Origin of the sequence: Spirulina sp. CCNP1310 (assembly GCF_034932185.1) — a bacterium.
In the GTDB taxonomy this organism is placed as follows: domain Bacteria; phylum Cyanobacteriota; class Cyanobacteriia; order Cyanobacteriales; family Spirulinaceae; genus Spirulina.
Genome location: NZ_JAYGHW010000015.1, coordinates 1 through 40,651 on the forward strand (window position 1 = coordinate 1; position 40,651 = coordinate 40,651).

39 protein-coding genes are annotated in these 40,651 nt (G+C 50.5%); 19 read left to right on the top strand and 20 right to left on the bottom strand.

Going from position 1 to position 40,651, the window contains the following annotated elements:
* Positions 1–259 precede the first annotated feature (259 nt).
* Positions 260–679 (bottom strand): response regulator, encoded by a 420-nt coding sequence (locus VB712_RS05810; RefSeq protein ID WP_323253063.1) that lies wholly within the window; start codon positions 677–679, stop codon positions 260–262.
* A gap of 786 nt (positions 680–1,465) precedes the next feature.
* On the opposite strand from VB712_RS05810, the gene VB712_RS05815 reads away from it, so the two are divergent.
* A complete protein-coding gene (locus VB712_RS05815; protein WP_323253064.1) occupies positions 1,466–2,473 on the top strand; it encodes an NAD(P)H-dependent glycerol-3-phosphate dehydrogenase in 1,008 nt (335 codons plus the stop codon).
* A gap of 156 nt (positions 2,474–2,629) precedes the next feature.
* Here the strand turns inward: VB712_RS05815 and uraH are convergent, their stop codons facing one another.
* Both uraH and VB712_RS05825 read right to left on the bottom strand, forming a co-directional pair.
* Positions 2,630–2,989: a hydroxyisourate hydrolase gene (uraH, locus tag VB712_RS05820; protein WP_323253066.1), complete on the bottom strand. Its 360-nt coding sequence runs from the start codon at positions 2,987–2,989 to the stop codon at positions 2,630–2,632.
* 101 nt (positions 2,990–3,090) lie between these two features.
* Positions 3,091–3,369, bottom strand: a complete 279-nt coding sequence (locus VB712_RS05825; RefSeq protein ID WP_323253068.1) for a hypothetical protein — start codon at positions 3,367–3,369, stop codon at positions 3,091–3,093.
* A gap of 221 nt (positions 3,370–3,590) precedes the next feature.
* On the opposite strand from VB712_RS05825, the gene VB712_RS05830 reads away from it, so the two are divergent.
* On the top strand, positions 3,591–4,562 hold the full coding sequence (locus VB712_RS05830) for a DMT family transporter (RefSeq protein WP_323253070.1): 972 nt from the start codon (positions 3,591–3,593) through the stop codon (positions 4,560–4,562).
* Here VB712_RS05830 and VB712_RS05835 read toward each other — a convergent pair.
* The 3 genes from VB712_RS05835 to VB712_RS05845 all read right to left on the bottom strand — a co-directional run bounded on the left by VB712_RS05835 (position 4,559) and on the right by VB712_RS05845 (position 7,577).
* Entirely contained in the window at positions 4,559–5,344 is a 786-nt protein-coding gene (locus tag VB712_RS05835; protein ID WP_323253072.1) for a Uma2 family endonuclease, read from the bottom strand. The two genes, VB712_RS05830 and VB712_RS05835, sit on opposite strands and share 4 nt — an antisense overlap.
* Before the next feature lie 252 nt (positions 5,345–5,596).
* A complete protein-coding gene (locus VB712_RS05840) occupies positions 5,597–6,949 on the bottom strand; it encodes a DUF4335 domain-containing protein (RefSeq protein WP_323253074.1) in 1,353 nt (450 codons plus the stop codon).
* Positions 6,950–6,953: 4 nt separating this feature from the next.
* Positions 6,954–7,577, bottom strand: coding sequence for a DUF3038 domain-containing protein (locus VB712_RS05845; RefSeq protein ID WP_323253076.1), 624 nt, complete (start codon positions 7,575–7,577; stop codon positions 6,954–6,956).
* Positions 7,578–7,729: 152 nt separating this feature from the next.
* On the opposite strand from VB712_RS05845, the gene VB712_RS05850 reads away from it, so the two are divergent.
* The 4 genes from VB712_RS05850 (at position 7,730) to VB712_RS05865 (ending at position 10,936) form a co-directional block, all read left to right on the top strand.
* Positions 7,730–8,248, top strand: a complete 519-nt coding sequence (locus VB712_RS05850; RefSeq protein ID WP_416236268.1) for an adenine phosphoribosyltransferase — start codon at positions 7,730–7,732, stop codon at positions 8,246–8,248.
* 26 nt (positions 8,249–8,274) lie between these two features.
* Positions 8,275–9,324, top strand: a complete 1,050-nt coding sequence (locus VB712_RS05855) for an ABC transporter permease (RefSeq protein ID WP_416236269.1) — start codon at positions 8,275–8,277, stop codon at positions 9,322–9,324.
* Between the two features lie 69 nt (positions 9,325–9,393).
* Entirely contained in the window at positions 9,394–10,356 is a 963-nt protein-coding gene (locus tag VB712_RS05860) for a glycosyltransferase family 9 protein (protein WP_323253083.1), read from the top strand.
* Entirely contained in the window at positions 10,349–10,936 is a 588-nt protein-coding gene (locus VB712_RS05865) for an HAD family hydrolase (RefSeq protein WP_323253085.1), read from the top strand. Before VB712_RS05860 ends, VB712_RS05865 begins: the two co-directional genes overlap by 8 nt.
* A gap of 220 nt (positions 10,937–11,156) precedes the next feature.
* On the opposite strand, the gene VB712_RS05870 is transcribed toward VB712_RS05865, so the two are convergent.
* From VB712_RS05870 to VB712_RS05890, 5 genes are all read right to left on the bottom strand, one after another.
* Positions 11,157–11,702, bottom strand: a complete 546-nt coding sequence (locus VB712_RS05870) for a hypothetical protein (RefSeq protein ID WP_323253087.1) — start codon at positions 11,700–11,702, stop codon at positions 11,157–11,159.
* A 27-nt stretch (positions 11,703–11,729) separates the two neighbouring features.
* Entirely contained in the window at positions 11,730–12,350 is a 621-nt protein-coding gene (locus VB712_RS05875; protein WP_323253089.1) for a flavin prenyltransferase UbiX, read from the bottom strand.
* Positions 12,351–13,781, bottom strand: coding sequence for a WGR domain-containing protein (locus tag VB712_RS05880; RefSeq protein ID WP_323253091.1), 1,431 nt, complete (start codon positions 13,779–13,781; stop codon positions 12,351–12,353).
* A 108-nt stretch (positions 13,782–13,889) separates the two neighbouring features.
* Positions 13,890–14,801, bottom strand: coding sequence for a hypothetical protein (locus VB712_RS05885; RefSeq protein WP_323253093.1), 912 nt, complete (start codon positions 14,799–14,801; stop codon positions 13,890–13,892).
* A 99-nt stretch (positions 14,802–14,900) separates the two neighbouring features.
* Positions 14,901–15,575, bottom strand: a complete 675-nt coding sequence (locus VB712_RS05890; protein ID WP_323253095.1) for a YdcF family protein — start codon at positions 15,573–15,575, stop codon at positions 14,901–14,903.
* A gap of 152 nt (positions 15,576–15,727) precedes the next feature.
* Here VB712_RS05890 and VB712_RS05895 point away from each other — a divergent pair, with 152 nt between their 5' ends.
* From VB712_RS05895 to VB712_RS05905, 3 genes are all read left to right on the top strand, one after another.
* Positions 15,728–17,455, top strand: a complete 1,728-nt coding sequence (locus VB712_RS05895; protein ID WP_323253097.1) for a diflavin flavoprotein — start codon at positions 15,728–15,730, stop codon at positions 17,453–17,455.
* A 172-nt stretch (positions 17,456–17,627) separates the two neighbouring features.
* Positions 17,628–18,032 (top strand): ferredoxin, encoded by a 405-nt coding sequence (locus VB712_RS05900; protein ID WP_323253099.1) that lies wholly within the window; start codon positions 17,628–17,630, stop codon positions 18,030–18,032.
* 131 nt (positions 18,033–18,163) lie between these two features.
* Positions 18,164–18,808 carry a response regulator transcription factor gene (locus tag VB712_RS05905; RefSeq protein WP_323253101.1) on the top strand — a complete coding sequence of 215 codons (645 nt, stop codon included), beginning with the start codon at positions 18,164–18,166 and terminating at the stop codon, positions 18,806–18,808.
* Between the two features lie 65 nt (positions 18,809–18,873).
* Here VB712_RS05905 and VB712_RS05910 read toward each other — a convergent pair whose 3' ends face one another.
* Positions 18,874–19,767 carry a metallophosphoesterase family protein gene (locus VB712_RS05910; RefSeq protein ID WP_416236270.1) on the bottom strand — a complete coding sequence of 298 codons (894 nt, stop codon included), beginning with the start codon at positions 19,765–19,767 and terminating at the stop codon, positions 18,874–18,876.
* Positions 19,768–19,921: 154 nt separating this feature from the next.
* Between VB712_RS05910 and VB712_RS05915 the strand changes: the two genes are divergently transcribed.
* The 3 genes from VB712_RS05915 to VB712_RS05925 all read left to right on the top strand — a co-directional run bounded on the left by VB712_RS05915 (position 19,922) and on the right by VB712_RS05925 (position 24,611).
* Complete coding sequence (locus VB712_RS05915) at positions 19,922–21,037, top strand: glycosyltransferase family 9 protein (protein WP_323253105.1); 1,116 nt, start codon at positions 19,922–19,924, stop codon at positions 21,035–21,037.
* 220 nt (positions 21,038–21,257) lie between these two features.
* Positions 21,258–22,268: a BMP family protein gene (locus VB712_RS05920; RefSeq protein ID WP_323253107.1), complete on the top strand. Its 1,011-nt coding sequence runs from the start codon at positions 21,258–21,260 to the stop codon at positions 22,266–22,268.
* 336 nt (positions 22,269–22,604) lie between these two features.
* Complete coding sequence (locus VB712_RS05925; protein ID WP_323253109.1) at positions 22,605–24,611, top strand: sensor histidine kinase; 2,007 nt, start codon at positions 22,605–22,607, stop codon at positions 24,609–24,611.
* Between the two features lies 1 nt (position 24,612).
* Here the strand turns inward: VB712_RS05925 and thyX are convergent, their stop codons facing one another.
* The 5 genes from thyX to VB712_RS05950 all read right to left on the bottom strand — a co-directional run bounded on the left by thyX (position 24,613) and on the right by VB712_RS05950 (position 31,578).
* Entirely contained in the window at positions 24,613–26,706 is a 2,094-nt protein-coding gene (gene thyX / locus VB712_RS05930; protein WP_323253111.1) for an FAD-dependent thymidylate synthase, read from the bottom strand.
* A gap of 10 nt (positions 26,707–26,716) precedes the next feature.
* Positions 26,717–27,421, bottom strand: coding sequence for a dCTP deaminase domain-containing protein (locus VB712_RS05935; protein ID WP_323253113.1), 705 nt, complete (start codon positions 27,419–27,421; stop codon positions 26,717–26,719).
* Between the two features lie 19 nt (positions 27,422–27,440).
* On the bottom strand, positions 27,441–28,022 hold the full coding sequence (gene dcd, locus VB712_RS05940; protein ID WP_323253115.1) for a dCTP deaminase: 582 nt from the start codon (positions 28,020–28,022) through the stop codon (positions 27,441–27,443).
* A 203-nt stretch (positions 28,023–28,225) separates the two neighbouring features.
* Complete coding sequence (gene eno, locus VB712_RS05945) at positions 28,226–29,515, bottom strand: phosphopyruvate hydratase (RefSeq protein ID WP_323253117.1); 1,290 nt, start codon at positions 29,513–29,515, stop codon at positions 28,226–28,228.
* Positions 29,516–29,652: 137 nt separating this feature from the next.
* Positions 29,653–31,578, bottom strand: coding sequence for an FAD-dependent oxidoreductase (locus tag VB712_RS05950; protein WP_323253119.1), 1,926 nt, complete (start codon positions 31,576–31,578; stop codon positions 29,653–29,655).
* 287 nt (positions 31,579–31,865) lie between these two features.
* On the opposite strand from VB712_RS05950, the gene VB712_RS05955 reads away from it, so the two are divergent.
* From VB712_RS05955 to frr, 7 genes are all read left to right on the top strand, one after another.
* Positions 31,866–32,087 (top strand): hypothetical protein, encoded by a 222-nt coding sequence (locus VB712_RS05955; RefSeq protein WP_323253121.1) that lies wholly within the window; start codon positions 31,866–31,868, stop codon positions 32,085–32,087.
* A gap of 147 nt (positions 32,088–32,234) precedes the next feature.
* Positions 32,235–33,119 carry a ParA family protein gene (locus VB712_RS05960; RefSeq protein ID WP_323253122.1) on the top strand — a complete coding sequence of 295 codons (885 nt, stop codon included), beginning with the start codon at positions 32,235–32,237 and terminating at the stop codon, positions 33,117–33,119.
* 87 nt (positions 33,120–33,206) lie between these two features.
* The gene (locus tag VB712_RS05965; RefSeq protein ID WP_323253124.1) at positions 33,207–33,353 is read left to right on the top strand and encodes a hypothetical protein; all 147 of its coding nucleotides are present in this window, start codon (positions 33,207–33,209) and stop codon (positions 33,351–33,353) included.
* A gap of 157 nt (positions 33,354–33,510) precedes the next feature.
* On the top strand, positions 33,511–34,557 hold the full coding sequence (locus tag VB712_RS05970; RefSeq protein WP_323253126.1) for an adenosine deaminase: 1,047 nt from the start codon (positions 33,511–33,513) through the stop codon (positions 34,555–34,557).
* Positions 34,558–34,630: 73 nt separating this feature from the next.
* On the top strand, positions 34,631–36,532 hold the full coding sequence (locus VB712_RS05975; RefSeq protein ID WP_323253128.1) for a CHAT domain-containing protein: 1,902 nt from the start codon (positions 34,631–34,633) through the stop codon (positions 36,530–36,532).
* Between the two features lie 145 nt (positions 36,533–36,677).
* Positions 36,678–37,400, top strand: a complete 723-nt coding sequence (pyrH, locus tag VB712_RS05980; RefSeq protein WP_323253130.1) for a UMP kinase — start codon at positions 36,678–36,680, stop codon at positions 37,398–37,400.
* A complete protein-coding gene (gene frr / locus VB712_RS05985) occupies positions 37,387–37,935 on the top strand; it encodes a ribosome recycling factor (RefSeq protein ID WP_323253132.1) in 549 nt (182 codons plus the stop codon). Before pyrH ends, frr begins: the two co-directional genes overlap by 14 nt.
* Positions 37,936–38,140: 205 nt before the next feature.
* Here the strand turns inward: frr and VB712_RS05990 are convergent, their stop codons facing one another.
* The 3 genes from VB712_RS05990 to VB712_RS06000 are packed head-to-tail and all read right to left on the bottom strand — an operon-like array spanning position 38,141 to position 40,411.
* Positions 38,141–39,781, bottom strand: a complete 1,641-nt coding sequence (locus VB712_RS05990; RefSeq protein ID WP_323253134.1) for a hypothetical protein — start codon at positions 39,779–39,781, stop codon at positions 38,141–38,143.
* Positions 39,782–39,805: 24 nt separating this feature from the next.
* Positions 39,806–40,036, bottom strand: a complete 231-nt coding sequence (locus VB712_RS05995) for a hypothetical protein (RefSeq protein WP_323253135.1) — start codon at positions 40,034–40,036, stop codon at positions 39,806–39,808.
* A gap of 24 nt (positions 40,037–40,060) precedes the next feature.
* Positions 40,061–40,411, bottom strand: a complete 351-nt coding sequence (locus VB712_RS06000) for a hypothetical protein (protein ID WP_323253137.1) — start codon at positions 40,409–40,411, stop codon at positions 40,061–40,063.
* Positions 40,412–40,651 lie beyond the last annotated feature (240 nt).

Here is a 40,651-nt window from a genome sequence, read left to right on the forward strand (position 1 = left end):
ACGTTTGAAATACAATGTAATTAGCATAACATGACTGGCCCAAAACGGCGACTAAAGTCGCTCGTGTCGTCTTTCATCCCCGCAATAAATTGACGGGGCTTTCAGACTCCCGCACTATTTTCGTAAGATCCCCCCGGCTACGCCGACCCCCTTTTTAAGGGGGTTAAATTCCAAAACCCCCCTTTTTAAGGGGGGCAGGGGGGATCCCGCTTCGCCAACCCCCCTTGTTAAGGGGGGCAGGGGGGGATCCTACCGCCCGTTAACAAGCTTGGGATTGAGGATAAGACGGCATCACCTGCACCACGGGCCAACCCAACGCTTTGATGATTTGCCCCCCTAAGAGGGTAGGATCAAAGGGTTTACACAGGACAGCAGCTAAATTGAGATCTGCATAGTCATGGTAATTATGCACCTTGGCTGTCAGGAAGATGACAGGAATAGAGCAGGTGAGGGGGTGATTGAGCAACGCTCGGCGGGTGGCGGGGCCATCCATATCCGGCATCATCACATCGAGTAGGATCAGATCAGGCAGTTGAGCGATCGCCTTTTCTAGTCCCACCGCTCCCGATGCAGCCGTGGTCACGTGCCAACCCATCATCACCTGAAGGCTTAATTGAGCGATTTCTCGGATATCCGCTTCATCATCAATCACTAAAATTTTTTTAGATTGACTGTTCATAGGTTGTAGATGGTAGAGGGTTTAACCCAAGGAATACAATGATCAGGTTTACAGGGAAATCACAAGCAAGATTGCGTTCCTTTGTACTCAGCAGCAAAAATCACGAGAAACCAACAACCAGGAGCATCCCTGGGGGCTATCATGCAAATATGGCTCGAAGTATAAAAAATATTTGTGAAATTCTTGTGAATGTTTGCAACTTTACGCCATCTTTTCACCATGACTTTTCTAGTGTCGTAATGGTCGCAATTGAGATAACACAATCAACTTTCTCTCTCCTCGTTCTCTAGTGAACGCTAGAAAATGCTCGCCATCCCTAGAGATGATGCAACCTACAGCGGTTACATTAATTGCTAGGCACAGTGAGGGTTGGTATGGTGGAGTTCAGGCCGCTCCCTCAGCAGCAGACTGTGGGAGATGTTATCGGCAACCGCTATATCTTCATTTATATCTTCATTAAATCCACTAAACCCAATACATCTTTTACTTTGTAAGAAATCTTAAAACTGAAAGCCTCACGCTCTCCGTGTTTTTGCGATTTTTTGATTATTTTGACAAGTTTGCTTGAGTATTTGTACGATTTTCGTCATATAGTCCCATGCCAATTTTGCTAAAAAATTGAGGCAGGGCTTGGGCTGGCATCTATCTAAAGGTGGATTTTCGGCATTTTCCCGGAGCCAAGATTTATACCCGATGAATGAAACAATCCAGCGAGTCTCTACGTTAGAAATAGTTAAGCAATTGTCATGATTTGATTAATTGCCCATTGACGTTAACCCCAGAACAATGGTTAATACCCTACCCACCAAAGAAGCTCGCCTTGTCAAGCAAGGTCATCTCAAAAATACGCTCACCCCTTTCCCTGTCCATTATTTCACCACCACGCCACGCCTAACGGTCATGGGTGCGGGGGCCTGGGGGTCGGCTTTGGCAACGGTGGCCAGTCGTAACGCTCATCCTGTGCGGTTGTGGTCTCGCCGGGATGGCGAACCCCTCAGTAGTGCGATCGCTGATGCGGATGTGATTCTTTGTGCGGTCTCCATGAAGGGGGTTCCCAGTGTCATTGCACAGCTTAAAGCCTGCGACATTCCCCCGGAAAAAATTATCCTCACCGCCACGAAGGGCCTCGACCCCAAAACCACCCAAACCCCCTCGCAACTCTGGCAAGCCACCTTCCCCCACAATCCCATTGCGGTGTTATCAGGGCCCAATCTTTCTCAAGAAATTGAACAGGGTTTACCAGCGACAACAGTTGTGGCTAGTCAAGATGAAGCGGCGGCCCAATTGGTGCAATCCATCTTTTCCTCGGAAACTTTCCGGGTTTATCTCAATACGGATCCCCTGGGAACCGAATTGGGGGGAACGCTGAAAAATATTATGGCGATCGCCGCTGGGGTCTGTGATGGCCTCAACCTTGGCACCAATGCCAAAGCGGGCCTCCTCACCCGCGCCCTCCCAGAGATGATCCGCATTGGTACCCACCTCGGAGCCAGTGCAGAAACCTTCTTTGGTCTCTCCGGATTAGGGGATCTCCTCGCCACCTGTAACGGCACATTGTCCCGCAATTACCGGGTGGGCCTGGGTTTAGCCCAAGGGAAAGATTTAAAAACCGTCTTGATGGAATTACAAAGCACCGCCGAAGGGGTAAACACGACGCGGGTATTGGTTGATTTGGCTCACCAACAACAAATTCCCGTCCCCATCGCCCGCCAAGTCTGCCGCCTCCTGGATGGCAAGATCACACCGATGACCGCTGTTCAAGCCCTGATGGAGCGGGAACTGAAGGCAGAATAAGCCAGTTTCTCCAACCAAAGCGATCGCACCCCTTCCCGCCGGAAGGGTTTTTTCTATCCGGTGGTATCCTTGATCTGCCTAGGGGCGAAATTTAAAATTTTGCGCCCCACACCACCTAGAGCTTTACGGGCTTTCATTAAGCGGATTCCAGATCAGTTAGCTGCCCCGATAGGTGCTGTAACTCCAAGGGGAAACCAAGAGGGGAACATGATAATGGGCATTGGGATCGGCAATGCCGAAGGCGATGGGGACGCGATCCAGAAAGGGCGGCTCGGTTTGGGAGAGGCCCTGGCTGTGAAAATAGGCCCCAACGGCAAAGATTAGTTCATATTGGCCCGGCTCCATGGCCTCCCCCGTGAGTAATGGGGCATCGGTGCGGCCATCGCTATTGGTGGTTAAGGTTTTGAGGCAGTGGCGATTGCCCATCGCATCCCGTTTCCACAGTTCGAGGGTCATGGCGGCGGCGGGACAGCCTTGGGCTGTATCTAATACATGGGTGGAGAGGTAGCCAGCCATACCAAAAGGAGAGCAAAGAACAGCCCGATTTTAACAAAAATTGTCGTAGGGGCGAAAAAAGAAAATTTTTTCGCCCCTACCAGATTGGGAAATGGTGATGATTAATACCGCTCTTCTAACCAAATCCGGATCGATTGCTCAGAATCTCCTTCAAAACGTCGCCCAGTGCGGGGATCATAACCCCTGTAAATCATATGACCTTGGGCATCTGTATTTATCCAAATCCGAGGTTCATTGGCTTCAGTTAAGAAATGCACCAAGCTGTGGGCAATGTGACTGAAACCTTGGCGGATATGGCCGAGGAAATAGCCAACATGGGAGGATTTTGTATAGATTTTTTCGAGGTGTTGACGTTTTTGAGTAATGGTAATGTGAGTCATGGTGAAAACCCCCCTTGGTGATTTAATATGGTTGCGGTCTAAATTGAGCAATCAGGCGGGATCGGGGCCCATGGTGATCTTCCTAACCTGTTGAGGCTTGGACGGCTTGCCTCTTTTGTACTTTCCAGCATCGATGCGGAATTGCTATAGTTTCACTCTATCGGGGGGGCCAAGGAACGGCAACGCATAGGATAGATGGTATCTATCGATATTTTCGATAGATGAATGCCACTGTACCAGGCACAGTGGAGGGAAATCTTGATGGAGAAGTCTTTATGGTTGCAAAGGCGTTGCCCCGTTGGCAGGTGGGGACAATTTTGGGGTTGGGGGTGTTGGCGGTGGCCACCTCCTCGGTGATTATTCGCTTGGCCCTTAATGCTGCGCAAACCGAGGGGTTTGGGTTTAGCTTGGTGTTGGCGGTGGTGCGGTTGTTGTTGGCGACGGCGGTGCTGTTGCCGACGGGGCGATCGCTCCTTTCCCAAACTTTACCCCGCCGTGCCTGGGGGTTTGCGATCGCCGCCGGATTTTGCCTTGCCGGCCATTTCGCCACCTGGATCACCTCCCTTTCCTTTACCTCCATTGCCGCTTCTACGGCGTTGGTGACGACTAACCCGGTTTGGGTGGGTTTAATCCTCTGGCTCTGGTTTGGCCAACGGCCAAGCCGGTTAACGATGGTGGGGATTGCGATCGCCCTCACTGGGGGGATGATCATCGCCTTTGCGGGTAGCGGTGGGATCCATGGGGGATCCAATCCGCTGTTGGGGGATGGTTTGGCGTTGTTGGGGGCGATGTTAGCGAGTTTATATTTCCTGTTGGGACGGGAGGCGCAACGGCAGGGGATGGGGTTGGGGGCCTATGGGGCGATCGCCTATGGAGTGGCGGCCCTCGTTTTATTGCCTTTACCTCCCTTGTTGGGGGTTTCCTATCTGGGCTATCCCCCCATTGTCTATGGTTGCATGGTGGCCATGGCCTTAATCCCCCAATTGATCGGCCATACGGTGATCAATTGGTCAGTGATGCAAATTTCCCCCACCCTTGTCACCCTCGCAATTTTATTTGAACCCGTCGCCGCCAGTGTGATGGGTTGGATCGGCTTTGGGGAAGTGCCGGGGTGGCCGGTGGTAGGGGGGGGATTAATTTTATTAATGGGGGTGGCGTTGGCGGTGGTGGGGGAACCCCGGCAACGGGTTTAGATTTCGTCGGGATTAATGCCGAGGGCGCGGAGGCGATCGCTCAACCGTTTTTCCCGCTCCTGGGCAGTATGGAGGGCGGCTTCGGCGGTTTCGGCTCGTTGTCGTTCTTCTTCAGCCCGTTGCCGTTCCCATTCGGCGGGCAAGGGGACTAATTCCCCCTCTGGGGTGAAAAACCGCGCCCATACGGCGGTTTCCCGCAACAGTGTCCCCTCCCATGGCCCCAGCCATAGCCCTAGGGATTGACACCAGAGCCGTCCCTGCTCATTGGTGGGAAGAGGTTCATAGCTGCGGTTGTGGAGATACCAACCTTGGAGGGAGTTGGGATCAAAGGGGTCATAAACAAAATAGTCGGAAGTGTGGAACGTTTCGCTATAGATCACCTTTTTTTCGGCGAGATCCACGGCAGCGGTGGAGGGAGACATCAATTCAACAATCACATCGGGATAACGCCCCCCTTCATCCCAAACAACCCAACCCTGGCGGGGTTTTGTGCCATCTACTCCCAAAACTACAAAGAAATCGGGGCCGCGAAAATCGCGGTTGCGGGCTTGGGTGCGGCTGTAGTAGATGAACATATTGCCGCCAGTGAAATAGTCGTTACGGTTCCCTAGGTGCTGATGCACGGAGTCAATCAGCACATTCATGGCGATGCGGTGACGATTGCTTTCCAAGGGTTCTCCATCATCAAAAATCAAGTCTGTGGGCGGCGGTTCAGGGGCCCAATCTACTTCGTTCCAATGTTCGGTGTCGGTAACAGTGCTGGGCAGCGCAGAACTGGACATAATGATCCTCATGATCCTCAGCAAGGGACATTTTTAGTATAAACGCACGCCATGAAGATCGCTACTGCCTCAACCGGGCGGCAGAGCCGCGCCATGCCCATGCCACGGCGGAGCCATGGCACGAGTGACTAGATTCCGCGTGACTTGGCTCTGCCCAGTCACGCAATCCCGGAGGCTCTGCCTCCAGAGGGCGGCGGAGCCGCCTGATGCCCGTGCCACGGCGGAGCCATGGCACGAGGGGAAAGGGGAATATTAAAAGGGTGCGATCTCCACTACGCCCTCGGATTTGAAGACGACGCGGAATTGGGCTAGGGGTTCGGAGGGGATGACTGTGCCGAGCGATCGCCCAATCCCTGCTGCTTCTAAATTCAGTAATTCTGGCAAGGGGGTATCGGCTTCGAGTTGGAAACCGGCATTATTTTGGGCTTCATAATCGCCAATTTCTCCCGTTTCCGTGACGGCTACCCGGAAAATCAAATCATTGCCAAAGGTGTTACTTTCCTCATCCCAAGCAGCTTCGAGGGTGTTTTGTAGTTGGTCTTGGAGTTCCGTCAGACTGTCGGGGTCATCAATCACATTGGTAAATTCTGGCCGACCCTGATAGCCTTCCCAGGGATTGATCTGTAAAACGCCATTGCGGGTAAACACCACTTTAAAATCGGTAATCGCTTCTCGATTGGCGATCGCCGCTTGGGTGGGGGCAAATTGCAAATCTGGTAAAGGCGTGCGCTCTTCAGCACTTTCGGGGGTGTTTTCAATGGCCTGATAGGCAACAATGGAGCCGTCAATGGTGGCGGAAATCCGGAATGCTAAATCTTCTGTGGCCTGATCGCGATCCTGCCAAGCATTGCTAATTTCCCGGAAGAGATAGCGTTGAATGAAATTAATTTCCGTCGGATCGGTAATCAATTCTGCTTCCGTGAGCAGCGTTTCCAGTTCAGCAGCGGAAAGGGTCGGTGTATCGCTGGGATCATCACTATCCGGGGTTTCTGCCTCCTCCTCCTCCGTTTGCGCCGTGGGATCGCCGCGCAATTCTTGGGGTTCCTCCACCTCCGGCACAGGCACAAAGAATAGGAGGGCAGCGGCGATCGCCAACGTCCCCAACCCCGTCACCACCGGCATTGCCCGTTGATGTTGCGGCACATCTGCCACCCGATAACGACGGCTCACGGGGGTAAGGTTGAGGGTAATATCCGGCAGCGTGCGGTTATCGGTACATAACTGATCGATGGCATCCACCAGATCAAACAGTTCGAGGGTATTAAGCTCCACTTCCACGGTTTCCCCTGTGGGGGTTTGGGTCGAAAGGAGATGGCGATCGGCCCCAGGGCCGGCGGTGAGTTTCACCAAGGTTTCCCCCGTAGTATTGGGGTGATCAATACCACTTAACACCCCTTGGACATAGGCACTCACCCCCAGCACCAAACCATCTAAAAACTCCCGGCCACCACTGAGGAAATGCTCACCATTGTTGAAATGACATTCTACATTGGTGACAATCGCCATTAAGGGGCGGGTATTGCCCGCCAAATCCGTATCATTGGGGTTAAAGCCTTCCAACTCAAGGCGGACATTGGGTAAATTGTACTGACGCTTAATATTCATACTCCTAAACTTCTCCGTCAAATAAACTTACCCAAAGCCGTTGCCCCCCAGCGGCTCCGGTGCAAAAGAGCAGTTGGGTGAGGAGGGCGATCGCCAACTGATTGAGGCGGTCTTCTGCCTCCAAATAATCAGCAACCTTAGCGCGGCGGGGGTTCATGCGACTGCGGAAATGGGTGCGGAAGCGATCGAGATATTCCGAGAGGCGAAAATGCTGATCCACCGGCAACCCCTTGGCTTGAATATCCTGATGGGCGCTGAGGAGTTGACGAATTAACATCGTCAATTGCCGAGCGCGATAGCTAATAATAATCACCAGAGCCTTGGCCTGGGGGATATTGAGGGTGTTGCGGGTGTAGGAGCGTCGCCAGGGGTTGGTACAGCGTAATCGCCAGAGAGTGACGCGGTTATCAATCACGCTATGTAGCTCTAAATCTTGAGCAGTACTGAGCATATATTCTGACCCCCCCAGTTCCAACGCTTCCAGGGCCAGCAACAGCAAATCGATCCGCTGTTGCATCCGGGGCGAGCAGGTATCAAGGTTAGGAATATCGGGGAGCGTGTCCAAAATTAACGGTTTTGGACGGGGCGGTAGACGATAATCCGGGGAGAGACTGGCAGATTGACTCATGCTGAAGGGGTTGCTCAACAGGGTTAGGAGGGAAAGGGCGGGAAAAGGGAAATGGAAATAGGTCAGGGCGATCGCACTGATCAGGCAGCCTTTTCAGTGTACTATCTTTTCACTTTGGACAAATCATCATGCTACGGGACGGCGCAACCTCCATGGATATTAAATCACTCATCCGCGACATTCCTGATTTTCCCAAACCGGGAATCCTCTTCCGGGATATTACGACATTATTGCGGGATCCTCAGGGGTTAAAGCATACAATTCAGGCCCTCGCCAATGGTTGTCAGGGGGCCAATTTTCAGCCGGATTTAATTATCGGCATGGAGTCACGGGGGTTTATTTTTGGCCCTAGCCTCGCCTGTGAACTGGGGGCGGGGTTTGTGCCGGTGCGGAAACCCGGTAAGCTTCCGGCGGCGGTGTATAGTGCGGCATATGAATTGGAATACGGGAGCGATCGCCTCGAAATGCATCAAGATGCGATCGCCCCCGGTCAACGGGTGTTAATTGTTGATGATTTAATTGCTACCGGCGGCACAGCCCAAGCCGCAGCCCAGTTGGTGCAACAGGGGGGCGGGCAACTGGTGGGCTTTGCTTTTATCATTGAGCTACTGTTTTTAAAGGGCCGTGAACAATTAGGGGATGTCCCGGTGATTAGCCTCGTCCAATATTAAGGAGTTTGTCGGTAATCGTGAATGTAATCCCAAAAGCGACCAGGGGCGATCGCCCCTCCTTGGGCCAACGCCTGCAAGGATTTTTCACCAGTGAGACGTTTCTGTATATCCTCAAACGCTTGGCCCAAGCCTTGTTAACGCTCCTGCTCACGTCAGCTTTGAGCTTTATTATCATCCAACTGGCCCCCGGCAACTACCTGGATACATTGCGGGAAAATCCCAGCATTTCCGAAGACACCATTGAAGCCTACCGCCAGCAATTTGGCTTAGATCAGCCCCCGATCATCCAATACTGGCGTTGGTTGGTGGCCGTTGTCACCCAGTTTGATTTTGGGGAAAGCTTCGTTTATAACCGCTCGGTTACAGAGTTAATTATTGAACGGATGCAAGCCACCCTGTTACTTTCCTTGGCTTCAATCCTGATCACTTGGGCCATTGCCCTGCCTTTGGGGATTTGGGGCGCAGTGCAGCAAAATCAATGGAGCGATCGCATTCTCCGGGTATGTAGCTACATCGGCCAAGGCTTCCCCAGTTTCATCACCGCCCTACTGTTACTGATTTTGGCTCAAAACACCGCCCCCTTCTTTCCCATCGGCGGCATGACCAGCATCGCCCATGATACATTCCCCCCCCTGGTGAAACTCATCGATATTGGCTGGCACATGATCCTCCCCACCCTCGCCCTCAGTGTCACCAGCTTTGCAGGGTTACAGCGGCTCACCCGGGGGGCGATGCTTGATGTGTTGCGCCAGGACTATATCCAAACCGCCCGCGCCAAAGGTTTACCCGAAAATCGGGTGATCTACGTCCATGCCCTCCGCAACGCCATCAACCCCCTGATCACGATCTTGGGCTTTGAATTTGCCAGCCTGCTCAGTGGCTCGTTTATTGCCGAAGTGTTTTTTAACTGGCCTGGTTTGGGGCAACTGATCCTCCGGGCAGTGATGACCCAAGATCTTTATCTCGTCATGGCCAGCCTGATGATGGGGGCCGCCATGCTGATCATCGGTAACTTATTGGCGGATCTGCTGCTTCAGGCCGTTGATCCTCGGATTCGGTTGAGTGATTTGAAATAATCCCCCGGCAAAAATTCGGGACGTTCTTGGTTAGAATGAATCTCGATCCCTATCGCGAGTTTAGTGGAGATGCGAATCCTAGCCCTCGTTCCCGGTGGAATTGGCGACCAATTTTTATTCTTTCCCACCCTGGCCACTCTCAAGCAAGCCTATCCCCACGCGGAAATCGATGTGCTGGTAGAACCCCGGTCTAAATCCGCTTACCGGGTCTGCCCCTCGGTACATGATGTTCTGCTGTTTGACTATAAGGGCCGCAATGGTTTGGCGGATTATTTGAATTTGTTGGGTATTGTGCGCGATCGCGAATATGATGCCGCCCTCGCCCTAGGGCAACGGTGGGCTGTGGGCTTACTGTTGTGGCTCAATGGCATTCCCAAACGGGTGGGCTACCACAGTAATCAAGCGTGGTTCCTCACCGATACCGTCCCCCTCAAAACTGAGCAATACGCCGCACCCATGTATCACGATCTCGTCAGCGGGTTCGGTATTGCCCAACCTTGCCCCCCGATGGCGGTGGCGGTTCCCAAGGCAGATATTGACTGGGCAGAAATGCAGCAGCAATATTTAGGGATCAAGGATACGGGCTATGTGCTGATCCATGGTGGTTCTAGTCAATTGGCTTTAACGAAGGGGATTAATAAAATTTATCCCGTCCAAAAATGGCTCCAGGTGGTCAAAGACCTCCAAACCAAACAGCCAAATGTGCCGATTGTGCTGCTCCAAGGCCCTGATGATGGGGCTTGGGTGCAGGAAATGATGAATGGGGCGGCGGATCTCAAGGTAGTTTCCCCGCCGGATATTGGCAAGTTGGCGGCTTGGATTGCGGGGGCTAACCTGATGCTCTGTACTGATAGTGCGCCGATGCACCTCTCCATTGCAGTGGGAACCTATACCATTGCCCTGTTTGGCCCCACTCAGGCGACGAAGTTAATCCCCCCTGGTAATGACAAGGTGGTGGGGATTCAATCCCCCAGTGGGGCGATCGCTGATATTGCGCCGATCACCATTCTGGAGCAGATTTGGCGTGGCTAGGCCGGCGGTGTTTGTAGATCGGGATGGGGTGCTGAATGTTGAGCGGGGTTATCTCTACCACGTTGAGGATCTTGACCTTATCCCTGGTGTGGCCCAGGCGGTGCGCCATCTCAATGATTTGGGCGTTTTCTGCTGTTTGGTATCTAACCAAGCGGGCCCGGCCCGGGGCTATTTTCCGGTGGATCATGTGGAAGCGCTCCACCACCGGCTCATTGATCGTTTAGACAGTGAAGCGGGGGCGTTTCTCGATGCCCTCTATTATTGTCCCTATCTCAGTCCGCCGGAAGGGGGGATTACGCCGGAATTTGCCCAATGGGGGACATGGCGCAAACCGAATACGGGGATGTTAGTGGCGGCAGCCTGGGATCATGATCTGGATTTAAGCCGCAGTTTTATGGTGGGGGATAAGGCGACGGATATTGATTTGGCTCGCAATGCGGGGGTACGGGGAATTTTGGTACAAACGGGCTACGGTGAGCAGGTGTTAGCAGGAACCTATCAACACCATGCCCAGCCGGATTATATTGCCCGGGATTTGGCGGCGGCGGTGGATTGGCTACTGCCGTTTTTTAAAGTTTGATGTAGGGGGCGAAAAATCTTTGTGCCTCCGGCAGGCTTACGCCAATGCCCCCAAGCCACTTAATTTGCCCTCACCCTCAATCCCTCTCCCAAGTCGGGAGATGGACTTTGAATATTTTATAGCCATTGCTGAAGCTATGCGTTACAGAGATCCCCCTCAATCCCCCTTTAAAAGGGGGAGGTCGAGTTCTCATGGGTCACGAAAACGCTATAAATCTTGTTTAAAATTCCCAATCTTGGGGTTTGCCCTCCTCCGGTGGGGGTGGGGTGATGATCCGGTAGTCGGCATCGTAGACCCCATCTTTTTGTTGCGGTTTGGGGGGTTCTGAGGGTTCTGGTTTGGGCGGGTTGCGGGGTGTAGATCGCCCTTGCTCTTGCTGATCCACCGCCCGCGCTGGCCGGGGATTGGTGGGCTGCTCCGGTGGCGATTCAATATCCCACTCATCGGTATCATCCTCCCGCTCCCAATTTTCCCCAACGGGCGTATCCCAATCCTCTGGGCGGCGGCGGGGTTTGGGGCGGGGCTGGGGTTCGCGGTAGCGGGGGGCGATGGGGGGTTCTTTGGGGCGGGGGAGGGGGCGATAGTTGAGGCCCTGGAGGAGGAGGCTGAGGAGGAGGCCTGTGGCTAGGGCGATGAACAGCCAAATCCCTAAGGGAAAAGGGATTGTGGCATTGCCAAAGAGGATTAGCGGCAGCGTGGGCGACCAATTTTGGACAATGGCGATCGCCCCCAATCCCAACATCAACAAAACGACACCAATCCCCATCGCTTTCCTCATCCGTTCAACATAAACCTACTCTAATTCCCCATGGCCCTGCCACCGTCGCAGCGGCACACAATCTAACCCCAATTGATCCAAGGCGCGGGCTACGACAAAATCCACCAGATCGGTAATGGTTTGGGGGGCATGATACCAAGCGGGGATCGCCGGGACAATCCGCGCCCCCGCTTCCGCTAGGGCGGTTAAATTGCGCAGATGGATCAGGCTCAAAGGCGTTTCCCTCGGCACGACAATTAAGGGGCGGCCCTCCTTGAGTTGTACATCCGCTGCCCTTTCCAACAGATCAGAACTTAACCCTTGGGCAATTTTCGCTACGGTACTCATGCTACAGGGCATGACGATCATGCCTTGGGTACGGAAAGAGCCGCTGGCGATCGCCGCCCCCACATCCCCCCAACGGTGACAGCGCAAAATTCCCCCCTTGGGAACATCCGCCTGTTGCCGCCAAAATTCCCCCTGGGCCTCCGGTTCTGGGGGAACCCTTGTGCCATTTTCTGCTTGCCAAACGAGGAAGGAAGCCTTAGAAGCCACCAAATCCACGGTATAACCAGCGATCAGCAAATGCCGCACCGCCCGCACCGCATAGATCAGCCCACTGGCCCCACTCACGCCCAAAATTAACGGTTCGCTCATTTAACCCTGATCCACAAATTTTTTAATCTCACCATAAACACGATAAAAGCTGCCTTGGGCCGATTCCCGCAGTTCTGTGACGATGTATTGCGCCCCTTCTTCGCGCAAATTGCGAGGAAACTGCACATTCCAATCCGGCTGATAACCGGGGGAAACCACCCGCACCCGCAACTTACCTGCCTCCTGAATACAGCGTAACAGAATCCCTGTTCCCGCTTCTGTGGTGGTTTGGAGGGCGGTGGAAACGGCAATGCCCGCTGTTTTCGGTGCTTTAAATTCTTGGGTTTTGGGTAAATTGCCGGATTTGGCCGCCAAAATTGCCGCCTCACTGACATCTAAACAGGCGAGATAACCGTTGGTGGTGACAATATAGAGCCGCTCCTGATGCCACTGCATCGAGAGAGCCGAGCCGCAACCCGTCCCCAATTTCCACAACCGTTCCCCCGCTCCATTAAAGCAGTACACCGAAGAATGGCTATCCCCCGCAAACACATAGCGGCCATCCTGGGCTGTTGCACAGGAATACACCGCTGCATCACAGCGATAGGTCTGCAAACTTTCCCCGGTTTTGCGCCAAGCATAGATCAATTTTGCCGATGTTCCCCCGTAGATGGTTGCCGCTTCTTGCCAGCCGAAGAGAATACTCCCCTTCGTGTCTTGATGCCACTGGACGCGCCCTTCCTGGATGTCATAGCAGGTTACGCCGTTGCTATGGCCGTGATAAACCGAGGTGCGATCGCACCGCACCATCCAGCCCCCTTTCCCCGTGGATAGCCTTGTCCAATGGAATTCATCCTCAGGATGAAAAAGGGCAACTTGACCATTGCCATCGGAAACCGCTAACAAACCATCGGCAATATCGAGCCAATAGATATCGACATTTTCCTCAATTTCATAGGCCAAATGGGGAACTTTACCGGAGATGTCGTAAACATTGCCATCATCGCAACCGGCATAGAACCAAATATCATCGGCCACTAAACATTTCACCCCCTCCGGGAGTTGAAACTGATTAAACACCTGCCCTTGAAAATCAAGGGCAAACACTTGCCCCCGTTGATTGCCTACCCAACAGGCTTGATCATTGATAAAAATGCCAAAGGCGATCGCCCCAGAATTAAACTGCCACAAAATGGGGGCAGACTGAGCTTTTGACCGTTGGCTTGTGGTGTCGCGGCGGGTGAGGGGGCGTTTTTGGCGTTCCCCCATGACGGCGGGAGCATAGCCTTTTTTGAGTTTTTCTTTAACTTTTTTATCTGCCTCTGCTTTGGCTTTTTCTGCTGTGGGATAACTACTGGTTTTGGACTGACCCGGATCGCCAATGCGCCCGTAGCGAATCGTTACTTCTGTGCCAGCGATCGCCACCTCATAAAACTTATGGGCCGCGCCTTCTGCCTCAGAAAGTTCGAGATAAATCTTTTCGTCACTCATCATTTTATTGAAATAAACAATCGCCTTTTTCAAACTCAAAGATAACGAATAAAGTCGTGATAAAAAACCGTTCCTAGTGAGGACTTTATTCCTCTCTCCCACAATGGGTTAACCAGATCCCCGCCGTCGTCGGCCTCGGCTGGGTCGGCTCGTAGATACATCATATTCTAACGCTGCACCAATGGCATAAAGCACCCCGCAAAACACATAGAATACATCCATTAATCCCCCACTTTCATAGTTTCCTGGTAAAGAAAGCGCCACATACAGGGATAAATCCGCTACATATTTGGATAAAGCCGCCGCCGCAATCATCCGCCAAGAAATGGAAAATCGTCCTCCCCAAAAAGCCAATAGTAAAGTTGAACCGATGATCAGGAGGGCAACATCGGCAATGGAATAAAACATATTGACAGGGAATGCAAATATACTCAGAAAGTTGTCCAAAGAAACGAGCCATGAGGCTGCCTCAATAACCGTTTCATCATCTACATTGGGTTTGAGACTGGCAAAGTATTTGACTGCAACGGCTAGAATAGTGCCAAAGATCGCGATACATCCAATAATCAACCATTGTTTTGGCTCTAAATTTAAGCGTCGGGGTAGTACTGCTAAGATCATCCCCCAACCGACGCAAATACTAAAAATAATGTAAAACAGATCAGCGGGGGAAATATCCGGATCAAGACCAAAGTACAGTTCCCAAATGCCAAATAAGCAGTTTGCCAGGGCATAGGAAGCAAGGCCTAGGCCAATAAAAAACCAGACATCTCGACCGCTGGCAATCTGGGGGCTTTTCCAATTGCGATAACAAAGCCAAGCGGCTAAACAAAAGGGTAGGGTTTCGAGGAGATAGGTGGTGAGTAAGTACCACAAAGGACTATCTTCACCGGGGACGGTGATACTGAAGAGGGAAAAAAACCAGAAGGTAAAGACAGACCAGATAATTCCACCTAAAACGATGTTTTGGGCGGTGAGTAATGTGGCTATGGAGGGGAGCTTGGTTGGGGATTTCGCCATAGGAACGATGGAAAATTAAGGGTTGTTTCCAAGATATAGCAAATTATGAGCTTTGAATGACGATCCATAGCTTCTGGTTCTACAATGGTCATGCTTTGATTACGGCAAGTGGCGATATTTTTCTAGAAATTGCTCAATTTCCCCTTGATGCTCGCAGTGAAAGCCGGTTGCGATCGCGGCATCGAGATCAATGGTGATGAGGGGAAGGGTGCGATCGCACTCCGGTTTTATGCCCAAACTGACCACTGCCCAGAGTAAACTCCGCCCCACATCGAGGATCGTTTTCATGAGGGTTTCCTGATTCCCCGGTACGCCGGTTTCATCCACTGGTTTGAGGCTGACCCAGATCCCCTGAATACCTAAATGAATACGGGCAAGCCAGAGGGCGCGGGGGAGATGGCTGGGGGAGGTGAGCAATTGCACATGGCGAGATCCCCAACGGTGGAGGATGGGGGTGCTGTAGTAGAAGTTTTCAAACGTGCTGCGGGCGCAGGTTTCCAACCAAATGCGATCGCTCAAACTCCCTTCCCGTGCAAAGACCAAAAAGGTACAGGGGGGCGGGGAACCGCTGGAGATTAAGATCCGCTGCTCAGGATTAACCTTAGCCTGCTGCGCCGCTACCATTTCCCGACGAATACTTCCCCCCAAAACCAGAACGGTATCCATGGGCTGGTTTGCGCCTTGGATTAACCGGAGGCTGAGGGCGAGGCTGAACGTGAGGAGGAGGCCAAGGAGGAGGTAGCGGAGCGATTGCCACGAACATTTCAACACCATTGCCCCCCTTTAATGATAAGAATGATAAGTTTTGCTCGCCCTAGGGTTAAACAGATCCTAACGCTGTCGTCCCCCCCATTGGCGAGGCCGTGGCAAAATAGAAACCAGACAAAATGTTAAAAAACATTTAAAAACATTACAGGAGGCCGACTATGGTTGCACTGGCCGATCAAGCCCAAAAACGCCTAACCATTCAAACCGCTGAGATTGCCCCCGATACGACGGTGATTCGTTCCCTGGATTGGGAGCGCGATCGCTTTGATATTGAATTCGGCTTGCAAAACGGCACGACCTATAACGGCTATATCATCCAGGGCGACCAATTGGCGATCGTCGATACCTCCCATCGTAAGTTTGAACAACTGTATCTCGATGCCCTCAAGGGGAAAATTGACCCCGCCCAAATTAACTACATCGTGATCAGCCACACGGAGCCGGATCATAGCGGCTTGGTGAAGGATGTTCTCGCCTTGGCTCCTGAGGCGATCGTCGTTGGCTCCAAAGTGGCGATCCAATTCCTCGAAGGCTTTATCCATCAAAAATTCCAGCGGCAAGTGGTGAAAAGTGGCGATAAGCTCGATCTGGGCAAAGGCCACGTTTTGGAATTCGTCAACGCCCCTAACCTCCATTGGCCCGATACGATCCTCACCTACGATTGGGGAACGCAGATCCTCTATACCTGCGATGTGTTTGGGATGCATTATTGCTCTGATGATCTGTTTGATCGCCATTTAGGGGCGATCGCTCCCGATTATCGTTTTTACTACGATTGCCTGATGGGGCCGAACGCTCGCTCGGTTTTGGCCGCATTGAAACGGATGGAAGCGTTAGGGGAAGTGGCGATGGTGGCCAATGGCCATGGCCCCCTGTTGCGCCATAATACCCATGAACTGATTGAGCGTTACCGCACCTGGAGCCAAGAGCAGACGAAAGGGGAAACCGTTGTGGGGGTGTTTTATACCTCCGGCTATGGGGATAGCGATCGCCTCTCCCAAGCCCTGGCCCATGGGATTACCAAAACCGGCGTAGCGGTGGAAATGATGGATTTGGTAGGGGCGGATCAGCAGGAGGTTCGGGAACTCGCCGAACGGGCCGCCGGGTTGGTGATTGGGATGCCCCCCACCAGCGGCGACAATGCCACGGAAACCGCCACCAGTTTAAGCACGATCTTGGCCTCTACCAGTGATAAACAGGTGGTGGGTTTATTTGAATCCTACGGCGGCAATGATGAACCCATTGATCCGCTGCTGACCAAATTCCGTAATCTCGGCGTGAGCGTCGCCTTCCCCAGTATCCGCATTAAAGCCAACCCCGATGAAAGTCTGTATCAACTCTGCGATGAGGCCGGAACAGACTTAGGGCAACTGCTGAACCGGGAGAAAAATATTAAAAAGCGGAAATCCTTAGATAGTGATTTGGATAAAGCCATCGGCCGGATCAGTGGCGGCCTCTATATCATCACCGCCCGAAAAGGCGAGGTGAACGGGGCAATGTTGGCCTCCTGGGTGAGTCAAGCCAGCTTTGAACCCCTGGGGCTATCCATTGCCGTTGCCAAGGATCGGGCCATTGAATCCCTAATGCAGGTAGGCGATCGCTTCGTCCTCAACATCCTCGAAGAGGGCAACTACCAACACCTCATGAAACACTTCCTCAAACGCTTCAAACCGGGACAAGACCGCTTTGAAGGGGTAGAAACCCGCCAAGCCAGCAACGGCGCACCCATCCTAGCGGAAGCCCTCGCTTATTTAGAATGTGAGGTGGTGAGCCGGATGGATGTGCCGGATCATTGGATCGTGTATAGCGAAGTCCAAGACGGTCGCGTCGCCAAAACCGACAGCCTCACCGCCGTTCACCACCGCAAAGTCGGCAATTATTACTAACCCCAGGCCGCAGAGCCGCCACCAGCCCGTGCCACGGCAGAGCCATGGCACGAGGAAAGCCCCCCTTTTTAAGGGGGGTTGGGGGGATCTTCCCCCATCACCAACCCTAATGGCGGGCAATGCCCGCCCCACTTCCCACTCCCCACTCCCCACTCCCCACTTCCCACTTCCCATGACCTCCGAACTCACCCCCATCATCCAATCCCTCGGCATTCCCCAAGCCCAACGCCATATTTTCCTCTGCACCGACCCCACCAAACCCAAATGCTGCCCCGTTGTGGAAAGCCTCACCGCCTGGGCATACCTCAAAGGTCGGTTAAAGGAATTGGGGTTAGATCGCCCCCAAGCAGGCAAACCCGGCTGCATCCTGCGCAGTAAGGCAGATTGTCTGCGGATCTGTGCTCAGGGGCCGATTCTGCTCATCTATCCCGATGGGGTGTGGTATCGCCAAGCCACGCCCCCCGTGATTGAGGAAATTATTCAACGCCATTTGCTGAAAGGGGAAGTGGTGGAAGAATACGTTATTTGTACTCATCCACTCACGGAGTCTGAGTTGAGGGCGGAAATTGTGCCGTGATTGTCGTGTTCGGCAACAAGCAAGACATAATAGGCAATAGGGGGTTTTTATCGCGACTCTAGTCGGGGCGATCCGCCTTAGCGTACCTATCGCCCTATCCCCATCGATATTGTGATTCTGCGCCTCATGCCATGAAAGAACTGAAACCTACCCGCAAAACTAGACTTTTACTCATCGACGATGATCCGAATTTAATTCTTTTGGTCAAAGATTATTTAGAATTTCGTGGCTATGAGGTGATCACCGCCGATAACGGCAAAACCGCCCTCGATATCCTCGAAGATGCCGATCCCGACATGATTATCTGCGATATCATGATGCCGGAAATGGACGGCTATACCTTTGTGGAAAATGTCCGCAATAATGTCAAAACGCGCTGGATTCCCTTTCTTTTCCTCTCGGCAAAAGGCCAAAGCCAAGACCGGGTAAAAGGTTTAAGTAAAGGGGCGGATGTTTATATGGTGAAACCCTTTGAGCCGGAGGAATTAGTGGCGCAGGTGGAATCATCCCTGAAGCAGGCCGATCGCCTCCTTCAGCATTCTCGCGGCGCAGATGTGGCCCCGATTATTCAGGTTCCTGATGATGTCACCCTCACACCTAAAGAGTTAGAAGTGGTGCAGATGGTGGCCCAAGGAATGTCCAACCGGGAGGTGGCGATTAACCTTAAGGTGAGTCAGCGCACGGTGGAAAGTCATGTTTCCAATATGCTCAATAAAACAAACCTGAGTAATCGCACGGAATTGGCACGGTGGGCGATTGAAAGTCGCAATGCGTAGGGGGTTGTGTTTAAAAATCGCAGGTTGCGAGTAGGGGCGAAAAATTTTTCGCCCCCACAGGATGACTACGAACGGGCAATAACCCCCTGATCAAAAATTTCGCCATTGGGGCCAATGCCCCGAATCACCAAATCATCGGGGTAAATTTCTATCGCCCCAAAACCCAGGCGAGAGGCACTGTAGGCAGTCCAAGGGGAACGGCCCACCGCCCGTAGCCCTGCCCCTGAACCCGTGGTGAGGTAGGTTGTGCCTTCAATGGGGATGGTGCGCTCGTAGTGGTGGTCATGGCCATTGAGATAGAGTTGCACGCCGTAGCGTTTAAAGAAGGTTTTGAGGATCTGGGCCCAGCGGGCTTGATTTACGCCGTAATGGCCTGAAGTATAGATGTTGTGGTGGCCATAGACGATTTTCCAGGGGGCGGTGCTGGCGGCAAGTTCCCGGTCTAGCCAAGCCAGTTGCGGCTCCCAATCGGCATTACCGTTGGTATCGAGGGCAAAAAACTGGGCGGGGCCGGCGGTATAGCTGTAGTAGCGACCGTCCATGTTAAAACCGGGGTAGGCCACTTGAGGATCGCCGTTCTCGGTGCGGATATCATGGTTCCCCAAGGTGGCCCGGAACTTCACCCCCCGCCGCAGCAGTTCACCATAGGGGATTTCAAAAACCCGTTGAATTTTTTCAATTTCCCCTTCGTTGTAAATGTTGTCGCCGACGGTGAGGGCGAGGTGATAGGGAAATTGACGATGGTAGTCCGCCATCGCTTGCCCTAGATTGTACTGAGCCGAAGAGCCAGTGCCGAAATCCCCTAGGGATACAAAGCGTAATAGGGGTTCACCTTGGATGTTTTCAGGAAGGGCGGCAATATTGACAGAATGGGCTTGGGTGCGAGGCAAGCAAGCGGCAACAGTAAAGCCGGTCAAGCTGGCCAGGAAGGTGAAAAGTTGACGACGTTTCATAACAATTAAAAATTTGGGGTCTGCAATACCGCTGAATTGAGGCGGATGGAGATTAAGCTCTGTATTAGTTTAGCGGTCGGATCGGCGATCGCCCACCTTGAAAATTTCCATCCCCTGGGCTATGTTTGCGGAAACCCCCTTGAATTGGGCTATTTCATCCATGCTGAAGCAAAAAATGAGGGCGATCGCCTTCCCCTTTCTCAACAAAATCACCAATCTCATCCTGAAAATTTGGAGCCGATTCAGCCCCTCCCCTCTCTCTCCTAATCCCCAACATATTTTTATTCTGCGCAACAATGATCTAGGGGATTTATTAATTATTACTCCGCTTTTTGCCGCCCTTAAACAGTACAATCCAACGGTTAATATTACCGTCGGTGTGGGGAATTGGGCCAGTTCGATCCTCCATGAAAATCCCCATATTGATCACATTCTGCCCATCAATGCCCCTTGGTTTAACAAAGGCATCCCTGCCCCTCAACAAACCCTTTGGCATCGCCTCCGCTATCTTTCCCAATCCCCTGAAATAACCGCATTAAGACAGTTAAAACCAGATTTAGGCATTGATATTTTTGGCAGTTCTTGGGGGGCAATGTTACTCCTACAAGCCAAAATTTCCCGGCGGTGGGGCGTGGCAGGCTATGGAGGAGGAGAAGGGGCGATGGAATTTTGTATTCCCTATCATCCTGATATGCAAGTGGGGCGGTCTGCCCTCCGTTTTGCCGAGGCTTTGGGGGCAACGGCCTTGCCCCCCTGTCGCCCCCAACTGTTTCTGACAGCAGCGGAACAGGAGGAGGGTCAAACTTTATGGAAAGGTTTGGGGATCAATAAAATCAAGATTGTGATTGGCCCCGGTTTTGACGGCGATGCTCGCTATTGGGGATTGGCTAATTATCAGGCAATTATTGCCCATTTTAGCCAACGGCAGGATTTAGCGTTGGTGTTGGTGGGGGGGGAGGGCGATCGCCTTCAGGGAAGTTGCTTTAACCCCTTTCCCATCACAAATCTGATGGGGCAATTGAGCCTCCGTCAAACCTTTGCCCTCTTAGCGGGGGCGGATTTGGTGCTGTGTAACTCCAGTATGTTGATGCACGCTGCTGCGGCTTTTAATGTGGAAACTTTGGTCTTATTAGGGTCTGCATTTAGGAATCCAGGGCAGCATGATCGCCAATGGGGTTATCAGGGGAATTACCGTAGTTTAGGTGGGGAACAGGCTACGGTGGGGGAGGCGATCGCTCAAGTAGAATCCTTACTCAAGGGGCTAAAAGCCCCTTAGACTGCTGCTCCAAATCCCTAAAAATTCACGCAAACATGGGCAGATCCTCCACCATCAACTCCCCCCAAAAACATCCACCGATCAACCTCAATTTTCGGCATCGTACCCCGGTTCAACAATCCTGATCCATTGTCAACCTGGCAGAAAAATGTTAAAAACAATAATAGCCTTGGGTGTAAATACTGATAAACATCCGATTCATTCATCTTAATTGATTACCATGGTTTACCGTCGATCTTTACTGAAAACCATGGGAGGGGCGATCGCCACGCTCCTCCTGATTTGGGGCTGTCAAGCCAATGCCCCTGAAACCCTGGAAACCACCCCAGAAGCAACTCAAACCAGTGATTTCAAAGTCGCCATGCTCCTCCCTGGCTCCCGTGAAGATGGCAGTTGGAGCCAAGGCGGCTATGAAGGATTGCGAAAAATTGAAGCAGAATATCAAGCTCATGTAGATTATCAAGAATATGTTGAAGAAGACAACAGTGCTGAAATGTTTCGAGAATATGCTGAAGCCGGTTACGATTTAATTATCGGTCATAGTGGGGGCTATATTGAAAGCTTAGAAACAGTTGCTGAAGAATTTCCTCGCACCAAATTTGCAGTTGTCACTACCTATAGTGGCAATAACAAAAACTTAGGCGCTGTGGCCTTTCGCTCTAGCGAAGTGGGTTATCTATCTGGTGTATTAGCCACATTCACAACAAAAAGTCAAAAAGTCGGCTATTTGGTAGGCTATGACTATCCCGTCTATCAAGAAGAAGAAGCCCTCTTTCGCCGTGGCGTATTGGAGAGTAACCCAGACATTGAGCCAGTGACAGTCTTCCTCCAAACTTGGACAGATGGAGATGTTGCCATTGATGCTGTGAATGAAATGTTGGCTAAAGATGTTGATGTTTTTGTGATTAATGCCGATGAAGCTGGAATTTTCGCCATTAAAGAACTGACCAAACATCCAGAAGTTTCAATCATTGGCTGGACTAAAGATCAACATGAACTGGCTCCTAACCAAATGATTACGAGTGTGATGCAGGATATTCCGGGCTTAATTTTAAATATTGCCACATTAACACAACAAGGCCGGTGGGAAGGCAAACTTTACAAATTTGGACTGAAGGAAAATATTTATCAATTTGCTCCTTTTCGTGGTTCCCTAACTCCAGAACAAGAAGCTGAATTTAATCAGCTTAAAGAAAAGGTTATGAGTGGAGCCATTGATACAACTCCATAAATAAATATAGCTTTTGCCGATAATATCCCCCACAGTCTGCTACTGAGGGAGCCGACTGAAAATCCGCAATACGAACGCTTTAGCCTGTTTCATCCCCATCGGAACCCTCTCCCTCAGCAAGCGAGGGGCTTGACAGTACACCTTATGGATTGAGAAACTGCAATCAACGCATTTGCTGTTAAAATCAAGAATCTCAATCTTCCTGAATCGGATGCATCCCACTTTCTCCCTAAAAGTGTTTTTAGTGAGGGCTTTTGTTCCCTCCCTCACTGAGATATATCCCCTCCATCATTATTTTTCTCTTGTTAAAGAAGAGATGTCGTAATCTGAAATAAAATGTCCAATCAAATCCTTAAAAACTTAAAGCCCAAAAAGTCTTCTTCTTTAATTACACGTTTACGTTTAGGTTTTGTCCTGCTCGGTTTTTTAAGTGTGTTTATTTCCGGCGGTATTCAACTTTATTTTAGTTGGCAAGAACATCTTAACCAGTTAAAGCTCAAGCAAGAGGAGCAAGCAAGGGCCGCCGCCATATCGATTAATGCCTATCTTGATGATCTCCAACGAAAAATTGGCTACCTCGCCAGGGTTCGGGGATTAATTGATATGGATGTCAATGTACAGCAGCAATTATTAGAAGGATTAATTCGCCATAATGATGCCTATGAATATGCTGAAATCATTGATGCCAATGGCAGAACCATCACTTCGATTTCTCCCTACGGATCGATAAAACTGGATCCCTCCATGAGGGCAACTGCCTTTAATCGCACCTTTCACCAAAAAGAAGAATACATTGGTTTAGTGACACTCGATCCGAAAACTGAACAGCCCATGACCATCATTTCAGTCCCAATTCGTAACAATGAGGACAAGGTAGCAGGGATGTTATTAACACAGGTTAATGTCTCATTCCTGTGGTTTTTTGTGAATCGGAATCAGGTGGGCAATGCGGGCTATATTTATATTGTGGATCAGCATCGCAATCTGGTGGCTAAAACCAATATTAACGCTGAACAGTTTAAAGCAAAACCCTCTATTAATATCAGCCTTTTTCAGGAGCTTCAAGAATCATTGAGCGCTCCAGACTTTGATCAAGTTTATACCGGCATTAACAATCAAAAAGTTCTGGGTCAGACCCATGTTGTCGATACAACGCAATGGTATCTTGTGGTTGAACTGCCCCTCCAAGAGGTGTATCAACCGATTCGTTATCTTGCGGGCTTAGGCACTCTCATCCTCTTAGGTGTTACCCTGATTGCGGGAACTGTGGGTTTTTTCCTCGCCCGCTCAATTGTGAAACCCTTGCGACAATTAACAGAGGCGGCGATCGCCCTCAGTCAAGGCAATTTTGATACTGTGGTTCAGATCAAAGCTCGCAACGAACTAGGGCTATTAGCGGATACATTTAATTCCATGACAGGTCAAGTTAAAGCACTTTTAACCCTTGCTGAAAAAGAACGAGAATCTGCGGAAGTTGCCTTAGTCAGTTTTAAGCAAGCCCAAGCCCAATTAATGCAGTCCGAAAAAATGTCCAGCTTAGGGCAATTAGTAGCGGGAGTTGCCCATGAAATTAACAATCCGGTTAATTTTATTTATGGCAATTTAGTCCATGCCAACGAATATACCCATGAACTTTTAACCTTGGTTCATCTCTACCAAGCCCACTACCCTAATCCTACTCCTGAAATTATTGATCAAATTGAAGCGATGGATTTGGAATTTATTGCTACAGACCTTCCTAAAATCCTCGATTCCATGAAAGTTGGCTCAAATCGAATTCGGGATATTGTGCTTTCTTTGCGCAACTTTTCCCGTTTGGATGAAGCCGATCTAAAAAAAGCCGACCTTCACGAAGGCATTGATAATACATTAATGATTTTAAATAATCGCCTCAAAGCTAAAGCTGATCGTCCCAATATTCAGGTTATTAAAAACTATGATGATTTACCCTTGATTGAATGCTATGCCGGGCAAATTAATCAAGTTTTTATGAATTTTCTAGCCAATGCTATTGATGCCATTGAAGAGCGTAATCAAGGGTTAATGCCTGAAGCAATCAAAGCCCAACCCCATCAGATTACCATTACGACAACAGTCACCGATCAGAGTTCGGTACAGGTGAAAATCGCTGATACTGGTAAGGGCATGGATCAGGTGACGCAACAAAAACTCTTTACGCCGTTTTTCACGACTAAGCCTGTGGGCAAAGGGACAGGTCTAGGGTTATCAATCAGTTATCAAATTGTTGTGGATAAACACGGCGGCCAACTGGATGTCACCTCTGAACCGGGAGAGGGGACGACTTTTACTGTCACCCTCCCCATTGAGATCCCATGCCACTGACTTAGGGGGACAGTTTAGCTTTTTGAGCACGATTCTGGCGATACCATTGGGCGATCGCCGGGGCCCACTGTTCAAACTGAGTAAAGAGTAATTCAGCAAATTGTTGTGCTTCGAGTTGGGCATCTTTTTTCCAGCGCAAATCGAGTAAGTGCATCAAAGAGCGCACATTACAACTCATCACAAAATGCTGCCGCACATCAAAGGGAATAATCGACCGGGCCTGTTCTTCTGCCATCCCTGCCGCAATATGTTCCCCATATCGCTGACAAGCCCCCAAGCACCAATCTAAATCCGCCTGCCGCTGCTCTGGGGAATAGTAATATTTCTTCCCTTGCCGATTGGTATAATCCCCCACTGGCCGCAAGTAAAATACATCTTCAATTTTCCGTTTTTCACTTAAAATATCCGTGATGCGCGTGCCTGTATAACGGAAGGAATTGTGAACAACAACACCGTTGGCAACAAAGTTATGCCACGAACCTGCTACCTCTAAATCATAGGTCATTTGCATTCCCAGATACTCGGCTGCGATGACCTTGACTGGATGTGCTTTTAAAATATTGCCAGCAGGTTTATGCTTAGGTTGCCAGTTTTGAGTAGTGATTGGTGTTTGCACATTGAATGTCTTGGCAAATTCCTCTTCTTGATGATTATGATGGATAAGTTCATGACAACCTTTGCAGAGTGTGACAAGATTATCAAAATCGTATGCTAAATCAGGATTAGCAAATACCGGAGCAAGGTGATGAGCATGTAATGTACCACCACGTTTTCCACAGGATTGACAGGTGTAATCAAATTTGTGATGGACTTGTGGCGCAATCTGTCTTGTCCATGCAGCAATCATTGTTCGATTCGATGAAACACCCCCACGCCAAAAATGAGAATCTTCACCTCTTTGGGTAATTTTTTTTGATATCTCACTTCTTTGTTGCCGTGCTTCATCTGAGAGATGCAATTTATACCCACCCTTGTTTTTATTCCATGGATTTTTGCTGCCCGGTGATTTCCTATTGAGGGTTAAACCATGACGATAAACCCATTTTTTAATTGCTTCTACAGAGCAATTAGCAATTTTTGCCATTTCATCTACATACAATCCTTTTTCTATTTGCTCTGTAAGCCATTCGATATTTCGATACACAGGATGATCATCATTCTTGATGATCACACCTTCTCCTTTTTTACGGCCATGTTTACCTCTGGCTATTGTTAAACCATGGCGTTTAGCCCATGTTTGGATTGTAGCTGACGTACAATCTAAGAGTTTTGCAATCTCAACAGCATTTTTGCCTTGATTAACTTGGGACTCAAGCCATAGCTTATTCGTGTAGGGTCGTTCGCTGGCTTGGACAGGGATACCATTGCATAAAACTTGACAGTTTTCACCGATAGAAAAAACTTCACCCCTATCATCTGTGACGAGTTGAATCGCATCGGCCATTGTCTGCCATCCATTGGGGGTTAAAATGCGGTGATTAACGGTACAGTCTAGCGTTGAACTATTTGCTAAAGTGAGACGATAAACAGGTTGCAAGCCACTACACATTACATCCTGAATATGTCCAACTTCAAACTGTCCGGTTTCTTCATTTAAGACCCGTAATTTCATCTTTTCGATTCGCTGGCGGCAATTACGGCGATATGTTCCTGGTTCTTCTCCATTGCGACCTCGAATTTTTCGCTCTCGAATTGCTTTTTCACCATTGACCCATAGGTCATGCAGCTCGGCAATCGTTTTTTTGTGCTTCTTACTGGTTTCACCATTAGTATTGACAAATGTAACCTCTGTCGCACCGGCCAAACATTGTACATCGAAGGTGATCCCTACTCTGTGAGTCCGGATTTGTTGCATCATTGAATGGGGAAATCCACATACATTAACGGTGATTTGGGGATGCTCTAATGGACCAAAATGTCCCTTATTTCCTGCTAATAAATGCTTGATAATGAGTTCCCCTGCTTTAGCTTCATCGGGAAATTTATCCCGTTGATCACAGACCGCATCTTCACTGTAATCCTGGTGCATGGCTGCCCAGATCAGTTGTTGCGGGTTGGGGGTTGCGGCTAGTAATTCAATGCGAAATTTATCCATGATTTAGCTGTTATTTTGATTCCACTCTAGATAAAATAGAAGATATAATCTTTTCTAAAGCAACACCAGCAACAACACAAGTTCCAAAGCCTGGACTATTACCAAAATAGCTATATCCTATAGCTATTGATAAGCCAACAATGAAGATTGATAATGCTGCCAGTTGAATATCTTTTTTCCAGTTGCTTTGGCTGGTTTCTGCTAGTAACTTAAAAAACTTTGCTCGACTGGTATTAGAATCATAAAGAATACTCGGTTTTGATTTATTTTCAAAGAAGATTATTGTACAAAATGATTCAGAATATTGTAAGCCAACAATCTCTCTTGAAAAATTTTGGACAGGTACTAAGAGTTCACCCTCGCACCAGCCCGGATCAACCTTCGTCGAAATGTGTGACAAGCCCTTAGAAACTTTCGATACCTTAGATAAAATAATGGCAGAAATAGAACCATTTCTAGGCATACGAATTTTTTCCAATGTGCCAATTAACGCAATATCCCTAGGCTTGACTAAAACCTTCCCACCCGGTTGTAAAGAGACTAAGTTGGGTTTTGTTGTCAAAGTTTTATAAAAATCACCAACTCTTAAGTCATAGCCCATTGGTGTGAGACATTCTTCAGAAAAATCCTGAATCAATAGCTGTGTTTCTGGATTCCATGTTTCTTGTTTGGTACACAATATCGAACGAATATCACTGTCAGTTAGTATTGACATGGCGAGATATTTTTCTCAACTAAATTTTTGCAAGAGTTACTCTTGCAGGCTGGTTTTGATACTTACCTTGCCGATTATCATAATTTACTTTGCAAGGTTCTCCTTCTAAAAATAGAAGTTGTAAAACTCCTTCACTTGCATAAATTTTACAATCTGTACTGGATGAATTTGATAGCTCTAATGTTAAATATCCTCGCCATGCTGCTTCTGCTGGTGTAACATTTGCAATGATTCCACACCTAGCATAAGTAGATTTTCCAAGACAAATAACAATAACATTATTCGGAATTTCAAGCTTTTCTAAAGATACCCCTAATCCATAGGAATGGGCTGGTAGTATAAAATAACTTCCAGATTCATCTTCACACAATTGCGTAAACTCTAGATTTTTGGGGTTAAAATTTTTGGGATCAACGATTGTTCCGGGAATATGTCTAAAAATTCTAAACTCACTGGCAGATAAGCGAATATCGTAGCCAAAGCTACTGAGGCCATAGGAAATACAAGGTATCTCATTTAACTGACGTACTTGCTGAGGTTCAAATGGCTCAATCATGCCATTTTGCGCCATTGAAGCTATCCAATCGTCATTCTTAATCACTTGCAAAATCCTAAAAACTTACCAGAGAAATAAGATACCTCAAATTTGCACATTTTTGCACATTTATTTAGCTGGAGATTTACCAGCCTGGTACATCAATGGAGTCAGGTGATCGCCCCCCCTCCCTCAGTGGCGAAACGGTGCTGCCGGGGTTGAGCCTCGATTTAAGCCATTGGTGGGGCGATCGCCTCTAAATCGGGGAGTTATGCCCCCGGAGCCAAGCCGATCGCCCCGGCGTATTGGGCGCGATCGCCTAACTCCTCCTCAATGCGCACCAAGCGGTTATACTTCGCCACCCGCTCGCTCCGACAGAGGGAGCCGGTTTTGATTTGCCCCGCCCGCGTTGCCACGGCGAGATCGGCGATGGTGGTATCTTCCGTTTCGCCGGAGCGGTGGGAGATCATACAGGTGTATTGTTTGGATTGGGCCAGGGCGATCGCCTCCAGGGTTTCCGTCAGCGACCCGATTTGATTGAGCTTGATCAAAATCGAGTTGGCCGCCCCAGTATCAATGCCTTTTTGTAGCCGGGTGGGGTTCGTCACAAACAAATCATCCCCCACCAACTGGACTTTACTGCCCAACTTCGTGGTTAACGCCGTCCAGTTGTCCCAATCCTCCTCATGGAGACCATCCTCAATGGAAATAATCGGGTATTGATCCACCAAAGCGGCGAGATAGTCGATGAATTCCGCCGGGCTGTGGGGCGTGCCATCGTAGACATACTGACCCTTTTGATAGAACTCACTGGCGGCAACATCCATGGCGAGGGCAACTTCCGTCCCCGGCTTATATCCAGCCTTTTCGATGGCGGCCATGAGCATATCGAGGGCCGCTTTATTAGAAGTGAGGTTGGGTGCATAGCCCCCTTCATCCCCCACACCGGAGAGCAAGCCCTCTTTTTTCAACACATCACTGAGGGAGGCAAACACCTCTGCCCCCCAACGGAGCGCTTCGGTGAACGTGGGCGCACCCACCGGCACAATCATGAATTCTTGAAAATCCACGTTATTACTGGCATGGGCCCCACCGTTAATCACGTTCATAAACGGGATGGGCAGGATATTGGCCAAGGGGCCGCCCAGATAGCGGTAAAGGGGGATGCCCAGGTAATTGGCGGCGGCTTTGGCGGTGGCGAGGGAAACGGCCAAAATCGCATTGGCCCCTAAATTGGACTTGTTGGGGGAGCCGTCCCGTTTGACCATGGCATGGTCAATGCCCACTTGATCGAGGCCATCCATACCCCGCAATTCGTCGGCAATTTTTTCATTGACGTTGCGCACGGCCTTTAACACGCCTTTACCACCGTAGCGGCTTTCCCCGTCTCGGAGTTCGTGGGCTTCAAATGTACCAGTAGATGCACCGCTGGGGACTTGGGCAATGCCAAAGGCCCCACTTTCGAGCAAGACTTCCGCTTCAATGGTGGGTTTGCCGCGAGAATCGAGGATTTCCCTGGCTTTAATGTCTTCAATCGCGTCTTCAATTTTATTGAGCATAATCTTTTCTCTCTAGAGGGGGCGATGGGGCTAAGGCCCGCCATCGAGTTCAGCATAGGGGTATTTTTTCGATGCTGTTGTGTTTTTAACGATGTTTTTGGTTCAGCCTTTGGGGAGCGTTGATGATGGGCATGGGGTTAGATCCGGAAGATCCCCTCAGGATTGACGCTGAGGAGCGATCGCCGCTGTAACCCTTCCTGATGCAAGACACCGTTGGCAGCGAGTAAACCGCTGGTAATCGCCCGCTCCATTAAACCACAGGGAAAGGGCATTTTTACCCAGTCCCCCGCCAGCATTAGGTTCGTAATGGGGGTTGTGGTGCTGGGGCGTTGGGCGTAGCTGTGGGGGGGGTAGCCGGAGAAATTTTTTTGGTTGACGAGTTCCCGATGGAGGACGGTGGCCCCGGCTAGATCGGGGACAATTTCGTAGAGTTCCTGCTCGAAGGTGTCGAGGAGAGCTTGCTGGGTGGGAAATTGGTCTTCTTTGTAACAGTAGGCATGGAGTTCAACGACGCTGTTGCCGGTGCGCTGGGCCCATTCGATAAATTGATTTTGAATGCGGTGATAGAGCGTGATGCTGTCGGTGAGGGCATAGCCGGAGAGGGAGGCGAAATTGCTATGCTCCCAAGCAAAATCCCGATCTAACCAAAACCGAGCAACGGCAAAGGGGTCAGCAATGGCCAGGTTTTGGATTTGACTGTGGAGTTCGGGGTTAACGGAGCCGGTCATGCGATCAAAGAGATGGCGTGCGCCGGGAACATCGGTGGCGAGGATGTAGTAGTCGGTGGTGAGGGTTTGGATGGGGTTGGGGGTGGGCGTTGCAGCCACCAATTGCGCCCGGCCTTCCTCCCGTTCGGTGATCTTTAAGGGGGTTAAATCCCGCTGCGCTGGCCCTTGGATGACTTTCCCCTCGGCATCGTATCGCGCCCCATGGCAGGGACAAAGGAAAGAGCCGTCGGCTTGGGGTTGGACGGTACAACCTTGGTGGGTGCAGGTGAGGGAGAGGGCGCGTTTGGGGGTTTGGGCCAGGTAGAGGCGATCGCCCCCCCCGTAAAATTCCCCATCGGCTAACCGTGTATTCCGCTCCACCCAAAAGGGAACCGTGGGTTCAGCATTGCCGGTTTGATAGGTTAATTGGCTGATCCCCTCCCCCTGACAATGCCAATCCAGTACCGTCGCCTCTGGGATCACCTGTCCCCCCTTGGCCTCAATGGCCCGTACCATCGGCTGGACTAAACTCGTCCCCATATCATCCACCGTGCCGTTAAAGGCTAACCCTTCGGGATTGCCGAAAAAGTAAAAATGGAAAAATTGCAATAACTCACCCGTGCTGAGTTGATCCGGGGCGTTAAGGCTGGATTTAGCAAAGGGGAGGAAGTAGAGGTCGTAAAGGCCTTGGGGAAAATCGCTTTTGGCCCAGTCAGCGACGGCGATCGCATCAAAATTTTCAAAGGTGTGGGGAATGCGAAACCCAGTAATGGCGCGAAAGACCTGTAAATGCTTCCAATGGGTGAGGTTAATGCCCCAGCGGAACCGATTCGGGGAAACAATGGCGAGATCGACAATATTCCAAGGAAAGGCCGAATGGCTAGGGCGGAACACCTCCGGCTGATACGTGCCATCGCGGAACACGAGGGAATAGAAATCGAGGGATTTAAAATGATCCTCGATCTGGAGTTCTGCTACTAGGGATTTAAGGTTGTAATACTGGGGGAAAAAGCCATGGAAACCATGCTCCATGCGGAACGTTTCGCCATTGACCGCAATTTCCCAACTGGCAATTTTCCCGCCCAAATGGGGGGATTTTTCCAACAGCGTCACCGCAAAACCCCGCTGACTCAGTTCATAGGCCGCCGCTAACCCCGCTAACCCCGCCCCGACCACCGTCACGGTTTTCGGGGTGGAGAGGTGGGTGGGGAGATCGAGGCTATCGGGTTGATGGGTGGTGGGTTGGGGTTTGGTGAGGCGAGAATAGCCAATGCCTGCGGCGATCGCACCGAACCCGGCTGCTTTCAGAACTGTGCGCCGTGAGACTAAGGACGGGCTGGGGGGAACTTCACTCATGGGTCAAAATTCAGCGTCAATCAACAAAACAGCAATATCTTCGGTTAGTTTGACACAATCTCCCCATTGCAGGCCGAGATCCTCCCTGGATTCCCTGGCCAGTGGCCTAGGGATGGGTTACCCGTCAGCATCTCAAAATGTCAACATTTGTAGATTTATGTGGAGCTATCCCTAAAAGTAGAAAGTTCACGGTAGCATTGGCTACAGAAATAATCGCACTTGCTCTAAATTGAGCCTCAAAGCAATTATTTTGAGTTTGTTTATTTCGGCGCGAGGGTATTGCAATTATGGCTTTAACAAACGTTGCACGGGCAGCAGAGGCGATCGCCGCCTATCCTACCTGCAAAATCACCTATAACCGGGATTCCTGGGTGAATCTTTTGGTTCAACCCAGTGAATACAGTGCTGATGAAGCGCTGTTGATCTGTCAAGAATCCCTAGAAACCTGGGTGGCCTGGGTTCCCAACCATGGAGAAACCCGCCTCAGTCGGGATTTATTCTACGTCTAACGCCCCTTCTCTCCATTCCATCGGCCTTGCATCATCCCAGCGGGGAAAATCTGGGTTAACCTAAGCTACGATGAGCAGGGTACAAGGGGCCATTGCGGTTTTGCGCTCCGCCATCCCCGACCCCGCGCCACCCACTTGCAAACGCCGATGGGATATCTTGTTTCAATTGTCAATATGAAAGGGGGCGTGGGTAAAACCACGGTCACAGTTAACGTTGCGGCTTGTTTGGCGCGGGATTACCAAAAGCGGGTGTTGATTGTTGATCTCGATACCCAGGTGAATGCGACGTTAAGCGTGATGTCGCCGTTGTATTTTGCCAAGTTGAAGCGGGAACGACGGACGCTCAAAACCTTGGTGAATCAAACCATTCAGGCGGAAATAGGCCATCCTTTGACGGTGCAGGAGGCGATTTATCGCAATGTTTGTGACCTCAAGGGTTTGGATATTTTGGCTGGGGATGTGGATTTATTTGATGATTATTTGCTTTCGGCCTTGATTAATAGCAAGGCGATCGCCAACCAGCAAAGCTACGAAAAAACCTGGAACCGCGTCGAAAATCATCTGATGCGGATGATCCTTAAACCAGTTTTGCGGGATTATGATCTGATCCTCATCGATTTCCCGCCGGGGGATAATCTGATCACCCGCAGTGCTTTACTCGCCAGCCATTTTTACTTGATCCCCGCTAGGGCAGAGCCGTTATCGGTGGTGGGGATTGGCCAATTGGAATCTCGGGTCAAGCAATTACAGGAGAGCGATCGCACCAAGATTAAACTGATTGGTGTGGCCTATACCGCAAGGGGTCAGGGCAGCAATATGGAATTGAAAGTGAAACAGCGCCTAGAGCAGGAGTTTGGCCAGAAGAATATTTTTGCCACGGAAATCCCCCAAAATGTCGATGTGGCCAAAGCGGTGGAGGATCATCAGCCGGTGGTGATTAATAACCCCAAGGCGATCGGGGCGCGGGCGTTTCGTAAATTAACGGCGGAATTTTTGCAAAAATTGGTGAAAACAATTCGTCGCAAGGGATGATCATCCTTTGTCCCTTGGTCGGGGCGAAAAATTTTTCGCCCTTACAGCCATGAACGCGATCACTCGATACCATTGCAGCGATTACCCATGAACACCCCCCCAACGCCCCCAACCCCCCCTCAATCTCCCCCAACGCCCCCAACCCCAGAAAAAATCCTCTGTCCCCACTGTCGCCGCACCGCCACGAATGTGATCAAATGTCAGGGGATTTGCGTCGCCGATAGTGATTATTAAGGTTCATCTCCCGACATCCTGCCATGATCGCCGTCGATGTAGGGGCGAAAAATTTTTCGCCCCATCGTCAACATAACAGCGGAGCGAGGGGATCCACCAAACAACGCAGAGCCAAAACTTTTCTGTACACTGGAAACAATCCCCTTTCCCAGTAGCCATGGCCCTATACGCAGAACTCCATCGTCACCTTGGCGGCTCCGTGGTTCCCCGCATTCTCTGGCGGTATTTCCAACGCTACGAGGCAGAATTATCCCAGCGGTTTCCTCAATATGAAGAATTTGAGGATTTTTATACCCGCCCTAGGGAAACATTGGATGAATATTTAGAACTACATACGTTAGTGGAAAGTGTGCAAACGGAAAGCACATTGCCCTATTTTATTTATCGGCTCCTGCGGGGAGCCTATGTTTTTGAAAATTTAGCCTATTTGGAGTTACGCTACACCCCCTATTACCGTACCGATCCGGAATTGGAACAGAGCGATCGCATTGCCCAAATGCAAACCATTGTCGAAGTGGTGGCCAAAGCCATGGAGGGGGTGGAGCATCCGATTATCACGCCCCAGATCCTCTGTATGCACGTCCGGCTCCCCTATGCGGTCAATCGGGCCATTGTGGATTTAGCGATTCATAACCCCGATTTAGTTTGTGCGGTGGATGTGGCGGGGGGGGATAACCATTATGGCGATCGCCTTGATGAATTGGTGAAGCTATTTAAATATGCCCAAGACCACGGGATCAAAACCACCGGCCACCTCTACGAAACCGCCAATGGCTGCCATCCTCAGCTTTTACCCTACCTCAACCGCATCGGCCACGGCATTCAAATCCCCCTGCAACACCCGGAATTACTGCGGGAAGTGGCGGCCAATAATCAATGTTTAGAAGTTTGTCCCACCACCTATTTTCAAACGGGGGCCTTAAAAGAATTAGCAGATTTAAAACAGGTGTTTCAACGCTGTTTTGATGCAGGGGTAGATATTGCAATTTGTACCGACAACGCTGGTTTACACAATGTCCGCCTCCCCTTTGAATACGAAAACCTCCTCACCCACGATATTATCAACTTTCGCCAACTCCAAGCCTGCCAAGATGCTGCCTTTCGCCATGCCTTTGCCTGGCCCTACAAGCAGCCGCCAACGCTTCTCCTCAATACCCTACTCCAAGAAGACCCCCCCGCCGATGCCTCATCGATTTACCCCTAGTTGCATGGCCCTCACCCTATGGTATTTGCCCCACGGCTGACGAACATCATTCCGATGGCCTAAGCTGAAAAAAATGCGCATTGGATGGCTGTTGATGTTTTTTCCCCTCAGTCTTGCGTTCCTGCTCCCTAGCCCCCCTGGGCTGGTGGCTCCGGCTCCAACCGGGGTGATTGCTGACGCGATTGATCCTTTTGTTTGGGATGCCCAAGGTTTGCAACAACTGGAAGCCGGAGATTGGCCCGGGGCAATTGATACCTATGAAGCCTTGCTCCGCTATGGGCAACAGATGGAGGATCCACAGGCGATCGCCACCGCCCAAATCGGTTTAGCTAAAGCCGTCCTGTTAAGCCGGGATTACCGCTGGGCAGTGCGTCTTTGGGAACAGGTGATCTCGACAGAAATCGCCCTTGAGGGTCGCCCTTCCCCCCTTTCCTTTACCAACTTAGCCCTAGCTCTGTTTGAGTTGGGGGAGTATCGCCGAGCGGAAGGTTTGTTAGAGGAGGCGATCGCCGATTGGGAAGCCCTGCGTAACCGCGAAACGGATTTAGAACAAGTCACCCTCTTTGAACAACAGGCCCACACCTATCGCCTTTGGCAAAAAACCTTGGTGGCTCAGGGGAAAATTGCCGAGGCCCTTGTGGCCACCGAAGCCAGTCGCGCCCAATCCCTCGTTGAGCAACTGTTGCGCAACGAGAGCCAATCCGCTCCCCCACCCTTAGATCTCGCTGACATCCAAGCCACGGCCCGCGCCGAAAACACCACGTTTGTGGTTTACAGTCTCGTGGGCGATGAAGTCCGCGTTCTGGGAACTGAAGCTAATCTGCCCACCACGCTCTATGTTTGGGTGATTGCGCCTGGGGGAAACCTAACCTTTCGCACCGTCGATCTGGCAGCGGTGGGAATTTCCTTCCTACGGGAATTTGTCCATTCTGCCCGCGCCCAAGTCATCGGCCGCCGCGCCCGCAGTTTACCGGCGGTGACACTCCCCGGCAACACTGCCCCGGAATACCTCTACCACTTACTCATTGACCCCATTGCCGATCAACTCCCCACTGATCCCCTGGCAACGGTGACATTTATCCCTCAAGATGCTCTGCTCTTGGTTCCCTTTGCCGCCTTGCGGGATGATGAGGGAACCTATTTGATTGATCGCCATACGGTGCGGGTGGCTCCGGCGATCCAAACCTTGGCGTTAGAACGTCCCCCCCGTTCCCACGCTGGCCCGGCGATTATTGTCGGCAATCCCATCATGCCGGAATTACCGGATCAAGGTATCTTGACGGATTTGCCCGGTGCTGAGGCGGAAGCCATTGATGTGGCGGCGCTGTTGAATGTCCGGCCCTTTTTAGGGGCAGGGGCAACCTGGAGGGCGATCGCCCCCCACATCGAATCCGCCAGCATCCTCCACTTTGCCACCCATGGCCTCCTCACCCTCGACTCTCAACTCAATGCCTACGGGGAAGTTTTAGGGGAGGCCCAACCCACAGCACGGCAAGGGAATGTATTTGTGAATCCGGGAGCGGTGTTAATTGGCCCCAATGTGCTGATTAACGGCGTTCCCGCTGGGATTGCCCTCGCCAGGGAGCGGGTCGTTAACGTTGACCTCCCCGGAGCCTTAGCCTTCGCCCCCAGTCCTGGAGATGATGGCTTTCTCACCAGCCGCGATATTGCGGGCTTGAATCTTCAAGCGGATTTAGTCGTGCTCAGTGCCTGCGATACTGGCCAGGGGAGAATTACCGGCGATGGCGTGGTGGGCCTATCCCGTGCCTTTCTCACCGCTGGGGCGAATACGGTGGTGGTCTCCCTCTGGGCGATTCCCGATGCCCCTACCGCCGTTCTGATGACGGCTTTTTATCGCCAACTGCGCCAAAACCCCGATAAAGCCCAAGCTCTCCGCCAAGCCATGCTGATCACCCGCCAACAATATCCCAATCCCGTCGATTGGGCGGGCTTTATCCTCATTGGTGCATCCTAATCGGGTTGTCAATATCAATGGACGTAGGGGCGAAAAATTTTTCGCCCCTACATCACCGACAGCCTTAGCCTCTCCTGAGGGAGGGACAAAACCTGCTATGGTAGTTGAGGCAAATCGAGATCCAACACAAGGTACAAGGTAGGCGATGACATACCAAAGAGTCTTACTCAAGCTCAGTGGGGAAGCTTTGATGGGGGATTTAGGGTACGGGATCGATCCCACCGTGGTTGCAAGTATTGCGGAAGAAATTGCGGATGTGATTCGCAGTGGTGTCCAGGTGGCGATCGTGGTTGGGGGTGGGAATATTTTCCGAGGGGTGAAGGCTTCGGCAGCAGGGATGGATCGGGCGACGGCGGATTATGTGGGGATGTTGGCCACGGTGATGAATGCCATTGCCCTCCAGGATGCCCTTGAACGCATTGATGTGGCCACCCGCGTCCAAACAGCGATCGCCATGCAAGAAGTCGCGGAACCCTATATCCGGCGGCGAGCCATTCGCCATTTAGAACGGGGTTTAGTGGTGATTTTTGGGGCCGGTTCTGGGAATCCCTTTTTTACCACTGATACCACAGCGGCGCTACGGGCGGCGGAAATTGATGCGGATGTCATTTTCAAAGCCACAAAAGTTGATGGGGTTTATGATGCCGACCCGAAAACCAATCCCAATGCCCGCCGCTATCAAACCCTCACCTATAACCATGTGTTGAGTCATGATTTGCGGGTGATGGATGGGACGGCGATCGCCCTCTGTAAAGAAAACAATATTCCAATTATGGTTTTTGATTTGTCGGTATCGGGCAATATTGTCCGGGCCGTCAAGGGCGATCCAATTGGAACCACTGTAGGAGGTAACTGTGATGTTAGCTGAAACTGAAGACTTGATGCAAAAAGCGATTGAGGCGACTCAACGCAACTTTAATACGATTCGCACGGGGCGGGCCAGCACCAGCCTCCTCGACCGAATCACGGTGGAGTATTACGGCACGGAAACGCCGTTAAAACAGATTGCCAATATCAGTACGCCGGAAGCGACGACGATCCTGATCCAGCCCTACGATCGCACCAGTATGAGCGCGATTGAAAAGGCGATCAGTCTTTCGGATATTGGCCTTACCCCCAATAATGATGGCCAGGTGATCCGGTTGAATATTCCGCCGTTGACGAGCGATCGCCGTAAGGAGTTGGTGAAGCAGGTGAAGAATTTGGCGGAAGAGGGCAAGGTTTCGATCCGCAATATCCGCCGGGATGCGATCGATCAAGCTCGTAAGCAGGAAAAGAGTTCGGATATTTCCGAAGATGAATCCCGCGATCTTCAAGAGCAGATCCAAAAACTGACGGATAAATATACGGCTCGTGTGGAGGAGATCCTCGCAATTAAGGAAAAAGATATCACGACGATTTAGGGTAACGGTTGTTGCTGAACGGATAACCCTTAAAAACCGGGTCGTTGCGTATCTACTCGCACCAACCCGGTTTTTCACTAGCGCTGCCGCTTAATCCACCATTGCGCCACACGCCACGCCCCCCAGGAACAAAATCCACTGAAAACCAGTGCAACCTTTTTATTGCGGTAGACAGAATCATCAGGAGAAGTTCGTAGTGCGGACTTCAGTCCGCTCCCCTTTCGGCTTGAGGATCGTCACTGGGCTGCATTGATCTTCGGTTTTGCTGTTGCTGAAACCGAATCCATTGGGTCGGTGGCCAAGGCGTTCCCCATGACCAGCGATATCCCTGAATCAATTTAGTCGCGATCCACCAAGCACCCCAGGAGCCAAAGAAACTTAAGAGCAAGGCAAAGATAAAGGGATGGGGCGGCAGGAGGGGGCGATCGCGGCTAGGTATGGCCCAAGGTTTGCTGATTAATTCGGATGTGGAGACTAAGGTTGCACCCGCTGCAATGCCAACACCGACAGCCTCGATGTGGTGTTGTAAATCGTCACTTTGTTGTTGTGCATCATCCCGGCTGGTTTGCAAGGCTTGATGAAACTGTCGATCTTGTTCGTGCAGTTCCCTGATAAAGGTTTCTTGATGTTCATTTAATTGGGCTTGGAGTTGTTTATCTTGTTCTTTTTCCCACTGTTGCCAGGCGCGATCGCACTGGGCTTGATCAATTTCGACAATGGCGCGAATCGAAGCCACCGCCTGACTAATTAACCCTGTTCCCTGTTCAAAATAACTTAAATCCGCTTTAATTTGCCGCCGAAATTGGGGAATCATATTTTCTCCAAACTGTTGCCAAATCGAAAGGTCTGAAGGATTAATCCCCAATGTAGCGGCAATCTGGTCAATTTTATCATTGTAGTTGTTGCCATTAATTTCAATGGTGGTGAATAAATCTTTCATTTTGCGAAGAAGGCGATCATAGATCAAGGAATCTCCAGAGAGTTGTTTTAAGTGTTGTTTGATTTCTCGGAGATAGGTGTCATTTTGCGGATCGGGTTGGGCTTGATCGATTTGGGTTTGGATATGGTCAAGGGTAGGATCGAGGCTACGATAATACGCTTTGAGTTGTTGATAGGCAGAACGGCTATCGTGAAAGGCTTTAACCACTTTATGGCGGTAGAAAAAGAGGTCAAAAACCAAACTAAAGCAATGTTTAAACATTGCATCTGTTTGGCGATTTTGGAGTAACCAGATCAAAACATGGGGAGATTGATCGGGTTGACGGGGGTTGCCGTATTCAAAAATGAGACTGCCAAAAAGTTCACTCCGGCGGGAGAGAGGCGGTTCAGATTGATCGAATAACTGTTGATAACAATGGTTAGCGAGTTCGGTGAGTGGGGGGATAGATGGGTCTGTTTCTGGGGTTAACCACAGGGTTAAAATCAGCGTTTGGCCTAAACAGGATGGGGTGAGGGGAGATTCAAGACAGTGGTTTGGGTTAAACGTTTTTAAAATCGAGGGGTCTAGGGTTACGGGAGTTTCTGTTTCGTCGTCGTAGCCAATATTCAGCAGGAGGGCATAACTATCTTGAAGTTGCAGGGGTTGGATAAAACCCTCAATTTCAGGATGGGCGGTGAGGGTGAAAGGGAGTGCGGTTTGGGATGGGGGAAGGAGGAACCGGGCGGGGCTGAAGTGGAGGTGGGGGGTGAGTTGAGTCGTGGTGAAGTGAGAGAGGAGGTGATCGCTCTCTGGCCAAAGGGGATGGGTTGCGCCTTCGGTGTCATCTTCTCGGAGATGGTAGGTGCATAAATAGAGGTTAGGGGCAACAATGGGATTCTCGTTCCGAGACGCTCCGTGAACAGTCATGATTTTTCCTTAAGCAATAAGATTTCATAACTGGTTATAGTCCATTGGGGTGGCTTGTCCGGCGGCACGTTGTTGCTTGGCTTGACGAGCAGCGGCAACCAAGGCGGATTGAGTCCGATGAAAGGCTGTATCCCATTGTTGTTCATCTTGTAAATCGGCGATATAGTCCCGTAAATGTGAAATCACTTGGATTTGAACAGTATCGGGTAAGGATTCAACCAAATTTACTAAGTCTTGGATCGCTGGGGATGACATTGGATAAAACTCCTGAGTGAATGATTACGATTGACCTTGCTGTTTCCCCATTTTGGGCAATCTAGTGCGGAGAATTTGGGTGATTTTAGGGTATAGATTGTCTAGGGGTTGGTAGTCTGTAGTTGGGGGAAGATTATCACCTCCACGTAACTTTCTTTCCCCTACTTTATCCATCAATTTTTGAGTCAACTTAGGATAAGAGAGACACCATTGTTTGATTTCATTCGCCACTTGAGCATCTGACTGATCCTGACAAGCCACTAAACGCTCTTGGAGATCAGGTAATCCTTGTATGGCTCCAGATTTTTCCCAAATATTATCGGGGTTGGTTTCCCAAATTTCCCAGAAAGCAGCAATACGTTGTTCGGGGGTCATGGTTGATCACTCCTCTTAGAAATGTTTAAAGCTTTACTGTCCAATGGCACAAAATGCCGCCCAATAGTAAGGAGATTCAAAGGGCTTATAGTCTAGAGGATAGGAATCGATAAGGGTACATCTCAGTTAGGAGATGAGTATAATTACTCAGACCAAGTATATGATTGTAATCCAATTAAGCCGTCAGTGCCCCATTCAGGTACGCACACCTATGCTTTAACACCTTTGGCACATTCTCCC

Coding starts and splice junctions, on each gene's coding strand:
- VB712_RS05870 (WP_323253087.1), bottom strand. CDS start 11,702: ATGGGGATTGGTGTCGTTTTGTTGATGTTGGGATTGGGGGCGATCGCC.
- VB712_RS05815 (WP_323253064.1), top strand. CDS start 1,466: ATGGTTAATACCCTACCCACCAAAGAAGCTCGCCTTGTCAAGCAAGGT.
- VB712_RS05875 (WP_323253089.1), bottom strand. CDS start 12,350: ATGAGCGAACCGTTAATTTTGGGCGTGAGTGGGGCCAGTGGGCTGATC.
- VB712_RS05915 (WP_323253105.1), top strand. CDS start 19,922: ATGCTGAAGCAAAAAATGAGGGCGATCGCCTTCCCCTTTCTCAACAAA.
- eno (WP_323253117.1), bottom strand. CDS start 29,515: ATGCTCAATAAAATTGAAGACGCGATTGAAGACATTAAAGCCAGGGAA.
- VB712_RS05925 (WP_323253109.1), top strand. CDS start 22,605: ATGTCCAATCAAATCCTTAAAAACTTAAAGCCCAAAAAGTCTTCTTCT.
- VB712_RS05880 (WP_323253091.1), bottom strand. CDS start 13,781: ATGAGTGACGAAAAGATTTATCTCGAACTTTCTGAGGCAGAAGGCGCG.
- pyrH (WP_323253130.1), top strand. CDS start 36,678: ATGACATACCAAAGAGTCTTACTCAAGCTCAGTGGGGAAGCTTTGATG.
- VB712_RS05830 (WP_323253070.1), top strand. CDS start 3,591: ATGAATGCCACTGTACCAGGCACAGTGGAGGGAAATCTTGATGGAGAA.
- VB712_RS05905 (WP_323253101.1), top strand. CDS start 18,164: ATGAAAGAACTGAAACCTACCCGCAAAACTAGACTTTTACTCATCGAC.
- VB712_RS05965 (WP_323253124.1), top strand. CDS start 33,207: ATGAACACCCCCCCAACGCCCCCAACCCCCCCTCAATCTCCCCCAACG.
- VB712_RS05900 (WP_323253099.1), top strand. CDS start 17,628: ATGACCTCCGAACTCACCCCCATCATCCAATCCCTCGGCATTCCCCAA.
- VB712_RS05845 (WP_323253076.1), bottom strand. CDS start 7,577: ATGAGTCAATCTGCCAGTCTCTCCCCGGATTATCGTCTACCGCCCCGT.
- VB712_RS05810 (WP_323253063.1), bottom strand. CDS start 679: ATGAACAGTCAATCTAAAAAAATTTTAGTGATTGATGATGAAGCGGAT.
- VB712_RS05935 (WP_323253113.1), bottom strand. CDS start 27,421: ATGTCAATACTAACTGACAGTGATATTCGTTCGATATTGTGTACCAAA.
- VB712_RS05960 (WP_323253122.1), top strand. CDS start 32,235: ATGGGATATCTTGTTTCAATTGTCAATATGAAAGGGGGCGTGGGTAAA.
- VB712_RS05970 (WP_323253126.1), top strand. CDS start 33,511: ATGGCCCTATACGCAGAACTCCATCGTCACCTTGGCGGCTCCGTGGTT.
- VB712_RS05860 (WP_323253083.1), top strand. CDS start 9,394: ATGCGAATCCTAGCCCTCGTTCCCGGTGGAATTGGCGACCAATTTTTA.
- VB712_RS05885 (WP_323253093.1), bottom strand. CDS start 14,801: ATGGCGAAATCCCCAACCAAGCTCCCCTCCATAGCCACATTACTCACC.
- VB712_RS05835 (WP_323253072.1), bottom strand. CDS start 5,344: ATGTCCAGTTCTGCGCTGCCCAGCACTGTTACCGACACCGAACATTGG.
- VB712_RS05975 (WP_323253128.1), top strand. CDS start 34,631: ATGCGCATTGGATGGCTGTTGATGTTTTTTCCCCTCAGTCTTGCGTTC.
- uraH (WP_323253066.1), bottom strand. CDS start 2,989: ATGGCTGGCTACCTCTCCACCCATGTATTAGATACAGCCCAAGGCTGT.
- VB712_RS05850 (WP_416236268.1), top strand. CDS start 7,730: ATGGATATTAAATCACTCATCCGCGACATTCCTGATTTTCCCAAACCG.
- VB712_RS05920 (WP_323253107.1), top strand. CDS start 21,258: ATGGTTTACCGTCGATCTTTACTGAAAACCATGGGAGGGGCGATCGCC.
- VB712_RS05840 (WP_323253074.1), bottom strand. CDS start 6,949: ATGAATATTAAGCGTCAGTACAATTTACCCAATGTCCGCCTTGAGTTG.
- VB712_RS05995 (WP_323253135.1), bottom strand. CDS start 40,036: ATGTCATCCCCAGCGATCCAAGACTTAGTAAATTTGGTTGAATCCTTA.
- VB712_RS05895 (WP_323253097.1), top strand. CDS start 15,728: ATGGTTGCACTGGCCGATCAAGCCCAAAAACGCCTAACCATTCAAACC.
- VB712_RS05955 (WP_323253121.1), top strand. CDS start 31,866: ATGGCTTTAACAAACGTTGCACGGGCAGCAGAGGCGATCGCCGCCTAT.
- thyX (WP_323253111.1), bottom strand. CDS start 26,706: ATGGATAAATTTCGCATTGAATTACTAGCCGCAACCCCCAACCCGCAA.
- VB712_RS05890 (WP_323253095.1), bottom strand. CDS start 15,575: ATGGTGTTGAAATGTTCGTGGCAATCGCTCCGCTACCTCCTCCTTGGC.
- VB712_RS05825 (WP_323253068.1), bottom strand. CDS start 3,369: ATGACTCACATTACCATTACTCAAAAACGTCAACACCTCGAAAAAATC.
- VB712_RS05990 (WP_323253134.1), bottom strand. CDS start 39,781: ATGACTGTTCACGGAGCGTCTCGGAACGAGAATCCCATTGTTGCCCCT.
- VB712_RS06000 (WP_323253137.1), bottom strand. CDS start 40,411: ATGACCCCCGAACAACGTATTGCTGCTTTCTGGGAAATTTGGGAAACC.
- VB712_RS05950 (WP_323253119.1), bottom strand. CDS start 31,578: ATGAGTGAAGTTCCCCCCAGCCCGTCCTTAGTCTCACGGCGCACAGTT.